Annotated in this window: 44 protein-coding genes, 1 tRNA gene and 3 pseudogenes (1 of these 48 running past the window's edge); 24 read left to right on the top strand and 24 right to left on the bottom strand. The window is 69.4% G+C overall.

The genetic code is table 11. From position 1 onward, the window contains the following. On the top strand, positions 1 to 1,493 hold the 3' portion of the coding sequence (locus AC3ERT_RS21315; RefSeq protein WP_435176114.1) for a transglycosylase domain-containing protein. The gene continues 868 nt to the left of window position 1, outside the view; only the last 1,493 of its 2,361 coding nucleotides appear in the window; the start codon falls outside the window, past its left edge; it ends in the stop codon at positions 1,491 to 1,493. Between the two features lie 189 nt (positions 1,494 to 1,682). Here the strand turns inward: AC3ERT_RS21315 and AC3ERT_RS21310 are convergent, their stop codons facing one another. Further along, positions 1,683 to 2,144: a GatB/YqeY domain-containing protein gene (locus AC3ERT_RS21310; RefSeq protein WP_335983860.1), complete on the bottom strand. Its 462-nt coding sequence runs from the start codon at positions 2,142 to 2,144 to the stop codon at positions 1,683 to 1,685. A 154-nt stretch (positions 2,145 to 2,298) separates the two neighbouring features. On the opposite strand from AC3ERT_RS21310, the gene AC3ERT_RS21305 reads away from it, so the two are divergent. After that, positions 2,299 to 3,222 carry a metallophosphoesterase gene (locus AC3ERT_RS21305; RefSeq protein ID WP_435176111.1) on the top strand — a complete coding sequence of 308 codons (924 nt, stop codon included), beginning with the start codon at positions 2,299 to 2,301 and terminating at the stop codon, positions 3,220 to 3,222. A 101-nt stretch (positions 3,223 to 3,323) separates the two neighbouring features. Beyond that, positions 3,324 to 3,397: transfer RNA gene (locus tag AC3ERT_RS21300), tRNA-Pro, on the top strand. A gap of 138 nt (positions 3,398 to 3,535) precedes the next feature. On the opposite strand, the pseudogene AC3ERT_RS21295 reads toward AC3ERT_RS21300, so the two are convergent. Continuing rightward, positions 3,536 to 5,039, bottom strand: a pseudogene (locus AC3ERT_RS21295) (tyrosine-type recombinase/integrase); the annotation flags it as partial. Between the two features lie 723 nt (positions 5,040 to 5,762). On the opposite strand from AC3ERT_RS21295, the gene AC3ERT_RS21290 reads away from it, so the two are divergent. After that, positions 5,763 to 6,134, top strand: coding sequence for a hypothetical protein (locus tag AC3ERT_RS21290; protein WP_435176108.1), 372 nt, complete (start codon positions 5,763 to 5,765; stop codon positions 6,132 to 6,134). Between the two features lie 45 nt (positions 6,135 to 6,179). Here the strand turns inward: AC3ERT_RS21290 and AC3ERT_RS21285 are convergent, their stop codons facing one another. After that, on the bottom strand, positions 6,180 to 6,614 hold the full coding sequence (locus tag AC3ERT_RS21285) for a hypothetical protein (RefSeq protein ID WP_435176105.1): 435 nt from the start codon (positions 6,612 to 6,614) through the stop codon (positions 6,180 to 6,182). A gap of 350 nt (positions 6,615 to 6,964) precedes the next feature. On the opposite strand from AC3ERT_RS21285, the gene AC3ERT_RS21280 reads away from it, so the two are divergent. The 5 genes from AC3ERT_RS21280 (at position 6,965) to AC3ERT_RS21260 (ending at position 12,714) form a co-directional block, all read left to right on the top strand. Continuing rightward, positions 6,965 to 7,900, top strand: coding sequence for a hypothetical protein (locus tag AC3ERT_RS21280; protein WP_435176103.1), 936 nt, complete (start codon positions 6,965 to 6,967; stop codon positions 7,898 to 7,900). A gap of 136 nt (positions 7,901 to 8,036) precedes the next feature. Then, a complete protein-coding gene (locus AC3ERT_RS21275) occupies positions 8,037 to 8,882 on the top strand; it encodes a DUF2637 domain-containing protein (protein WP_435176101.1) in 846 nt (281 codons plus the stop codon). Positions 8,883 to 9,100: 218 nt separating this feature from the next. Beyond that, positions 9,101 to 10,069, top strand: coding sequence for a hypothetical protein (locus AC3ERT_RS21270; protein ID WP_435176098.1), 969 nt, complete (start codon positions 9,101 to 9,103; stop codon positions 10,067 to 10,069). Between the two features lie 7 nt (positions 10,070 to 10,076). Beyond that, positions 10,077 to 11,768, top strand: a complete 1,692-nt coding sequence (locus AC3ERT_RS21265; protein ID WP_435176095.1) for a relaxase/mobilization nuclease domain-containing protein — start codon at positions 10,077 to 10,079, stop codon at positions 11,766 to 11,768. 85 nt (positions 11,769 to 11,853) lie between these two features. Next, positions 11,854 to 12,714 (top strand): hypothetical protein, encoded by an 861-nt coding sequence (locus AC3ERT_RS21260; RefSeq protein ID WP_435176092.1) that lies wholly within the window; start codon positions 11,854 to 11,856, stop codon positions 12,712 to 12,714. On the opposite strand, the gene AC3ERT_RS21255 is transcribed toward AC3ERT_RS21260, so the two are convergent. The 3 genes from AC3ERT_RS21255 to AC3ERT_RS21245 all read right to left on the bottom strand — a co-directional run bounded on the left by AC3ERT_RS21255 (position 12,702) and on the right by AC3ERT_RS21245 (position 14,938). Beyond that, complete coding sequence (locus AC3ERT_RS21255) at positions 12,702 to 13,553, bottom strand: aldo/keto reductase (RefSeq protein WP_435176090.1); 852 nt, start codon at positions 13,551 to 13,553, stop codon at positions 12,702 to 12,704. The two genes, AC3ERT_RS21260 and AC3ERT_RS21255, sit on opposite strands and share 13 nt — an antisense overlap. Next, the gene (locus AC3ERT_RS21250) at positions 13,487 to 14,683 is read right to left on the bottom strand and encodes a JmjC domain-containing protein (protein WP_435176087.1); all 1,197 of its coding nucleotides are present in this window, start codon (positions 14,681 to 14,683) and stop codon (positions 13,487 to 13,489) included. Before AC3ERT_RS21250 ends, AC3ERT_RS21255 begins: the two co-directional genes overlap by 67 nt. 90 nt (positions 14,684 to 14,773) lie before the next feature. Then, positions 14,774 to 14,938, bottom strand: a complete 165-nt coding sequence (locus AC3ERT_RS21245; protein ID WP_435176085.1) for a hypothetical protein — start codon at positions 14,936 to 14,938, stop codon at positions 14,774 to 14,776. Positions 14,939 to 15,247: 309 nt separating this feature from the next. Between AC3ERT_RS21245 and AC3ERT_RS21240 the strand changes: the two genes are divergently transcribed. After that, on the top strand, positions 15,248 to 15,691 hold the full coding sequence (locus tag AC3ERT_RS21240) for an ATP-binding protein (protein ID WP_435176083.1): 444 nt from the start codon (positions 15,248 to 15,250) through the stop codon (positions 15,689 to 15,691). On the opposite strand, the gene AC3ERT_RS21235 is transcribed toward AC3ERT_RS21240, so the two are convergent. The 8 genes from AC3ERT_RS21235 to AC3ERT_RS21200 form a co-directional block, all read right to left on the bottom strand. Continuing rightward, positions 15,669 to 16,388, bottom strand: coding sequence for a 2'-5' RNA ligase family protein (locus tag AC3ERT_RS21235; RefSeq protein WP_435176081.1), 720 nt, complete (start codon positions 16,386 to 16,388; stop codon positions 15,669 to 15,671). The two genes, AC3ERT_RS21240 and AC3ERT_RS21235, sit on opposite strands and share 23 nt — an antisense overlap. 19 nt (positions 16,389 to 16,407) lie before the next feature. Then, on the bottom strand, positions 16,408 to 17,742 hold the full coding sequence (locus AC3ERT_RS21230; RefSeq protein WP_435176078.1) for an NsdA family TPR-like regulatory protein: 1,335 nt from the start codon (positions 17,740 to 17,742) through the stop codon (positions 16,408 to 16,410). Between the two features lie 148 nt (positions 17,743 to 17,890). Beyond that, the gene (locus AC3ERT_RS21225) at positions 17,891 to 20,038 is read right to left on the bottom strand and encodes a UvrD-helicase domain-containing protein (protein WP_435176075.1); all 2,148 of its coding nucleotides are present in this window, start codon (positions 20,036 to 20,038) and stop codon (positions 17,891 to 17,893) included. Positions 20,039 to 20,105: 67 nt separating this feature from the next. After that, positions 20,106 to 21,695, bottom strand: a complete 1,590-nt coding sequence (locus AC3ERT_RS21220; RefSeq protein ID WP_435176187.1) for a serine/threonine-protein kinase — start codon at positions 21,693 to 21,695, stop codon at positions 20,106 to 20,108. A gap of 197 nt (positions 21,696 to 21,892) precedes the next feature. After that, positions 21,893 to 25,090 carry a type I restriction endonuclease subunit R gene (locus AC3ERT_RS21215; protein ID WP_435176073.1) on the bottom strand — a complete coding sequence of 1,066 codons (3,198 nt, stop codon included), beginning with the start codon at positions 25,088 to 25,090 and terminating at the stop codon, positions 21,893 to 21,895. A 2-nt stretch (positions 25,091 to 25,092) separates the two neighbouring features. After that, positions 25,093 to 26,367, bottom strand: coding sequence for a restriction endonuclease subunit S (locus AC3ERT_RS21210; RefSeq protein ID WP_435176071.1), 1,275 nt, complete (start codon positions 26,365 to 26,367; stop codon positions 25,093 to 25,095). Continuing rightward, positions 26,364 to 28,376 carry a type I restriction-modification system subunit M gene (locus AC3ERT_RS21205; protein WP_435176068.1) on the bottom strand — a complete coding sequence of 671 codons (2,013 nt, stop codon included), beginning with the start codon at positions 28,374 to 28,376 and terminating at the stop codon, positions 26,364 to 26,366. The genes AC3ERT_RS21210 and AC3ERT_RS21205 overlap by 4 nt, the downstream gene beginning before the upstream one ends. A 151-nt stretch (positions 28,377 to 28,527) precedes the next feature. After that, positions 28,528 to 30,669 (bottom strand): N-6 DNA methylase, encoded by a 2,142-nt coding sequence (locus tag AC3ERT_RS21200; RefSeq protein WP_435176065.1) that lies wholly within the window; start codon positions 30,667 to 30,669, stop codon positions 28,528 to 28,530. Between the two features lie 250 nt (positions 30,670 to 30,919). On the opposite strand from AC3ERT_RS21200, the gene AC3ERT_RS21195 reads away from it, so the two are divergent. From AC3ERT_RS21195 to AC3ERT_RS21175, 5 genes are all read left to right on the top strand, one after another. Continuing rightward, positions 30,920 to 32,605 (top strand): DUF6119 family protein, encoded by a 1,686-nt coding sequence (locus AC3ERT_RS21195; protein ID WP_435176063.1) that lies wholly within the window; start codon positions 30,920 to 30,922, stop codon positions 32,603 to 32,605. Positions 32,606 to 32,690: 85 nt separating this feature from the next. Next, positions 32,691 to 33,959 carry a restriction endonuclease gene (locus AC3ERT_RS21190; RefSeq protein ID WP_435176061.1) on the top strand — a complete coding sequence of 423 codons (1,269 nt, stop codon included), beginning with the start codon at positions 32,691 to 32,693 and terminating at the stop codon, positions 33,957 to 33,959. A 433-nt stretch (positions 33,960 to 34,392) separates the two neighbouring features. After that, a complete protein-coding gene (locus AC3ERT_RS21185) occupies positions 34,393 to 34,605 on the top strand; it encodes a hypothetical protein (RefSeq protein ID WP_435176059.1) in 213 nt (70 codons plus the stop codon). Between the two features lie 121 nt (positions 34,606 to 34,726). Further along, on the top strand, positions 34,727 to 35,959 hold the full coding sequence (locus AC3ERT_RS21180) for an IS256 family transposase (protein ID WP_435176056.1): 1,233 nt from the start codon (positions 34,727 to 34,729) through the stop codon (positions 35,957 to 35,959). A 240-nt stretch (positions 35,960 to 36,199) separates the two neighbouring features. After that, the gene (locus AC3ERT_RS21175) at positions 36,200 to 36,457 is read left to right on the top strand and encodes a hypothetical protein (protein ID WP_435176054.1); all 258 of its coding nucleotides are present in this window, start codon (positions 36,200 to 36,202) and stop codon (positions 36,455 to 36,457) included. A gap of 77 nt (positions 36,458 to 36,534) precedes the next feature. On the opposite strand, the gene AC3ERT_RS21170 is transcribed toward AC3ERT_RS21175, so the two are convergent. Together AC3ERT_RS21170 and AC3ERT_RS21165 are read right to left on the bottom strand one after the other, a co-directional pair. Continuing rightward, a complete protein-coding gene (locus AC3ERT_RS21170) occupies positions 36,535 to 37,002 on the bottom strand; it encodes a hypothetical protein (protein ID WP_435176051.1) in 468 nt (155 codons plus the stop codon). Continuing rightward, positions 36,999 to 38,249 (bottom strand): IS256 family transposase, encoded by a 1,251-nt coding sequence (locus AC3ERT_RS21165; protein ID WP_435176049.1) that lies wholly within the window; start codon positions 38,247 to 38,249, stop codon positions 36,999 to 37,001. The genes AC3ERT_RS21170 and AC3ERT_RS21165 overlap by 4 nt, the downstream gene beginning before the upstream one ends. A gap of 1,018 nt (positions 38,250 to 39,267) precedes the next feature. Between AC3ERT_RS21165 and AC3ERT_RS21160 the strand changes: the two are divergent. Then, positions 39,268 to 40,137 (top strand): annotated as a pseudogene (locus tag AC3ERT_RS21160) (hypothetical protein). A gap of 135 nt (positions 40,138 to 40,272) precedes the next feature. Here AC3ERT_RS21160 and AC3ERT_RS21155 read toward each other — a convergent pair. Then, on the bottom strand, positions 40,273 to 41,121 hold the full coding sequence (locus tag AC3ERT_RS21155; protein ID WP_435176047.1) for a hypothetical protein: 849 nt from the start codon (positions 41,119 to 41,121) through the stop codon (positions 40,273 to 40,275). Between the two features lie 116 nt (positions 41,122 to 41,237). Between AC3ERT_RS21155 and AC3ERT_RS21150 the strand changes: the two genes are divergently transcribed. Further along, positions 41,238 to 42,374 (top strand): IS630 family transposase, encoded by a 1,137-nt coding sequence (locus AC3ERT_RS21150; RefSeq protein WP_435176044.1) that lies wholly within the window; start codon positions 41,238 to 41,240, stop codon positions 42,372 to 42,374. 126 nt (positions 42,375 to 42,500) lie between these two features. Here the strand turns inward: AC3ERT_RS21150 and AC3ERT_RS21145 are convergent, their stop codons facing one another. Then, positions 42,501 to 43,016 (bottom strand): hypothetical protein, encoded by a 516-nt coding sequence (locus AC3ERT_RS21145; protein WP_435176042.1) that lies wholly within the window; start codon positions 43,014 to 43,016, stop codon positions 42,501 to 42,503. Positions 43,017 to 43,109: 93 nt separating this feature from the next. Between AC3ERT_RS21145 and AC3ERT_RS21140 the strand changes: the two are divergent. Continuing rightward, positions 43,110 to 43,621 (top strand): annotated as a pseudogene (locus AC3ERT_RS21140) (transposase); the annotation flags it as partial. 117 nt (positions 43,622 to 43,738) lie between these two features. Here AC3ERT_RS21140 and AC3ERT_RS21135 read toward each other — a convergent pair. Next, complete coding sequence (locus AC3ERT_RS21135; protein ID WP_435176040.1) at positions 43,739 to 44,356, bottom strand: TetR/AcrR family transcriptional regulator; 618 nt, start codon at positions 44,354 to 44,356, stop codon at positions 43,739 to 43,741. A 115-nt stretch (positions 44,357 to 44,471) separates the two neighbouring features. Here AC3ERT_RS21135 and AC3ERT_RS21130 point away from each other — a divergent pair, with 115 nt between their 5' ends. After that, entirely contained in the window at positions 44,472 to 45,461 is a 990-nt protein-coding gene (locus AC3ERT_RS21130) for an amidohydrolase family protein (protein WP_435176038.1), read from the top strand. A gap of 944 nt (positions 45,462 to 46,405) precedes the next feature. Here AC3ERT_RS21130 and AC3ERT_RS21125 read toward each other — a convergent pair. After that, positions 46,406 to 46,645, bottom strand: a complete 240-nt coding sequence (locus AC3ERT_RS21125) for a hypothetical protein (protein ID WP_435176036.1) — start codon at positions 46,643 to 46,645, stop codon at positions 46,406 to 46,408. Positions 46,646 to 46,988: 343 nt separating this feature from the next. Then, on the bottom strand, positions 46,989 to 47,315 hold the full coding sequence (locus AC3ERT_RS21120) for a hypothetical protein (protein ID WP_435134039.1): 327 nt from the start codon (positions 47,313 to 47,315) through the stop codon (positions 46,989 to 46,991). A gap of 314 nt (positions 47,316 to 47,629) precedes the next feature. On the opposite strand from AC3ERT_RS21120, the gene AC3ERT_RS21115 reads away from it, so the two are divergent. Beyond that, positions 47,630 to 48,547, top strand: coding sequence for a hypothetical protein (locus tag AC3ERT_RS21115; protein ID WP_435176034.1), 918 nt, complete (start codon positions 47,630 to 47,632; stop codon positions 48,545 to 48,547). A gap of 297 nt (positions 48,548 to 48,844) precedes the next feature. Then, complete coding sequence (locus AC3ERT_RS21110) at positions 48,845 to 50,215, top strand: hypothetical protein (RefSeq protein ID WP_435176032.1); 1,371 nt, start codon at positions 48,845 to 48,847, stop codon at positions 50,213 to 50,215. A 149-nt stretch (positions 50,216 to 50,364) separates the two neighbouring features. Here the strand turns inward: AC3ERT_RS21110 and AC3ERT_RS21105 are convergent, their stop codons facing one another. Further along, on the bottom strand, positions 50,365 to 50,841 hold the full coding sequence (locus AC3ERT_RS21105) for an MSMEG_6728 family protein (protein ID WP_335982366.1): 477 nt from the start codon (positions 50,839 to 50,841) through the stop codon (positions 50,365 to 50,367). Positions 50,842 to 50,940: 99 nt separating this feature from the next. On the opposite strand from AC3ERT_RS21105, the gene AC3ERT_RS21100 reads away from it, so the two are divergent. Next, positions 50,941 to 51,318, top strand: a complete 378-nt coding sequence (locus AC3ERT_RS21100) for a hypothetical protein (protein WP_435134032.1) — start codon at positions 50,941 to 50,943, stop codon at positions 51,316 to 51,318. A gap of 34 nt (positions 51,319 to 51,352) precedes the next feature. On the opposite strand, the gene AC3ERT_RS21095 is transcribed toward AC3ERT_RS21100, so the two are convergent. Continuing rightward, a complete protein-coding gene (locus AC3ERT_RS21095) occupies positions 51,353 to 52,561 on the bottom strand; it encodes a Dyp-type peroxidase (protein ID WP_435176030.1) in 1,209 nt (402 codons plus the stop codon). A gap of 126 nt (positions 52,562 to 52,687) precedes the next feature. On the opposite strand from AC3ERT_RS21095, the gene AC3ERT_RS21090 reads away from it, so the two are divergent. Beyond that, the gene (locus tag AC3ERT_RS21090; protein WP_435176027.1) at positions 52,688 to 54,073 is read left to right on the top strand and encodes a right-handed parallel beta-helix repeat-containing protein; all 1,386 of its coding nucleotides are present in this window, start codon (positions 52,688 to 52,690) and stop codon (positions 54,071 to 54,073) included. Positions 54,074 to 54,160: 87 nt separating this feature from the next. On the opposite strand, the gene AC3ERT_RS21085 is transcribed toward AC3ERT_RS21090, so the two are convergent. Beyond that, positions 54,161 to 54,892, bottom strand: a complete 732-nt coding sequence (locus AC3ERT_RS21085; RefSeq protein WP_435176185.1) for a hypothetical protein — start codon at positions 54,890 to 54,892, stop codon at positions 54,161 to 54,163. Positions 54,893 to 55,136: 244 nt separating this feature from the next. Here AC3ERT_RS21085 and AC3ERT_RS21080 point away from each other — a divergent pair, with 244 nt between their 5' ends. After that, the gene (locus AC3ERT_RS21080; RefSeq protein ID WP_435176025.1) at positions 55,137 to 57,599 is read left to right on the top strand and encodes an SdrD B-like domain-containing protein; all 2,463 of its coding nucleotides are present in this window, start codon (positions 55,137 to 55,139) and stop codon (positions 57,597 to 57,599) included. The last annotated feature ends 72 nt before the right edge of the window (positions 57,600 to 57,671 follow it).

Raw genomic sequence — 57,671 nt, 5'->3', positions numbered from 1 at the left:
GCATCACCGCGGTCAACGGCGCCGGCTTCTTCTGCGACTACGTCCGCGAGACCTTCCTGCAGAACGCCGCCTTCGGCAAGACGAAGGAGGCACGGGCGAAGGTCTGGAACACCGGCGGCCTGACCATCCACACCACGCTCGACCCGAAGGCGCAGAAGTCGCTGATCTCCGGGATCAGCAACCACGTCTACAAGAGCGACGCGGTCGCCGCGGCGATGACCATGGTGCAGCCCGGCACCGGCAAGGTCGTCGCGATGGGCCAGAGCAAGCAGTACGGCGTCGGCAAGAACGAGACGCAGATAAACTACTCGGTCGACGAGGACATGGACGGCGGCCTCGGCTTCCAGAACGGTTCGACGTTCAAGCCGATCACCGCGGCGGCCGCCCTGGAGGCGGGGTACAAGCCGTCGCAGACCTACCCGTCGCCGAACAAGATCCAGTACCCCGACGTGACCACGTGCAGCGGGTCGGTCCTGCACAGCGACAAGACGACGCAGAACGAGATGACGTCGGAGGTCGGGCCGTACTCGATGCCCGACGCGCTGAAGCAGTCGATCAACACCTACTTCGTGGCGCTCGAGGCCGACGTCGGCCTGTGCCCGATCGTGAAGATGGCCGGCAAGCTCGGGCTCGGCCGGGCCGACGGCAAGCCGCTGGTGCAGGGCGCGTCGCTCACCCTGGGCACCAACGAGGTGTCGCCGCTGTCGGTGGCCGCCGCGTACGCCGCCTTCGCCAACCGCGGTGTCTACTGCACGCCGATCGTCATCAACTCGGTGACCAACGCCCAGGGCAAGCACCTCACGGTGCCGAAGTCGCTGTGCTCGCAGGCGATGTCGCAGGACACCGCGGACACCCTGAACACCATGCTCAAGGGCGTCGTCGACGACGGTACGGGTACCGCGGCCAACCTCACCGGCCGGGAGACCGCCGGTAAGACCGGTACCACCGACAACCGGTACGCCGCCTGGTTCGCCGGCTACACCCCGAACCTGGCCTCGGCCGTGTGGATGGGCGACCCGTCGCACAAGCAGCAGATGATCGACGTCACCATCGGCCCGCGCTACTACGACAAGGTCCAGGGTGCCGACGGACCCGCGCCGATCTGGAAGGACGCGATGACCGGCGCCCTGGAGGGCACCCCGGTGGAGAACTTCACCACCGTGAAGCTCGACGTGCCCGACCCCAGCTCGTCCGACAAGCCGGCCAACGGCGACAACACCGGCGACACCAACGGGAACAGCGGCACCGACAACGGCAAGGGCAAGGGCAAACACGGCGGCGGCCACGGCGGCTTCACGGTGATGGGTGCGACGACCGGGGCGATCACCGACGGCGGCACCAGTACCGCCGGCGGGACCACGGGCGGCACCACCGACGGCGGTACGACCACCACCGGAGGCACCACCGGGGGCACCACGACCACCGGCGGCACCACCGACGGCTCGGGCGGCGTCATCCTCCAACCCTCCGGCGGCGGCACTGGCTTCCCGTAACGCCAGGGGTACAACCGTAAGGGAACAGCCGTATACGTAAGGGGCGCCCTCTTGGATGGGCGCCCCTTACGTATGTCCGGCTTCACGGATGTCCGGCCTTACGTATATCCGGCCATACGTATATCCGGCTTCGTTTGTCCGGTGCTCGCGTCACCGGTCCTCCCGGCGAGGCGGACGGACCTGCCGAGGTCAGCCCGCGGCGAGCTGGCGCTTGACCTCGGCCGCCACCCGGCCGCCCTCGGCGAGCCCGGCGACCTTGGGGTTCACGAGCTTCATCACGGCGCCCATCGCCTTGGGCCCGGAAGCGCCGGACTCCTCGATCGCCGACCGTACGACGGCCGCGAGGGCCTCGTCGTCGAGCTGCTTGGGGAGGTACTCGGCCAGCACCTCGCCCTCCTCCTTCTCCCGCTGCGCGGACTCCGCACGGCCGCCCTGCGCGAACGCCTCCGCGGCCTCACGGCGCTTCTTCGCCTCGCGGGCGATCACCTTCAGCACCTCGTCGTCGGAGAGCTGGCGGGCGGTGGCACCGGCCACCTCCTCCTTCGTGATGGCGCTGAGGGTCAGCCGGATCGTGGCGGAACGCAGCTCGTCGCGGCTCTTCATCGCGGCGGTCAGGTCGTCGTGCAGGCGCTGCTTGAGGGTCGTGGTCATGCCCCGATTTTCGCACCGCCGCGCGGCGGGCGCGCCGGATTAACCGGCGACCCCGGGGGGATCGTACGGTCGCACCTTCCTACCGTCGTATTTGCCCCTGTTCCGGGGCCGTACCAGCGTCCACACGGGGTGTGGACTCTGACACGATGGACGCATGCGCGCGCGATACGGAATCCCCCTGGGTGTGACGGCGGCAGGCGCGGCCTGCGTGGCCTATGCGGCCGGTTTCGAGGCGCGGTCCTTCCGCCTGCGCCGGGTGGAGGTTCGGGTCCTGCCCGAGGGCATGCGGCCGATCCGCATCCTCCAGCTCTCCGACATCCACATGGTCTCCGGGCAGCGCAAGAAGCGCCGCTGGCTCCAGTCGCTGGCCGGGCTGCGCCCCGACCTGGTGGTGAACACCGGCGACAACCTCTCCGACCCCACCGCCGTCCCCGAGGTGCTCGACGCCCTCGGCCCGCTGCTCCGCTTCCCGGGTGCGTACGTCTTCGGCTCGAACGACTACTACGGCCCCAAGTTCCGCAACCCGGGCCGCTACCTCGTCGAGAAGGCCCGCGGCCAGCACGGGCTCAACGGCAAGAGCTCCGGCGCCCACGGCGTGATCCGCAACCCCTGGGGGGAGCTGCGGGACGCCTTCGACGCGGCCGGCTGGGTCGGCCTGAGCAACACCCGCGGGCGGCTCAAGCTCGACGACGGGGCCGTGCTCGGCCTCACCGGGCTGGACGACCCGCACATCAAGCGGGACCGGTACGCGGACGTGGCGGGCGGCCCCGATCCCGACGCCGACTTCAGCCTGGCCCTCGTCCACGCCCCCTACCTGCGGGTCCTCGACGCCTTCACGTGCGACCGCTACCCCCTGATCCTGGCCGGCCACACCCACGGGGGCCAGCTCTGCATCCCCTTCTACGGCGCGCTGGTCACGAACTGCGACATCGACACCGACCGCGTCAAGGGCCTCTCCACCCACACGGCCACCGGCTTCACGTCCCACCTCCACGTGTCCGCGGGCTGCGGCACCAACCGCTACACCCCGGTGCGGTTCGCGTGCCCCCCCGAGGCCACGCTCCTCACCCTCACCTGACCACTCCCCCGGCCCGCCCCGCCCCCGGCCCGCCTGCAGCCCGCCCCCGAAACCGGATTTCGCCTCCGGCTCCGGGTCCGCTAGAGTAATCCTCGTTGCACCGGGGTGTGGCGCAGCTTGGTAGCGCGCTTCGTTCGGGACGAAGAGGCCGTGGGTTCAAATCCCGCCACCCCGACTGGTGAAACTGCAGGTGAGGGGCGGTCTTCCGATCAGGAAGGCCGCCCCTCACGGCGTTTCGAGGGGGTCTTGGGAGAAAATTGGGAGAAGATCTTGGTCGGGGCCTCCCTTCTTCCCCCTTCTGGCCTGGTCTTTCTCGCGATGTGAGGAGCGCGTCGAGTGCCACGACCGGGGAGCCGGGGCTCATCTGACGCCGCACTTCCAGTGCCTCCTCCCACTGCTCGGTAAGCGCGTCCATGAGCCGGGCACGCATGCGCGGGGTGACGTGGGAGTAGCGGGCCTGGACGGAGCCGTCCTCGTGACCGAGGCGTTCGTCCATGAGCTTGGGCGGGGTGCCGGCCTCTTCCATGATCGTGCGGTGAGTGTGCCGGAGGCCGTGGGGCGTCAGGCCCGGGGCGATGGGCACCCAGCATGCCTGGGCCCGGTTGGCGGCGCCCCTGCCGCGGGCGGGGATGCCGGGCCAGGGCTCGGCGAGCAGCGGCACGGGGTGGGCGTCGTAGGGGGCACGGGCCGGGTAGGAACCGGTAGTGGCGGGATAGAAGAGCCAGGAGGCGAAGCCGCTGCGCCGCCAGTGAGGGGCGAGTTCGCCTGAGGCCGCGTTGCGTACGAATCCGAGCTCGGCGATGGCAGCCTCCACCCTGAGCCGCTTGTCCTCCGATACGAGCCCCGGCCAGTTGAGCACGTTGGAGACGGTCCCGGCGGAGACTCCGGCCTTGCGGGCGACGTCGACGACCTTCGCGCCGGGCCGGCGGGCAGCTCCGTTGGCGGCGCTGTAACCGTTGAAGGCGTACCGCAGCCCGTGGCAGCCGCAGGGCTCGGGCCGCTTGGCAGCAACGTGCCGTGCGAGCAGCCCCGTCAGGAAGTCCGGGGTGTCGATGGTCCGGTAGGAGTCGTCCTTCGGCGGACACCGGTGGAACTCGCCGCCGTCCAGCTCGTAGAGCTGCCACTCGACGCGGAGGGAGCCGGGACGTATGAACTGCGCTTCCAGCCCCATGAGTTCGCCCCATCGGATGCCGGTGTAGCCCTTGGTGACGAGAGCGACGAACTCGTCGTCCCGCCCAGTGAGCAGCGCGGCGCGCTCGGCGATGAGCAGGATGCCCAGCGCGTCGGTGATCACCTTCTCCGGCCCGCGGTTCCGCGACCGCCCGGCACGCTTGCCGCGCCCCCTTCGCCGTGCCGCCGGGTTCGTCTCCCGCAACCCGTCGTCCACGGCGTCTCCGAGGATCAGGTGCAGGGTGCTGCGCCAGGTCTTCAAGGTGGCGGCCGCGTATCCCCGCCCCCGCTCCTGCCGCTCCCACTGCTCGACGTGGTGCCGGTTGATCTCGCCGACCTCCAGGTCGTTGAAGTACGGCAGCAGGTGCTCCTCGATGTGCCGCCGGTAGTTCTGCATGGTGGAGGGCCAGGTCCTGCGCGGCGTACCAGCGGTTGGCGTACTCCCCGAAGGTGATCCGCGCCGCCGCCGGATCATGCCACCGCCCGCCGCGTACCTTCGCCTCTTCCTCGTTGGCGGCCTGCTCAGCAGCTCGCTTGGTACGGAAGCGCAGCAGCTCGCCGTTGCCGTCGGCGAGGGTGCGGTACTTGCCGGGCGCGATCTTGTATCGGGCGCGCCAGTAGTCGCCGCGCTTCTCGCCGTATCCCATGCCTGGCTCCTTCCGGGGTGGTGGTCTGGGGTCCTGCGGGTGACCGCCGCCGTCGCGGCGGCCGGGCGTTGAGCCGAGGCTCGGCCGCAACGGGCGCGGCGCGGGCCGTTCGGTACGGCGCCCGGCTGGACGGCAGAGTGCCGGCATCGGGCGGAGCGAGCGGCCGTTCCTCGAAGATCCGGATGATCTCCGCGAGGTGGCCGGCGGTGAAGCGGTAGCTACCGCCGAGCCGGGTGAACGGAATCCGTCGGCGTCGGGCCTGTTCCTTGACCCACCACTCGGAGCAGCCGAGGACGTCGGCGATCTGGGCAGGCCGGTAGAGCACGGGCAGCGGGGAAGCGGGAGGGGACATAGTGGGCCTCGGGACGAGGGAGGGCAGTAACAGGGCGCGCGGAGGCTGCGGTTGCGCAGCGGGAACATTGCTCAGACGCTTGGCGCGGAACGGCGCAAGGTCAGCAGGCGGATCTCCAGCGCCGGTTGAGGTCCCGACACGGCACGACTGGCAAGCGCATGGTCCCTCCTTCGTCGGCGGTACGTGCACGGGCGGTCGGCGGCCGAGGTGCTGTTGTACCTCGTTGTCGCGGCCCTGCGGAAGCGGTTTCGCGTACGACTTCGCCCTGGTCGGGTGGTCGTCGCGGGACGTTAGCACGGAATCCCGGACACGCCTCGGGGCCCGTAGGAAGTCCGTTGATCCCCCGGCGATCCGCTCGGGATACTCACCCGATGACAGACGAACCGCTCGCGTCGACCGAAGGCTGGTGGGACGAGCCTTGGTACCGGGTCCGCACCGACAGGTTCGTGGCGTCCTTCCTGCCCAGTGCGGGCGAGGACTTGGACGCGGTGTGCAACGTCGACGTCGAGGTCCGACTGACGGACGGCTCACGCTGGAGCGCGACCGTGTTCACCGTCGACGAGGTGCAGCGCCTGATGGAAAGGTGGGCCCAGACCGGCGAGGAGGCGGGAGGTCGCTACTTCTGGTGCTCGGACGGGCTGATCGTTCGCGAGGCCGGCGTCGTCAACATGGCCGAGGCGATCAGCAGCGCACTCGACGAGGGCGACTTCGAGCAGATCCTCCAGCGCCTGGACAACGGGTAATCGCCCCGCAGCTGCCGCGTTGCGCCTTCGGATGACCTGGTGGCTTCAGAGCCCGAGCACCGCACGAACCTCGGAGAGCCGCTCGTCCTTGATGCCAGCGGACGCCTCCCCCAAGGCGACTGCGCGGGTCTTGAAGCCGTCCCTGCGGTGGAAGACCGCCGCCCCGTGCAGACCATCGGTTACCGCCACGACGTCCTCACGATGCAGCCGATAGGTGGCCAGCGGGTTGACAATCACCACGGTCTCACCGCAGAACTCCACCCGAGGCCGAAGCAGCACCAGTCCCCAGATCAGGGAGACCGCCGCGACAAGAGCCGTCGCCACAAGAGCCTGTACAGCCCTTCCCCCGGCCTGATCAGTCGCCCACGCCAGCCAGGAGCCCAGGGTGGCCAGCATCGCCAGCCCCCAGAACACCCCGGCCCAGACCATCAACCGCGGGTGCACCCGCCACACCGCCACGTCCCCACCCTGCTCGCGCATGAACTCATTGTGCGGACCTTCGGCCCTGCGCGTCCGGGCCCTCCGGTAAAGACCAGAAGGCCGTCGGTCGGACAGGCATCTGAGGCCGGTCCGGAAAAAGGGTGTACCGTGCCGCTCCCACCGCCGGGCCGAGCCCCGGCCGCCGACCGAGGGAGGACGCCGTGCGCACGCTTCAGGCCCGCGGCTTCTTCCTCGCTCAAGGGAGCAATGCTCCGCCGGACAACAAGACGCCCAAGAGCAGTCGATCTTGGGCGAACCGCGTGATACGTTCTGTCACGAACGAACTTAATAGGGTGACCCCGGCAGCGCGCCAACGCTCCGGGGTCCGGCACAAGGAGCTGACACTCCCCATGCAGATTCATCGTAGCCGCCATACGCGCGGCTTCACGGTCCTGCCCAACGCGCTGCTGCAAGATCGGCGGCTGTCCTACACCGCCCGCGGCCTGCTCGCCGACCTCCTCTCCCGTCCCGACGGCTGGCGCGAGGACGGCCGCCACATGGCCGATACCAGCTCGCAGGGGCGCCTCACCGTCGCGAAGGCCCTGCGCGAACTGGCCACCTTCGGCTACTACCGCGTCGAGCGGGTACGCCGCCCGGACGGCACCTTCGTCAGCGAGACCCACGTCTACGACTCCCCGCAGGTGGGACCGGGTGCCGTACGCCCGGGCTCCGGTCGACCGGCCGTTGGTTCTCGTGACGCCCACCCCGTAAAGGACCGTGGGAAAGAACCCACCCTCCCGGCGCAGCGGACACCGATCGGTGCCGTACGCGGCGCGAATCGGGGAGGGCGGCGGGAAATCCCGTCTCCACCCCTCGCCCAGGCCAAGCCGCCGAACGCGGCGAGCACCGAAGCGGCTGCCCTGCTCCACCGCGTGACCGCAGCAGAGCCACGCCTGCGCCTCGGCGCGGCAGAGGCCCTGACGCTCGCGCCCCTGGTGACGCCCTGGCTGGAGCGCGGTCTCGGCCCCCGCGACCTCTCCCCAGCCCTGCTCGGCGGCCTGCCCGAACGGGTTCACAGCGCGTCGGCCTTCCTGCGCGACCGCCTCACCCGCAAGCTGCCTCCAGCACCAGAGCCGATCACCGCACCGCCGAAGCCCCACTCGTACGAGTGCGCCGACTGCGCGCGCCCGATCCCGTACGAGGGCACCTGCCGCACCTGCGCCGCAGCGGACGCCCCACCGCCCGAAGCCGTCGACGAGCGCGCCCGCACCGCCGCCCGCGGCCGAGCCCTCGTCCGCGCGGCCCTCAACAGCGGCCCAGGCCCGCTGACCGGCGCGAGAGCCTGACCTCCTCCTTCGCGGCCGACGCCGCCCCGCGCCCGTCCCTGCCCTGACGCGCGCCCTTCCCCCGACCCACCGGGCGATGCCGCCTGCCCGCGCCAACGCGCGCGCCGCGCCGCCCACCGCCATGCCTGGAGCCCGCATGTCCACGTCCGTGTCGCCAACGCCCTCCGCCCAGATACCCGAGCGCACCCGACGACGCCGCGCCCGACCGCTCGACAGCCTCGCGATCCTGCTGCTGGGCGGCTCCGCGTGCACGCTGTCCTTCGACGCCCTGCGCCAGGTCGCCCTGGCCGCCCACGTACGGCCCGTCCTCGCCTACCTCTTCCCGATCATCATCGACGGCTTCATCGGGTACGGCGTCCGCGCGATCCTCCTCCTGCGCGACGCCCCGCCGAGCGCCCGCCGCTACGCCTGGACGCTCTTCGCCGCCGCGAGCACCGCTAGCCTCTGGGCCAACGTCCTGCACGCCATCCGCCTGAACTCCCCCGGCACCCACACCCTGGTCCTGGGCAACGCCCCCGTCGGCGTGCTCTCCACGATCGCCCCGCTGGCACTCGGCGGCGCCACGCACCTCCACATCCTGGTCACGCGGCACGCTGCCTCGCCGGAATCCGCGTCGGCCGGAACCCCGAGCCCGGGTCAGGCCGTTACGGAGCAAGTTCCGGCGGCGGCATCACCCGTACCTAGCGGGAAGGCACCGGCCGCAACCTCCGGCCGGAAAGCGGCGCCTACCCGCCGTACCGCGCCGAGCCGTCCACGCACCCCGACCGGCACCGGCCGCCCCGGACGACGAGCCGACGCCAGCATCGACGAACTGGCGACCGTCATCGCGACCGCGTACCCAGATTCGGCCCAGGTGAGCCGAGCCGAGGCCCGCGAGGCGATCCAGGCCGCCGGGCTCTCGGCCGGCAACGACCGCGTCGCCCAAGCGGTCGCCAGCCTCACAGAGAGGCGGAGCGAACAGGCCCAACTGCCCACGGCCTGAGCCCTCCAGAAGGCGGGGCGTCCGCGTAAGTGGCCCTACCGCCACCGCAGACGCCCCGTCCCAGCAGCCGAAAACCCCCGCCGTCCCCATGAATCGCCATGCCGCACCACCCCAGCAGCAACCGCCGCGCACTCGCGCCAGGTCAGGCCTGCGCAGAGGCCCCCGGCACCACCAACGCACACGACGACGGACCGCACGGCGGAGCAAGTTGTCCCGGGATGAGTCATCCCGGGAAGGCGCCCGCCGCAGGGGTGGCGGACTGGCCTGACGCCGCCCTCCTGAAGCGGGCGGCGTCGGCTCTCGGCCCAGGGGTGCCGAGCAGGACCTACGACGACACCGCGCCCACGCCGCACCCCACCGCTCCCTCGACCTTCAACCCCACCGAAACCATCGCGCACCACCGCCGACGCCTCGTCGTACCGCGCCGCCACCGCGTCGACCCCTGCTTCAGCGACGACGAATGGACGGAGATCACCGCGGCAGCCAGGGCCTGCCAGCTCACGCCCGGCGGCTTCACGAGCGCCGCAGCCATCGCCTACTCCCGCGCCGACCGGCGCACCAGCCTCGGCGACGAACGCCACCGCCTCGAAGCCCTCATGAACGCCAACGCCACCCTCCACGCGATCGGCGGCCAGCTCAACTCCCTGGCTTACTTCCTCAATTCCGGCGGCACCCCGAACCCCGAACCGGCCGTCCGCTTCCTCGAACGCGTCGCCCTTGCCGTCGCCCACGTCACCTCGGCCGTAACCACCCTCCCCACGGCCGGAACGAAGCAGCCAACCCGCCCAACAACGCCAGCCGCGGACATCACCCACCACCACCGACAGCGATCGCACACCGCCCGCCGGAACCGCACCCACCCCTGCTTCAGCGACAGCGAATGGGCCGACCTCACCACCGCGGCGAGCGCCAGGGGCCTCAAACCCGGCGGGTACGCGGCAGCTGCCGCACTCCTGGCCGCACGCGCACAGAACCCGCTAGCGGCCATCGCCGACACGCGCCGCCAGCTCGAAGAGCTGATGAACGCCAACCGCCAGCTCGCCGCCGTCGGCAACAACCTCGCCCAGCTCCTCCCGCACCTCCCCACCACCGACCACCTCCACGATCAGGCCCAACGCGCCCTCGCACTCGTTCGCGAAGCCCTCGACGCCGTCGACACCACGGCAGCCGACATGGCGGGGAAGTAGCGGATCGGTGATCCCGAAGGTCACGACAGGCACGGGCGGCACGTACGGCCTGCTCACGTACCTCTACGGCCCCGGCAAGGCGAACGAGCACACCGACCAGCACATGGTCGCCTCCTGGAACGGCTTCGCCCCCGACCCCGGCCCCACCGCCGACCGCGAGGCCATCACGAAGCTCGCCCGCCAGCTCGACCTCCCGGTCAAGTCCCTCCCCCGCGAACAGCACCCGAAGACGACCATCTGGCGCTGCTCCGTCCGCACCGCCGCCGACGACCGCCCGCTGACCGACGCCGAATGGGCCACCGTCGCCCGCCGCATCGTGCACGCCGCCGGCATCGCGCCCGAGGGCGACGCGAAGGCCTGCCGCTGGGTCGCCGTACGCCACGCGCCCGACCACATCCACATCGCCGCCACCCTCGTCCGCGAGGACGGCCGCACCGCCCGCCGCAACTTCGACAAGCGCGCCGTCCAGACCGAGGCCCGAGCCATCGAGAAGGACTACGGCCTGCGCGAACTCCACCCCGGCGACGGCACCGCAGCCAAACGCGCCACCAGCGCCGAACGCCACAAGGCCGACCGCCGCGGCCTCGATCGCCCAGCCCGGGACCAACTCCGCGACGCCGTCCGCCGCGCCCTGGCAGGAGCGGCGACGGAGGAGGAGTTCTTCCACCGCCTCACAGAGCAGGGCGTACGGACCACCAAGCGCGTGGCACCCTCCGGCGACGTCACCGGCTTCACGGTCGCCCTCCCCGGCGACCGCAACCGCGACGGCAAACCCATCTGGTTCTCCGGCTCGAAGCTCGCCCCCGACCTGTCCCTCCCCCGCATCCGCGAACGCCTGGCCGCCGGCGATCCTGCCTCCCCGGGGATCACGGACCCGGTCCGCGCCCGTCGCACCGGCACCACAGCCGCAACAGACGCCCTCCGATCACTAGCACAGGACAACGACGGATCCGCGGCCGACCAGCTCACCGGCATCGGCGAAGTCCTCGACGCTCTTGCGCAGACGAGCGCGGGCCCCACCCGCGCCGAACTCCAAGCGGCAGCACGCACCTTCGAACGAGCCACCCGCTCGCACATCCAGGCGGCGAACACCCACAACCAGGCTCTCCGCAAGGCAGCCCGGGACCTCGTCCAGTCCGGCCCGGCGTTCGGCAAGGGCGAGGACGGCGCGGCAACGGCCATGCTCGTGAGCGTCCTGATCACCGCCGCGGTGATGGCAGCCCACTGGCACGCCGCCCGCGGCCACGCCCAACAAGCAGCAGCCGCCCGCGAGACGGCCACCCACCTCCGCACGGCCTACCAGGCAGCAGCCGCGTCACCCCTCACCACGCTGCGCGCCAACGGCCAGTCCCTCTCCGCCCCGGCCCAGCACCACGCGGCGGAGGCGATCCGCACCGTCCTCCCGACGGAGGCCACCCGAATCCAGGCCGAACCCAACTGGCCCGCCCTGGCAGCCACCCTCGCCGAAGCCGCCCAGGCCGGCCACGACCCCGTCGCCCTCCTCCACAGGGCTGTGGACAACCGCGAACTCGCGACGGCCGACTCCCTGGCTGACGTCCTCCTCTGGCGCCTCCGCCACGAGGCTGGCCTCCCCGCAGCCCCGACGCCCGCACCTCAGCGTCAAGGCTGGCGCCCGGCCCCTCCACTTAGCGCCCCCGCACCTCCCCTCCCGAGCCAGGCACCGACTCGACGGAGGTGACCACTTCGCCCCGGCGCCCTCAGCACGGAGACAGCTCTTTCCAATGCTCGACCGATAGGACGAAAGGGGTGCTACGGTCGCTTCCATGGCGCTTTCGGTGTCCTCAGCCGCCGCGGTCGACCTGCGTCGAGAACCGGCCGACGCCGTTCTCGAACATGTCGAGCGTGCTCTCCAGGTCCGCCTGGATCCGGAAACTGTAGTGCGCAAGCGCCGCACCATCGGCGCGCGAACGGACCGCGCCACGTGGGTGCGCATCGAGCGACGACCGGTCAGCCGGATCCGCGAGCAGGGGTGGAACGGCACCGAGAGCGCCGCACTTCTCGAAGGCGTCATCCAGCCGGCATGGCGCGCGGCGGTGTCGTGGCGCGGCGAGGACGACGCCGCGATGTGGCGGGCGGACGAGAGCGATCTCCTGCTCTCCGCCCCGGTGAAGCCGGGCGGCGTCCTGGCCGAGGAGCCGGTGCTGCCGGACGAGTGGTGGGAAGGGCTGAACGGCACGTTGGATGCTCTGGCTGCCCACCGCACCAGCAGGATCGCCACGCCGGACACGGTGACGATCACCGAAGCCCACATCGCAGAGGTAATCCAGACAGCCTTTCCTGGGTCGCCGAACACGACGGTCGAGCGCTGGAATCCCGCGCACGCGGACCTGAACTGGGCCAACGTCACGGCCCCGCGGTTCTGCCTGTTCGACTGGGAGGACTGGGGCATGGCGCCGCGGGGCATGGACTCGGCGGCCTTGTGGGCGCAGTCCCTCGGCGTCCCAGCGCTCGCGGATCGGGTGCGGCGTGAGCGTGCCGGCGATCTGAGCAGCCGGGACGGCAAGGTGATGATGCTGTTCGCGTGCGCCAAGATCGCAGGGCCATACGCGCACCCGCAGGACCCGCGCCTTGCCCCGGCCCGAGCGGCGGCGGAGCGCCTGGTGGACAAGCTTCAAGCGGACTGACGGCTGTTGCGGTCTCGCAGCAGGGATCGGTAGCGGCGGACTGCGGAGGCATCGACCTCCAGGTCGAGGGCGTTGAGCAGCTCGCGGAGGTGGTCGGGGTCGTCGGCGCCCACCGCAACGGTGCGCGCGGGTGGCAGGTCGTAGGCGACCCGGAACGCGGCTTGGAGGCGGGCGGCGTCGGTCCCGGGGGCTCGTAGGAAGGCCCGTGGGTCGAACGCGTCCCAGACCGGATCGCGCGCGTCGCCCCCGAACGGACTCATCCCCCACATCGCCCCCGGCTGCCACCGGGCGACCAGGGATTCAGACACTTCAAGCGCCGCAGCACCGACCGTCAATCCGGCGCGGACCATGAGCACGGCCGGGCGGGGCGTGGTGCGGTCGATCAGGTTCACCAGAGTGGTCGGGTCCCAGGTCGAGACACCCCACGCCGAGCACAGGCCGGTGGCCGTAGCCGTCCGGAGCACGTCACACGCGGCGGCAAGCTCCTCTCGCCCAGAACCCAAGGCCAGGCTGCGCTCGGGGTTGTGGAGGAGGACCAGGTCGGGTGGCCGACCGAGGTCGGCGTTCGTCGCTTCCACGGCACCGAGCAGTCGGCCGGGGTCGAGGGAGTGCTCGGCCCGGCCATTTCCGACGGGAAAGAAGCCGACCTTGGTCGAGATGCTAAGCCGGGGAAGCAGGTCGCCGACCACCCGGCGCAGGGTCCGGTGAGACGTGAAGGCCCGGTAGCTGAAACTCGTGTCGATGGCGGTGACGCCGAGGTCAAGTGCGGCGGTCAGGGTGCGGCGTTCGTGACGAGACCGGTGTAGCCCGAGGACAACTCGGGGGTGAGTACGGCGCACAGCTCCTCCTGGACAAGGATCTCGGCGACCTGCTCGACGTCCACTCCGACCTGGGCGGCGGCCTCGGCGAGGTGGACGGGGTGGCCGCTGAGCAGAAGGCGCAGGGCGGGCAGTGCCTTGGCCCGGAAGGTCAGCTTCCTGCCGGCCGCGGTGACCTCGACGGTGTCGCCGCGGTCGGTGATCTGGGGCGGGAAGTGCGTGATGCAGGCGACGCCCTCCAGCGGGCCGAAGATGTCGAGGAACGGTACGTGCCGGGGCACGGGCACCTCCTGCTCGCGGGCGGCGAGGAAGCTGGCCGGGCCGCGCTGCCGTACGAGTTCGGCCGCGGCGACGGTGAGGGCTTCGGCGTCGGCGCTCTCCGTACGGTCGAGGTCGTGGCGGAAGATCTCCTGCTCGCGGGACCAGTCGGCGAGCCAGGTCAGCCAGTTGACGCCGGTGCGCTTGGCGAAGCCGAAGGTCATGTGGAGGCTCTTGCCGGAGCCGCTGCCGTTGCGGGTGGCCTGGTGCCAGTAGCCGCGGGGGATGTGCATGACGTCGCCTGTGCGCATGGTCCCGGCCCAGACGACATCCTCGCTGGGCTGGTCGTTGCGGCCGGCGTCGCGGTAGAGCGGGGCGGTGCGGGACGGACCGCGTACCTCCCACTGCTTCTCGCCTGCGAGCTGGACGATGAGGACGTCGTGGTCGTCCCAGTGGAGGCGGAAGCCGGAGGCGTCGTTGGTGGTGAGGTAGGCGTTGACCTGAACGCGCTCGCGGGACCACCACTGCAAGGCCCGGCAGGTCACCTCCATGGTGGGGTCGAAGGTGTTCACCTGGTCCAGGACCACGGTCGCGCCCTGGCGCAGAAGGGCGCCGAGGCGGTGGGTGTCGGCCATGCGGACGCTCTGGCCGCGCAGGGTGACCTCGTCGGTGAGGTAGGCGTTGGGGTGAAGCTCGTCGCCGTTCTGGAAGCAGCGGAACTGCGGGTTGGACAGGCTGCGCCGCATCACCAGGTCCAGGAGCTTGTTGGGCGTGAGAATGCGTTCGGGCAAGGCAGGGGCGTCGACCGTGCCCCTCGCAAGCTCCGTACCGAGCGGGCTGGCGTCCGGCCAGCCGAGAGCCGCCTCGATGGCGGTGACCAAGCGGTGTTCCATCTCTGCCCTTCCTCCGGGATGTGCGCGCGGGACGGGAGCCACGGGCCCGCACTCGGGGTACGTACGCGGGCCCGTGGCCGATCGGATGCCTCAGGCGGGGTGGTTCAGTGAGTCGCCCTCGGGCCAGGGCGCGTCGCCGCCACCGTCCGGGGGCGGGTCGGAACGAGTGACGTCGTGCCGGTTGTGGACGCTTGCCAGCGCCTCCACCGCCACGAGGAGGCCGCCCTCGCGCGAGGGGGCCGCGTTCTCGGCCATGCACGTACTCCTCTCTCTTCGTCTCGCGCATTCCGCCGGCGACTCCGGTGGAACGCATTGGCGGAAAAGCCCGGCCTCCACGTCGTGCTTTGTCCAGCAGCGGAGGTCCACGAAGACCTTCGCGGACGGGAGAAGGCGTCGGCACGCCGTCCGGACGCCGCTTGTACGCCGTCTCCGACAGTGGGAGGCGGCGGCTGGAAGGCGCGCTGGAGGCGTAGGTGCGCGCCGGGCTCGTAGGGACGCTGGAAAGCCCGGCCGGCGCCTACCAGAAGTGAGACGAAGACCGTGCCCCGATCACAGTCCGGACGTGTGACGACCGACGACCTCGGCGACGGACACGTCCAGCACCACCGCTTGGAACTTCGGAGCTGTGAACAACCGCAGCGCCTCGCCCGCGAACTCGTACGGAAGGCGCTCGACGCTCGCGCCACGACCTCGGAGTTGGATGACGCGGAGGTCGTCGCCTCCGAACTGGTCACCAACGCTCTTCAGCACACCTCTGGCGGCCCTGTGCGCATGGATCTCGACGTGTACGAGGACACCGCGGTCTTCTGGGTTCATGACGGCGACGGCCGAGCCGACGCCGTACAGGTCCCCGCATCGCCGCCGGACGAAGATCAGCTCGAAGGCGGACGAGGGCTGTTCCTCGTCGATGCCCTGGCCGACAGGTGGTTCGTGTGGCCCGCGCCTCGGGGGAAGGCTGTGGCGGCGGTCATGCCCCTGAGCCGCCTCAGACGCACGCAGACGCCGTGAGGGGGAGGCTCCGCAGGACTTCCCAGCGGTACTCGGTGCCGCGGCGGTACAGCTCGACGAGCTGCACATCCGCCACGTGGAGATCGACGGGGGCCAGCGCGCGCAACGAGGCCACGGTCTCGATCACAGGGGCGGCGTCACGTCGGCGGTTGTTGTAAGCGAGGCTGAGGTGAGGCCGGAAATGGGCTGTCGGCTTACCTGCCGGAAGGCCGGCCTGGGCTCCGGCTGATACGAGCGCGCCGTGCAGCCCGATGAGCGGCTTCCACGGGCTGAGTGTCAGGCGCACCGCCCCGCGGGATCCGGCAAGGGGGGTGGCGCGCACAGTGAAGGCGGCGGGCAGCAGGTCTTGCGCCGTCTCCGAGAGCCGCCGGAGCTCGGCGTCGCCTACGGAGTCGGGGGATCCCACCCTGGCCAGGGTCACGTGCCGCCAGCCGGCACGGACGGGGTCGAGGCCGAGCGGGGAAAGCGCCCCCTGGCAGCGGGAGGCGAGCGCGTCGAGCAGCGGCACATCGCGGAAAGCGAGCAGCCAGTAGTAGGCCCGAGTGCCGTCCGACCAGCCGGGCCGCGCCCAGTGGTCGACCATCTCGTCGAGGGCGTCGAATGCAGCCCAGTCATGTGCGGTGATGATGCCGTGATCGTTCAGATCGCCGGGAGGCTCAGTCGGGAACGTGGCGTGGTGGGGCGTGAGCAGCGGCACCCGGCGTTCTCCTTCGGCGTTACAGAGCCCCTGCACGCGCTATGGGCAGGGCTGCTGGCTGCGAACTCCACATGCGGAGCGCGTCGCCATAATCCCGCACCGCTTCGCGGTTGCGCCATTCGAGAGCCTCGGCATACAGGTCACGGGAACGCTGCCACACCGACGTGATCGGCACGTCACGGCACAGAGCCAGCGCCTCACGGCCGAGTTGCATGGAGCGGTCGACGTCCGGGGTGGGCTGGCGCAGCAACGCGGTGGCGACATCGAGCCGGACGAGGCACCGGCTCCACGGATCGGAGTCCTCGACGATGCCGTCGATACGCTCGGCCGTGCCGAGCACCTGGTCCACCTGGCTTGCGGACAAGTAAGCCGTCACCGCGTTCGCGAGCGTGCGGGCGTACCCGTAAGGCTCGAACGAGATGCACGGGGTGAGGCCAGTGGCGACTTCGTGCGCGGCCGACAGCTCCAGAGCATGCCCGATGACGCGCTCGACACCCTCCCGGTCGCCCATCTTCCCCAGCGCGCGTGCGCGTCCGTTCGTGAGAAGCCGAATGGCCTGGGCGTTCTCGGGCGCCATCTCCACCGCTGCCGCGGCACAGGCATCGGCCTCCGCGTAGCGACCGGCGTAGTAATAACCGAACGACAGCGTCCCGCGCGCCCACAGCTCGGTCTTGACGTCCCCGATCACCTGGCTCAAGTCCCGGGCCTCGGTGGCATACGCCTCCGCCAGCCCGTAGTCGCCCACGTTGACGGCCATGTAGCCGAGTAGGCCAGCCGCCCGCGCCGCCAGCCGAAACAGTTCCTGCCGCACACGCGGCGGCTGGTGCCCGTCCAGCAGCGTGTGGACCAACCTCCGCAGCGAACGCACCTCTCCCCGAGTAGACTTCGGCCCCTCCCGGTCGTAGCGTCGGACGACTCCGTCCAGCGAGGAGCGGAGGAATTCGAGTGTGCGGTCGTCGGCGTTGGTGGCCGTGAGCTGCCGCGTGCGCGTGACGATGGCGATCACACTCTCGTCGTCCGCCGGCTCCACCTGAGCCCCGCTCCGGGCCGCCGCCGCAACGGACGAAGGGACACCACCTGCGGACGCCTGCTGCGGTACCGCGAATAACTCCTCGGCCGAGCTCGCGAGCATGTACTCCAGCACCCGGCAAGCATCCGGATGCGGCAGCCCCCGTAACTCCCCGCTCAGCCACCGGTCGAACTGCCGCGAAGAGACGGTAAGCGAGGCCAGCCGTGGCTCCTCTTCCCGTTCAGCCAACTCTCGTGCCGCGCGCTGGAACTGGGCGACGAACGCTTCGTAGACGGTGAGGTGGCGCGCGCGAAGCCTGTACCGGAACAGAGTCTCTTTGGGCATGGGTCGCGGCCTTCCGCTGGGCTGAAGTGATGTCGGAGACGCCAAGATGCCCCCGTCACTCTTAGTAGAGTGACGGCAGCTTTCAGCTCCGGCAACCGGGCCCTTCAAACACTGCCGGACCCCGAACGTGGGAGCAGTGTCGGCGCCATCACGTTGGCCCAGTGGGGATCGCCACTTGGGCCTCGATCAGGAACTGACTCGGCTCCCCTGCCCATGACACATACAGCCCGTCCCGTGCGCGCGTGCATGCCACGAACAACAAGCAGCGTTCCGCCATCAGGTCGGTTTCATGCTGAAGGCGGTCCACCTCCTCTGGTGTGACAGCCTTGGGGGCGGGCACCGCACCCGCGTTCACGCCGACCACGGCAACGCAGCGGAACTCCAGGCCCTTGAAGGAGTGCATGGTCCCGACACGGATGGCGTCGGCGCCCTGCGCCCCGTCAGCCCTCAGCTTGACGGTCGGGACTTCAGCCGCGGACAGCTTGGCGATCACCTTCTCGACGGCCTTGTTGAATCGTGCGGTGACACCGATTTCACCGGGTGCCACGCCGTTGTCCACCCATGCGCGTACGCGATGCACGAGCGCGTCGAGCTCGGTTTCCTCCGAGGTGGCGGCGTAGGTCTCAGGCCCATTTCCGTGCAGGGCAGATCGGTAGCCGAGGAGGGTCTCGCTGCGTGCGTCGTCCTGGAGTTGCTCGAAGGGCCGGCCGACGAGCAGTGCGGTGGACCAGCTGAGGATTTCGTGCGTGGAGCGGTAGTTCTTACGCAGTTTGGTGGTGCGCCCGGCGACCTTGATGCCCAATGACAGCAGGGAGACTTTGGTGTCGTAGATGCGCTGATGAGGGTCGCCGGCGATGAACAGGTCGTCGGGGCGCGCGGGGGCTGCGGCACGCAACAGTCGCCATTGGGCCGGGTGCAGGTCCTGCGCCTCGTCCACAACAATGTGCCGGTATACGGGGCCCGTCGTCTGAAGCCGCTCGGCGGCTTGAGCGCAGGTTCCCAGATAGGTGCGCAGGCCGTCCGCCGCAAGGCGGTCGGTGAACTCCTGGATCGTTCGCCACACCAGAGGACGCTCGGTGGCACGAAGACGGCTGCCGCGCCCGCGTCGATCGGCAGCCTCGTACTCCTTCTGGTCCCGCAGGTTCTGCCCCAGGACAACGTGCTTGTACTCCTGGGCCAGGAACTGGGTTGTGCCGGTGAAACCCGTGGCGCGGGCGGCCAGTTCCCAGCGGGTCTCCTCCTCTCCGCTGTGAAGGGGCCTACGCGAGGTGGACATGACGCGACTGGCGAAGGCGTCGACGGTGGTGATGTCGACGCGGGCGAGCAGCTCCTCGTCGTCGACCAGAGTGGACAGCCCGGTGCGCAGTGCGGCTGCGAGCGCGTTGGTGTACGTCGTCAGCAGGACACGGTCGCCGTCCCTCAGGTATGTCAGCAGGTGCTTGATCCGGTGCAGTGCGACGACGGTCTTGCCGGTGCCGGGTCCGCCGGTCACCTGTGCCGGCCCGGAATAGCTGGCCCGGTAGGCGACCTTGTGCTGGGAGGGGTGTAGGTACACCCGCCACGCTGCGAACGGCTTGTCAAGGATGTCGCGCAGCTCGTCAGAGGCGGTGACGAGGGCGATGCGGGTGCGCGTGTGGCGAATCGCGGTCGCGTAGTCGGCCGTGTCGACCGGGTCGGACGCTGTGGGGAGGTTGACGGACACCAGGTCGCGCCAGACTTCCTCCACAGTGAAGCCCTCGGCGAGGTACTCCAGGACCTCTCGTTGGTCCTGCGGAAAGTAGGGGGCGAAAACCTCCAACTGCTCCTTGCTGGTGAGAACCCGCGCCTGGCGCACAGTGGCCTCGTCGATACCGAGAGCAGCCAGGTCGCCGTCGGAGACCTTGGCGAAAAGACGCTCGGCGGGCACAGGGGAGATCCGCTCGTATGCGGGGGTCAGCTGGTCCAGCATCGTGATGTCGCGGATCTCTACGGCGCGTGTGACCGTGTTGATGCTGGCCCGCTGCTTGATCGCCCATGCGATGGCCTTGTCGTGCGGCATGACGCGCAGAAGTACGAACGTGTCGCCGGTGTCAGGGGCCAGGACGACCCCGCGGGTGCCCTGGGTGATGCGCATGGTGCGGATGTGCGGATCCTTGGCCTGTTTCAGTGACTCCAGCTTCAGACCCGGATCTTTGAAGAGCTGGTCGAGGGTGAAGCGTTCGAACTTCTCCCAGGCTTCGAAGACGCCCTGCTTGTCAGCTCCCTGAAGTTTGCCGAGCTGGGCGCAGAAGCCGATGTCGAAGGCAAGGTGCGGCATGATCTCCCGTTCTGCATGTGCGCTGGACGAGTCCCGTGGCCACGAGAGCCTTCGACGTGCGGACCGGTCATCCCGCGGCGTCGCCGTCGAGCCCCAGGCGGATCACTGCGAGTACCTCGGCGATCTCCACGGTCATCTCGTCGTCAGGACCGAACACCGTGCACAGGTCCTGGTGGAGGGGTTCGAGGACGTGTCGGGCTTCCGAGGCCCGGCCTTGGGCGAGCAGCAGCATCCCGATGTTGTGCCGCAACTCGACGGATTCCTCGCTGAGGTCGCCGTCGACGGTGCGTACAACATCGAGCACGGCTTTAAGCGTGGCGAGGGCCTCGGTGACCTGGCCGAGTTCGGCGCGGCAGCGCGCCGCTTGGGCCCGGCAGGCGCGGGTGTGCTCGCCGGTCGGTCCGGCGACGCGGGCGTACGCATCGGCGAGAGCATCGAATTCCGGTAGCGCCGCGCGGTAGTCGCCTCCAAGGAGCCGGATCGCCGCCCGTTGACGGCGTAGCGCCAGGACTTGCTTGCTCTCGCCGCCGAGGACCAGAGCGGCCGGTTCGATGACCTCGCCCAGCACCTCGGCGGCCTGCGCGAAGCGCTCTTCCTCCAGCAGGGCGTCGGAGTGGGCGTAGGCCGCCTTGATGTCCTCGCGCAGTTGGGCGGGAACGGGCGCTGGCTGGGCATCGGGAGCCACGGCCACCGGTACCTGGCCGCTGGAAGGAAAGTCCTTGGCGCGGGCGCGCGGCGCGAAAGGGTGGCGGAAGACGACCGTCGGGTCGGGCGCGTCAGCCAGGCCGACGTCAGCGGGGGCAGGTTCGTGGTCGGGGGGCGGGAGGAATGGCAGCAGGCGCGCATAGACCTCCTGCGTGTCCGAGGGGCGCGCCTCCGGTGCTTTGCGCAGCAGGTGCAGGACGAGCTCCTCCAGGGCCTCCGGCACGTCGGGCCTCAGCTGCCGCAGCGGCGTGGGGGCAGCGTTGATGTGCTGGTACATCAGCTGGAATTCGCCGTCCGCTTCGAACAGGTGGCGGCCGCATAGGAGTTCGTGGAGTACGCAGCCCAACGCGTACAAGTCCGTCTGCGGGGTGATGCGTCCGCCGCGGACCTGTTCGGGCGACATGTACTGGTAGGTGCCGACGGGGCTGCCTGTCGCGGTCAGTTTGGTGACGTCGGTGCCGAGGATCGCGGCGATGCCGAAGTCGAGGACCTTCACGGTGCCGTCGCGGGCCACCAGGACGTTGCCGGGCTTGAGGTCCCGGTGGATCACCGGCACATCGTGCGCGTACGACAGAACGGTCGCGACCTGCGCCGCCACCGCGGCGGCCCAGGAGATCGGAAGCGGCCGGCCGGGGTGGACGTAGGAGGACAGTGGGACGCCGTCGACGAGCTCCATCACCAGGAACAACCGCTCGTAGGACACGTCGAGTACCGCGTCGTACACCTGCGGTACGCCGGGGTGCTGGATGCGCGCGGTGATACGGGCCTCTCGGCGGAAGCGCTTGGCGAGCTCCTCGGCCAACTGCGGGGAGGTGACCGACGCCCGACGGATGAGCTTGACGGCGACGGGGCGGTCGAGCACGGCGTCGTAGCCGCGCCACACATCGCCCATGCCGCCGTGGCTGAGCTCTTCCAGGAGCTCGTAACGGTCGGAGATCGCCTCCTGCGGCACCTTGCCCCCCACATGCGTCACGCTATAGCCACCGTCAGTGGCCAAGTCTGGCCGCCAGGTGTGGTTTTCGTCCAGAGCTGCAGAGGGCCAGCGGGCCCGTCCGGCACGTAGAGGCCGTGATCCGCCCACCGCCCCGGGGACCGGCCACGCACCCCACGGGCGGCGGCGGGTCCTCGGCGGGCACCTCGCGGCACCGGTCAGGCCGCGTCGTCCAGGCCCGCCTCGCGGCGGATCATCCGCCACGCGGCCTTGCGGGCGCTGCGGTTCAGGCTGGACTTGAAGCCCTTGTCGGGGCCGAAGTACTGGCGGCCCATGTCGGCGACGGATTCGAAGTGGTCGGCCATCTTGTCGGCGAAGACCGGGTCGAAGACGAGCCCGAAGTTCTCCTCACCGTTGACGACGGCCGCCGCCCGCACCTTCGGGTCCGCCATGGCCTCCTCGAAGGGCCGGATGACGTCCTGTTCGGTGAAGTCCGTGCCGAAGCGTTCGTTGAACTTGTCGATCAGCTCGGAGAGCAGTGACTTCTCCGCGTCCTGCGCGCCGCCCGTGCCGTCGCCGAAGCCCGCCATCATCGTCGGCCCTTCGGCGGTGAGGGAGACGTCGTACTCGCCGGTCCTCTCCACCCGCATGTGGCTGAGGTCGATCTCGCCGATGTCCACGCCGGCGTCCGTGCCACGCGGGAGCCGGTTGAGGAGGTAGCGGCCGTAAAGGTGCAGCCGCTCAAGCTCGGCGTCCCGGTAGGGAACGATCTGCGCGAGGAAGCCGTACTTCCTGACGTAGTCGTTGAGATCGGCCCGGAAGTCCTCCGCCGTCTCCTGGTCGTCCTCGTCCTCGCTCTCCTGCAACGCGGTGAAGCGGGTAACCGCGGGGGACAGCAACCGGTAGAGCTCGGCGTGCAGCTTCTCCCACTTGGACTGCGAGCCCGCGGCCTTCTCCTTGGCGGCAAAGTACGCGGCTGCGAAGTCGTCCATCTCCTTCCCCGAAAGGATCGGCGCCCGCATGACCCGGCTCTGGGCGGTGTAGAGCAGGTTGGGGTCGGAGGGGAGGGTCATCGCCTCCTCGAAGTACGGGCGGAAGGACTCCTGGATGTCCTCGGCGTCGTTGACGAAGTCCAGGACCGCGAGGTCCGCCTGGGACTTGCGCTCGGCGGTCCGGTTCAGCCGCGACAGCGTCTGGACGGCGGCGATGCCGGTCAGCGTCTTGTTGACGTACATCGTCGTGAGGAGCGGCTGGTCGAACCCGGTCTGGTACTTCTCCGCAACGACCAGGATCTTGTACTCCCGCTGGCCCGCGCCGCCGGCCCGGACCGCCTTGTCGTCCGCGCGCGTATACGCGAACGCCTTCGGCAGCGCGCTCTCGGGCAGGCCGTTGTTCTCCTTCTGCTCGGTGGTCTCCACGCCGTCGACAGTGAGTGAGCCGGAGAAGGCGACGAGCACACCCAGGTCAGGGTACTTGGTGTCGTAGTCCCGATCCTTGATGTAGCTCTTGATCGCTCGCCCCATTTGCACGGCGGACTGCCGCGAGGCCGTCACCACCATCGACTTCGCCCGCCCACCGATACGGCCCCGGCTGTGCGTGACGAAGTGCTCGACAATCACCTGGGCGTGCTGGGCGACCGTCGAGTCGTGCGTCAGCGCGTACCGGGCGAGCAGGGTGTTCGCCTTGGACGGATCGACCTCCCGCTCGTCCGGGTTCTTGTTGACCAGCTTCCAGTACGTCTCGTACGTGACGTAGTTACGCAACGGGTCGAGGATGAAGCCTTCCTCGATGGCCTGCCGCATGGAGTACGTGTGGAAAGGGCGGTACGTGGCCTTGCCGTCGACGTCCTGGAGCGTGCCGAAGTACTCGAGCGTCTTGGCCTTGGGCGTCGCGGTGAAGGCGAAATAGGAGATGTTGGCGGCACGGGAACGATCCTCCGCCCGCTTCAGGAGCTGCTTCCTGACAGCGTCCGCCGAGGCGTCGACGCTGGTGGCGCCGTCATCGTCCGAGTCCGCGTCCAGGCCGAGATCACGCAGGGCTGCCCGTACGGAAGTGGCAGCGTCGCCGGACTGCGAGGAGTGCGCCTCGTCCACGACGATCGCGAAGTGGCTGCCCTTGATCTCAGTGGGATTGCGCTGGAGGTAGTCGAGCAGCGCCGGAAAGGAGTGCAGGGTGACGGTGACGATCTTCCCGGTGTCGCGGGAGAGCGCCTTCGCGAGCTGCTCGCCCTTTGCGCCGTACTTCTCGTCGATCTTCACGACCAGGCCGGCGGTCTGCTCGAAGCTGCCGATCGTCTCCCGGAGCTGGGCGTCCAGGTTGCGGCGGTCGGTGATGACGATGACCTTGTCAAAGACCGGCACGCCCGGCTTGACGCCCTTGGCGACGGCCTCGGCGTCGAGCTGGCCCGGGTCGGTGGGGGTGTGCAGGTCGCTGAGGCGGTGGGCGAGCCAGCCGATGGTGTTCGACTTGCCGGAGCCGGCGGAGGCCATGACCAGGTAGTCGTGTCCGGCACCGTGCGTGGCCGCGTGTGCAGTGAGCTTCTTGACCGCGTCCCATTGCTGGAAGCGGGGGAAGATCAGCGTCTTCGTCGTACCGCCGCCAGGGGTCCTGCTCGTGTGGAGGTGCACGAACCGGTGAAGCAGGTCGAGCCAGTTGTCCGGCTGCCAGACCTGCTCCCACAGGTAAGAGGTGGCGTACTGGCCGTAGGCGGTGGGCGCCGGGTTGCCGGCACCGCCGGGCTGGCCGGGGCCGTTGGAGCCGGTGTTGAAGGGCAGGAAGCGGGTGTTCTTGCCCTTCAGCTGGGTGGCGACGAAGACCATGTCCGTATCGACGGCGAAGTTCGCGACGACGCGCCGGGTGAAGATCAGCTCGGTGGGGTCGCGGTCGGTACGGTACTGCGCCTTGGCGTGCTCCACGCCCTGCCTGGTGAGCGGGTTCTTCAACTCGGCGGTGGCGACGGGGATGCCGTTGAGGAAGAGCGTGAGGTCGAGCCGGTGGCCCCAGTCGGCCTGCTTGGTGGCGTACTCCAGCTCCCGCACGACGGTGAGGCGGTTGGACCGGTAGCCGTCGAGGACGGAGTCGTGGGCGACGAGGTTCGGCTTGAAGTACGCGACCCGGAGCAGGACCCCGCGGTCCTTGACACCGTTGCGCAGGACATCGAGGAGGCCGTCGGTGGCGATGGCCTGATCGAGGCGCGCGGCGAACCCGCGCTGGGCTTCGTTCGGGTCGCTACCGTAGAGGGTGAGCAGTTCCTCCCATTCATCGGGCTGGGTGGCACCGATGAAGGTGAACAACTCATTGGTGTCCAGGCCGAGGTCGGCCCGGTAGTCCTGCGGCCGCGCTTCGCGCCAGCCCCGCTCGACCATGGCGGCGACAATCGCTTCACCGAAGGCGGACTCCGTGTGGATCGGGCTCATGGCTACGCACCCACTCCGTCCGTGACGTTGAGCCCGCTGGCGGTGGAGATGTCGAACTGGCCGGTGACGGCAGCGGTGATGAGGGCTTGGCGACGTTCGGCGAGGACGTTGAGCTGGCGTCCACGAGTCGCGATGAGGTCGTCTACTTTTCGAGTCTCCACAGCTAGCTGGGTGGCGATACGCCGCTGCTCGTCCAAGTCGGGGAATCTTGTGACTAGCGACCTAACTCGTTCGGCGCTGAGGTGGTAGATGTTGGCACCAGTAGCGATGGATGCGAACTCACCCGAGGCAAAGGCTGAGCGCGCCCACCACTCAAGAAACTCGCCATCGGCGAGTCCAACCCTTGGGCGAATACGGAGCAGGGTGTTCTGGAAGCAAACTGTCCCGCAGATTTCTCCGGCCCAAACCGCAGCGGCGCCAACTGCCTTGAGGCTTCCGCTCCCCTCGGTCACCAGCACGTCGCCTGGACGGAGCGCGAAGACCCGCTGCTCGTCAGAAGTGAAGTTCATCGCCATCACATCGGACAGGTCCAGTCTTCCGTCTTTGACATTCGCCGCCCGGAGGTAGGGGACCATGTGCGGCCCCTCGGCGTGCTGCGGTGACCGCTGACGCCCGAGGATTACCTCTGCGATCGCGTGCAAAGAACGTTGCACATCCGAATCTGACCCTCTGGTTGCTTCTGTGATCTGAAGCTGCCGACGCATCTTCAGGGAGGAAACGTGTCGCTGAATCCTTTGCCTGAGGGCATCCATGCGGGCGGTCTCAGTGTCCAGGAATTCGGCAATCTGGCGTTGCACTTCCAGCGGCGGGACGGGGATCGGGACGTTAGCCAACTCATCTTTCGTGACATGAACCATCCCGATCATGCCACTCGTCAGCTCTCGCTCGATCCAGTATGTGGCAGCACGAAGCGACCAGTAGAGCCAATCCTTTTCGCAGCCATGGACGGCAACCTTGAAGATGTGCTGATTCAAATAGTGTAGGCCCACCCTTCCCCAGCGAAAAGGACCGAAGGACGTACCTGGGTTTCCCGACCAGGAAAATAGTAGATCACCCGGAAAAATGCGATGCTTGGCGGGCAACGCGAGGTTCGAATGGTTAAAATTCGCCGAACCATTCAAATTCTCGATGCGAATAATAGGGGTTCCAGTTTCTTCCCAGCTATCCGATTTGAATACGTAACCGTTGGAAAGTGTCACCAGATGCTTGAGGGGGACGACATTCCACGTGCTTGGAGGCGAGGCGCCATATGGAAGTTCGTTGAAGGTGAAACTCATCGTCCTGTCACCTCCCCGAGCAGTGTCTGGATCTCCGCCTCCAGCGACTTCAGCTCCGCGTCGATCTCCGCCAACGGCCTCGGCGGCTTGTACACGTAGAAGCGCCGCGTGAACGGGATCTCGTACCCGATCTTCGTCTTCGCATGGTCGATCCACGCGTCCGGCACGTGCGGCAGCACCTCGCGCTTGAGATAGTCCTCTACGTCCTCCCCCAGCGGGACGTTCTCGAAGTCCCGCAGTTCCGCGTCCGGCTCCGCCTCGCCCTTGATCTTCTGGACCTCGCCCTCCGGGTCCCGGACGCCGATGGCCTCGCGGAGGGCCTTGGAGAACGGCGCGCCCGACGGCCACGTCAGGCCAGCCGCGACCACCGCGTCTTTGAGGGCGACGAACGCGTCAGACTTCGTTGGCCACGACGAGCCGAGCAGCGTGCGCACGGCTGACACGAACTCCGAGCTGCGCTCCAGCTTCGCCACCGACTTGGCCTCCGCCAGCGCCGTCAACGTCTCCTCCGTGACCTCGAAGCGCAGCTTCAACGGCCGTTCCACCGTGATGCGCTGATAGCCGAAGTCCTCGTTGGCGAAGACCTTGACCTTGCCGTGCAGCGGGTGCTCAGGGTCCTTTGCGACCCCGATGGCCTCGTCGTAGAGGCGGGTGATCTCGGCGATGTGGTTGGGGCGGCCGTTCGTGCCGTCGCCGAGCTCCTTGCGCTTGTCGCCGAGCGACTTGCGCATCTTCACCCAGTAGTCGCGGGCGTCCAGCAGCACGACCTTGCCCTTGTGGTCCGCGTCCTTCCGGTTGGTGAGGATCCAGAAGTACGTGGAGATGCCCGTGTTGTAAAAGAGCTGGTCCGGCAGGGCAACGATCGCCTCCAGCCAGTCGTGCTCCAGGATCCAGCGGCGGATCTTGGACTCACCGGAGTCGGCCGCGCCAGTGAACAGCGGGGAGCCGTTGAAGACGATGGCGATACGGGAGCCGCCCCCGCCGTCCACGTCCACCGGCTGCATCTTCGAGATCATGTGCTGGAGGAAGAGCAGCGAGCCGTCGTTGATGCGCGGCAGGCCCGCGCCGAAGCGGCCGGCCTCGCCCAATGACTCGTGCTCGTACTCGACATCCTCCTTGACCTTCTTCCACTCCACACCGAAGGGCGGGTTGGCGAGGATGTAGTCGAACTTCCGGCGCTTGTGCCCGTCGTTGGAGAACGAGTTACCGAAGGCGATATTCTGCGGGTCCTGCCCCTTGATCATCAGGTCGGACCGGCAGATGGCCCAGGACTCGGGGTTGAGTTCCTGCCCGTACACCTCAACCGTCGCATCCGGGTTGAGCGCCTTGATTCGGTCGTCGGCGGCGCTGAGCATGCCGCCGGTGCCGCAGGCCGGGTCCAGGACCGTGCGGACGACGCCCGGGAGACTCAGCGCGTCCGCGTCCGGCGCAACCAGCAGGTTGACCATCAGCTTGATGACCTCGCGTGGGGTGAAGTGCTCACCCGCGGTCTCGTTCGACTGCTCGGCGAAGCGGCGGATCAGCTCCTCGAAGATGTAGCCCATGTTGTGGTTGGACACGACGTCGGGATGCAGGTCGAGGTCGGTGAACTTGCCGATGACCTGGTAGAGCAGCTTCGTACTGGCGAGTTTCCTGACCTGCTGGTTGAACTCGTACTTGTCGAGGACCTCGCGGGCGTTGTCGGAAAATGCCCCCACGTAGACCTGGAGGTTCTGCGCGGCGTTCTGCGGGTCGGCCGCGATCTTCCGCAGCGTGAGGTCGCTCTTGTTGTAGAAGGAGTGGCCGGACGCACGGCGCAGGAAGTGGTCGGTGTCGATCTCCTGGCCCTCGAATCTCGCAACGGTCTCGACGACCTTGTCGCGTGTCGGCTCCAGGACGCACTCCAGGCGGCGCAGCACCGTGAACGGCAGGATCACCTTGCCGTAGTCGGACTGCTTGTAGTCGCCGCGTAGGAGGTCGGCGACGGACCAGGCGTGGTTCGCCAACTCCGTGTGCTTGCTGGTGTTCAACGCGGTCGGGTTCCCTTCACTTCTCCGCCGGAAAGGGACGGAAGAGCCAGTGTGGTCGATGTAGGGGGCGGTGTGCGGCCCTTCGGCACAGCCGAGCCGGAATCGTGCGGAACTCGCGCCGATCCAGGAGCAGTCCTGCACCTTTCCTCGGTCATACGGTGCGGCCGTCGGCCGGAAGGAGAGCCCCACTGGTGAGGCCCGTCGTAAGCAGCTCGGTGGTCTCCGCGGCGAGTTCCGCCACCTGCCGGGCCGCGGTACGGAGTTCGTACAGGCGCCGGAAAGCCTCGCCGTAGCGACGCTGGTCGGCCAGCGGCAGGAGTGGGACGCGTAGCCGCTGGGCCTGGATCTGGACCGCAGTGCTTCCGACGGTGGCGCTGCTGATGTTGTCCTTCGCCGACAGGAAACACGCGAGGAACCACGGGTCGAGGCGGCCCGGGTCAGGCCGGAAAAGATGGATGTAGGGACCGAGGAGCGCACCCGCATCCTGCGCGTCGGCTACTCGCGCGGTGATCGCTGCGCTCCCCCGGATACTTCGCAGAAAGACATCGCCCTCTTCGATGAGAACCGGGTGCAGCAAAGCTGCCCGGTCATCAGTGCTGCCTGTCGCGCGGGTTCCGGCGCTCACGTCGCCCCCCAGCAGGACAGCGCGCCCTGTGTACTCCTGTGAGGGTTCCTGGTCCCGCCCTGCGAGTACGGCTCGATGCACGGTGACGGCGCCGCCGCGAGCGAGGTCAGCGATAGTAGCCGTACGCCAGGAGCGAGACTGTTCCCCCGCAGTCTGGGGCCCACCGACGGCGGCAACCCGATCGGCCAACGTAGCGACGCTCTCGGTCAGCTTCACGTGGCTGTCGTCCACGCGACGCGCGACGGCGGACGGGTCCGTGGTCCCCGGAGTGACTCGGACATGGCGGGCCGGGGTGATGTCGGTGAGGTCATCGAGGAGCTCGATGACGGGCACCGCGCGGGCGACGCCGGGCTCGTCCGTGAATGCGGTGGGGTCCGCGTCGAATGCCCGCCAGTGACCCAGGACGAGAGCGGTCAGCGCACTCCAGTCGAGGGCGTCCGCGCCAAGATCCTTCCGCGGGCTCATGGAGCCGGCCGCCGGAGTACGCAGGCCGCCCGACGCGTCGATGAACAGAACACGGTGCTGTTCGGCGGCACCGGTCTCAGGGCGTTGCAGCACCCAAAGGTGCAGGCCGATGTGGAGGGGAGTCGCCGCGCCCGGCGGTAGCGCTATCACCGCACGGATCGCACCGCTGCGCAGCATCTCGGTGCGCACGCGACGACCGGAACCGCGTGAGGCCGGCGCGGGCGGTAGCAGCACCACCGCCTGCCCACCGGGGACGAGGTGGGACAGCACATGCTGGTTCCAGGCGAGTTCCGACTCGGCGCGGGGCGGGACTCCGTACGCCCACCGCGGGTCGTACGCCAACTCGTCGTGCCCCCAATCCCGAACCCCGTAGGGCGGCTGGCACAGGGCCGCGTCCACGGTGAGTCCCGGGAACGCGTCCGCGCGCAGGGTGTCCCCGGACCGAATGGTCGGGACACCGGCGGAAGAGGTCAGTCGGAGCCGAACCGCCGTGCGCTGGGCCTGCACCGTGAGAATGTCCTGGCCGAGAAGACGTGTGGCTCCGAGACGCGCGGCAGCCACGAGCAACGAACCATTGCCGCACGCCGGATCGAGCACTGCGGAAGGGTACACGTCGCCGGCGGCCGGTGCGACGAGGCGGGCCATCAGATCAGCCAGCGGTGCCGGTGTCGTGTACGCACCGGTTGCGGCGCTGTCCTCCAGTTCCCTCTCGGCGATGACGTCGAGGGCCGACTGACCGCCCTCGGCTTGTACACAGCGAAGGAGAGCACGCAGGAGGTGTGCGTCCCCTGCCCGGTAGGTGATCGCTTCAGCCTCGGGCAGAGTGTCGGCGAGGTCGGCGACAGCCTTCTGAGCGCGGGCCGCGAGGTCGGCGTCCGCAAGGGCGGCGGTGTCGGAGAGCGCCTGTGTCTCGCCCAGTCGGGCGCCGGCAAGGACGGCGGGGAGCAGCCGGGTCGCACTCCCGCCGGGCGCCAGACGGAGCACGGAGCGCAGTTCCTCGGCGGGCGAGGCGGCGAAGCTCTGCCCGCGTGCCTCCAACCAGCTGATCACGGAAGGCAGGTCGTACAGCGGACTGGCGTCGGTGCCACCGCTCGGGGACGGGAAATCCTGGTGCCGACGCCGCCAGTTGCTGACGGTTGCCCGCGTGACCCCGGCCAGACGCGAGATGTCCGCTGCGGTCACCTGTGCGGATGACTTCGACATGCCTCGGTGCCTTCCTCGACGCGGGCTGAAGTGCCTTGGACACACAGTACACCACGAACCAACCCGGAAATCGTGTTTGACAATGCTTTCATGTTCGTGCTTATCTCGTGTTGCTTCCACTGGAAGCGTCCGGCCGTCGGCCGTGCCGCCGATGTTCCGCACTACCCCTGCTTTGCTTCCGGTCCGCCTCCCTCCCGGCCGATCCCGCGGATCACCGGCAGCAGAGACCATTCGTGAGAGGAGATCCGCCGTGACCGACCAGGGCGAAGGGCAGAGCGCCACGTTCAACCGCACCCTTTACCGATTGATCGGCGTCGAGCCCACGGTTGAGGCGATGGTGGACTGCCTCCAGGTGGAGAAGCTGGACGAGATCAACGCCGACCTGCGTGTACTCGACCACTTCGGCGTCCCCGCCGTCGCCGTGCGGGGCTGCTTCAACAAGGTCGAGTCCGGTTGGTGCGCGGGCTTCTCGCGCCTCACCAACTGGGAGGTGCGCGAGCCGTCGCAGCGTGGCGCTGCGCTCGTCATGCTCGCGGTGGACGGGCAGGTGTACGTCCTCACCTTCGGAGACGGCTTCCGGCTTATTCCGGCCGGGTTCAAGGACCGGCGGTTCGGACTGCGCTTCGTGGTCCGCGCCGTCGACCCCGACGACATCCGTGCGGCAGTCGCCCGCACCCCCGGGCAGGGGCGCACCGACATCGCGATGCTGCCGGGCGGCGCGCCCATCGGCCGGCTCGGACTCGACACCTACACCAAGCTCGTGGACCGGCTTACCGGCCGCCTCGACAGGCCCGAACTGACCGTCGAGCAGAGCGGCGCCGGGCGCGTGCGCAGCGTCGAGGGTGGCAGTGGCCTGCGTCTTCCCTACGGCGCCGACCCGGCCGCCCTGGTCAGCGACATCCGTACCATCGCCAAGGTGTCCACGGAGGAGCTGCCGCTCCCGGAGCTGGAGTTCGTGGAGTCCGTGACGTCGGTTCAGGACCAGGGGATCGTCGCGGCGCTCAACCTCGCACTCGACCACGGACTCGCCACCCTGGGCGGTGTGCGCGTCACCGCGACCGTACCCACCGACTGCCTGGAGGACATTGCCGCCGTCCGGGCCGTCGGCGTCCGGTTCGGCCCCGGAGAAGAGCAGCACATCAGCGACGGCTTCGATCTCGACTACATCCTCAGTCGGCTGCGGTTCCACCGGCCGGGGCGCCGGATGCCGGCGCTGTACGACGGCCGGGTGACCCTGTACTCGGACAGCCGGGCGCGAGCCGGTGACATCATCCGCACCGACATGTTGGCCCTGTGGGTCGAAGCCGATCTGCTCCTGGAGGATGGCCGCCGCTTCGTCCTCCAGGACGCCCAGTGGCACGAATTCGACCAGGCGTACCTGGAGGGGCTGGCCATCACCACGCGTCGCCTCATCACGGAATCGCCCTCGGTGGACCTGCCCCCCTGGCGGAACGGATGGGACGAGCGCACGTACAACGAGAAGGTCCAGGGTGGGTTCCTCTGCCTCGACCGGAAGAACGTCAAGACGCCGCTGCACCGCAAGAACGGGGTGGAGGTGTGCGATCTCCTCGCGCCCGACGACACCCTGGTGATGGTCAAGCGGGCCGGCGGCTCGGACGCTCTCAGCCACCTCTTCCAGCAGGGCGTCGTGGCCATCGACGCCCTGTACAACCAGCCCGAGGCGCGGGCCGGCTTCGTCACCAAGGTCGCAGAACTGGGCGGCGGCCGTCGCCTGCCCGACGGGTTCCTCCCCCGCCGGGTGGTCTTCGCCATCCTCCTGAAGGGGCACGACACCCTGACCGTCGACACGCTCTACCCCTTCGCCCAGGTCTCTCTCGCGTACGCGGCTCGCACGCTCCGCTCCTACAGTGTGGAAGTGGAGGTCGTCGGCATCCCGACCGAGCACAATGCGGAGTTGGACGATCAGGCCGCGTAACGAAAGCGGCTCGGCCTACGCTCGATGACCAAGACGAAGACACCGACACCCACCGAGTGCGCGGTCGCCCTGACAGGAGTCTCCCTTGCCTTTCCCACCCGGCGACGTCGTCGCAGCCTTCGGTAGACACCTTTACTTCCAGAGCCTGGCAAGCACCCTGCGTGAACGTCACCCCGAGTTGGCTGAACGGGTTCACTTCGACGACTCGCAGGGGCGCATGCTCCTGAAGGTCACGCTGTACGGCGCTCAGTCGATTGGCCTGGCGCACATCCGCATGGAACATGCCATTGTCTGGGCGGTCCTGGACCCGGATCTGAACAGCGAGCCGTCCCTCTGGCCGCTGGACACCCCCGGCGACGTACTCGTGGACATCGTGCACGCTTACGCTTCGGCCCATCTCGCTGGAGAACCGGTTGCCTCGCCTTGGTGCTGGCACGAGAGTGAGCCCTCTGCGATGACCGACCTTGCCGACCTCCTCAACTCACGAAGTGTGCACGTACAACGCGTCGTCGCGGGGAATGGCTACTTCGCATACGGCCCACGCCTCGCACCGAAGCTCGACGTCGTGAGCGGGCGTGACGGGTCGTTCCTCGAAGCCGAGTTCCCTGCGGCGTTCGTGCGTGTCTCGCTCAAGCCCGCTCTCGGGTGGCTGGTGGACGTGCACACACCGCGTTGGGCCGGTTGGGACCGGATCGCACTCAACCGGTGTCTTGGTCGAACGTCATCCCCCTCTCCGGGAGTGCCGAGCACGGACGTATCCGTGCAGGAGATCGCCGAAGTGCTGTGCAACGGACCGGAAGCATGGGACATGGAACCGTCACGTGCACCGGCGCCGACAGGCGAGCGGTCCGTGCAGGAGTCCAGAACTCCTCTGCTTGATCGACTCTTCCGACCGGTCCAGAGCATTCTGCCCGACTACGGGGACGAATCCGATGACGGGGAGGAATCACGGCACCGCCCGAACTCGGTCGCTCCTGGCGAGGTCACGAAAGATGTCCTCCAGCAGCTCACGGCCCTGGGTTTCTCGGACCTCTTCGAGGGTGATGCTGATCTCCCGGTCAAGTCCAACACGTTTTACATCGAGTGGCACCGAAGTACGAAGAACCTTTCGGCCTCCGCCATCCAGCGGCTGAACGGCGTGGCCTCCGCGGCTGGAGATTCTGTGCCAAAGCGGCTTATCGTCATCACAAGCGCTGGCGTCACGCGCCCCGCAGCCGCCTTCGCGGACAAGGCCAAGGCATACGTCTTCTACCTCGACGATGCGACGGGTCAGCTGATGGGACTCAACTCCTTGGCCCGTGAAGCACTGCCGCCGGTCGGTGCGCCCGGTGGGCGACGACTCGAATCCTGGTGACGGGCAACTGAGCGAAACTGGGACAGTCTCCTTGACGATCGACCTGCCACATCCGACGGTGCTGGGAGAAATTTGGGAGACGATCATGGAAAAGCCGCCTCCCGAGACCCACTCGGACCAACCCCCACCCAGCCTCTGACCTGTGGTTTCCCAAACCCCGCAGGCCAGCGGCGGGGCAGGGCCTCATTCGGGACGAAGAGGCCGTGGGTTCAAATCCCGCCACCCCGACTCCAAAGCAGCAGGTCAGGGCCCTGATTCTTCCACGGATCGGGGCCCTGAATCGTTCCCGGGGCGTCCCTCCAGCACAGTTCGCCCCGCGTGCTGTGGGAACTGGCCCCGAACATCCGGTCCCGGCCAAAGGTGCGCCGGCACGCCCCCGACGTCGCCGGTGTGCCCGCCACGCGAAGTCGCGGTCGCTTACCACGAGCCGTTGATGATCAGCGGTGACTGCGTCGCCGCATCATTCCGTGACCGCAGCAGCGGGCTGGCCCGTACGTTCCTTTTGGATCTGCGTACGGGAAAGGCCGGGTTCGCGACGGCACCAGCGCCTGACGGGCACAAGGCGATCGACGAAGACCGAGGCTTCCTCATCGGTGTCCAGGGCTACGGAGCCTTCGAGACGATCGCGTCCCCTGGTGTGGTGTAGCCGATCAGGTTGGGTGGTGCGCCGGGGGCGTGGGGCAGGGTAGCTTCCGCTCCCTGCCGACAGGGTGGGCCACCGTGCAACTCTCCGTTGTGAACGGGCAGTTCGACGCGGGAGGTGCAGGGTGGCCCTGTCTCAGCATGACCTACTCCGGCTGCTGGAGTCACTACGTTCAGCAGACGGCCTGGAACTGGTCCGCTCGGTGGCCGAGCGGATGCTGCAGGAACTGATCGAGGCCGAGGCCACGGCCAGGATCGGCGCCGAGTGGAACGAGCACACCGACACCCGCATCGCCCTGCGCAACGGGCACCGGGACAAGACGCTGACCACGCAGGCCGGTGACCTGAGCCTGGGGATTCCCAAGCTACGGTCGGGCAGCTTCTTCCCCGTCCTGCTCGAACGGCGCCGCCGGATCGACCAGGCGCTGTTCGCGGTCGTGATGGAGGCCTACGTCCACGGCGTGTCCACCCGCTCGGTCGACGACCTGGTCAAGGCCCTGGGCTCGGACACCGGCATCTCCAAAAGCGAGGTCTCGCGGATCTGCCAGGACCTGGACGGCCAGTTGTCCGCGTTCCGCCAGCGGCGGCTGGATCACGTGCGGTTCCCCTACGTCTACCTCGACGCGACGTACTGCAAGGCCCGGGTCGAGCACCAGATCGTCTCCCGGGCGGTGGTCATCGCGACCGGCATCACCGAGGACGGCGGCCGCGAGGTGCTCGGCGTGATGGTCGGCGACAGCGAGAGCGAGGCCTCGTGGACCGCGTTCCTGCGCTCTTTGCGCGAACGCGGCCTGGGTGGGGTGCGCCTGGTCATCGGCGACCATCACCTCGGGCTGGTCGCCGCGATCCGCAAGGTCATGCTCGGCGCCGGCTACCAGCGGTGCAGGGTTCACTTCCTGCGCAACGTCTTCAACGTGATCAGCAAGGATGCGGCCGAGATGGTGGCCGCCACGATCCGCACAGTCTTCGCCCAGCCCACCGCCGCCGCAGTCCGCAGCCAGTTGGACACCGTGGCCGACATGCTCGGCACGCAGTTCCCCAAGGTCAAAGAGATGCTGCTGGAGGCCAAGGACGACCTGACCGCGTTCTCCAGCTTCCCCGAACGCCACTGGAAGAAGATCCAGTCGACCAACCCGCTGGAACGCATCAACCGCGAGGTCAAACGACGCACCGACGTCGTCCAGGTCTTCCCCAACGACGACGCCCTGCTCAGGCTCGTCACCGCCGTGCTCTTCGAACTGCACGACGAGTGGATCGCCTTCCCCCGCCGCTACCTGCCCGAAGGCAGCATGGAAGAGCTCTATCCCGCCGAGACCCCCGAAAGCGCCCCCGCACTACCCAACACCACCGCTGATTGATCGGCTACACCACACCAAGGGACGCGATCTTCGAGACGGCCCGGATAACCCCCGAGGACACCCGCGTCACGACATGGCCGAGCCACGGAGCACTGACTGTGGACGCTGGCGGCGTGACATCCGTCGTCGAGATGGAGAACCGACTGACTACCCTCTCGCTCGAAATTCCAGCGCCTCGAACCAGACGGCACGTCGAACGGGGGAACGGACCTCCCCGGCTTCTACACCGCGCCCGCCGCGATGGACCAAGGAAGCACCACCGTCTACTGGCGCCACGGCGAACTGACCGCCGTCGATGCCGGGCTGAACGCCCACCGGCTTGCCGAACTTCCCGGCACCGGCATCACGAGCCGTGTCCTCATCCTCCACAACGGCATGGCCGCCCTCACCGTCGACAAGGACCTGCACCTCATACGGACGCCACTCGCCCCGCTCGCCACAGGCCCGTGGCCCTGCACCGATCACAACCTGCAGGGCAACCCCGTCGTAGAAACCTGACACGAGGTCACTCCGTCTGGTTCGCCCCGCCTGCTGTCGCATGAGCAATAGTCAAGAGTTGTGGGTGAGCTGATTCTTCAGCTCTGCTTGCGGTGGTTGAGGGTGGCCTTCGCGGTGTTGCGGATCCGCTTGGTGCGACCTGCTTCGGCGAGGATCTCGGTGGCCTCGGTGTTCGTTCCGGCGGCAGTCGTGAGCTGGAGCCAGTTGGATGACGTGAGTAGGTCGTCCGGCTGCCAGGGCAGCTTCAGCGTGATGGCGCGGAACAGTGACCACTCCCGCAGACGCTGAACCAGGAAGGGGCGGTCGATCGTGGCCCGGGTCATCGCCTGCGCCCACTCCTCGTAGGCGGGACCGGGGTGGAGGTCGGCGGCTCGACGGTCCAGGTGCCGCAGCACAGCGGACTCGGCCATCGTTTTATCCGGATCAGTGAGCACGCGGGTGACCAGGTCGACCTCGTCCGGGTCGGAGACCTGCTGCAGCTCGTCGAGGTAGGCCGCGAAGCGGACGTGCTCGTCCGGGTTCTGCAGGATGTCGTCGACGTTCATGCGGCCTGCTCCCCGCGCTCAACCAGGACACCGTTCTCGAACCGTGCGCCGGCCCGGACCAGGGACACCAGGTGGGCTCCGGTGATCGCGCGCCATCGCGCCTGAGCGGACTCGACCAGCTTGAACACCATCGCGAGCGCCGCGGCCGGGCTGCCCGCTCCGCGGGTGACCTTGGTGCGGAGCTTGACCGTGGAGAAGGTCGACTCGATGGGGTTGGTGGTCCGCAGGTGGATCCAGTGCTCGGCGGGAAAGTCGTAGAACGCGAGCAGTTCGTCCCGGTCCTCGGTGATCTTCGCGACGGCCTTGGGGAACTTGGCGCCGTAGGTCTTCGCGAACGCCTCGATCGCCTTCTCGGCGTGGGTGCGGTCCTCGGCGTTGTAGATGTCCTGCATCGCCTTCGTCGCGCCGGGCTGCGCAGACTTGGGCAGGCAGTTGGTGACGTTGCGGGATTTGTGAACCCAGCACCTCTGCGGCCGTGCGGCCGGGAACACCTCGGCGAGCGCTCGCCACAGGCCCATAGCACCGTCGCCGACGACCAGCTCGGGGTCGCGCATGCCGCGGCGGCGGCAGTCGCGCAACAGGTCGGCCCACGACTCGGTGGACTCGCGCAGGCCCTCGGCCAGGGCTATCAGCTCCTTCGTGCCATCCAGCCGGACCCCGAGCAGGACCAGGACGCACGAGTGGGCCTGGCCGAGGCGGACCTTCGGGTGCACGCCGTCCGCCCACACGTAGACGAAGTCACGATCGGCCAGGTCCCGGTCCTGGAAGGCGGCGTGGTCGTCGCTCCACTGCTTCGTCAGCCTGGTAACGGTCGCGGGCGACAGGCCGGCCGTGCCGCCGAGGAACTGCTCCAGCGCCGGGACGAAGTCACCGGAAGACAAGCCGTGCAGGTAGAGCAGCGGCAGCACCTCGGAGATCTTCGGGGACTTGCGGCACCACGGCGGAAGGATCTTCGAGGAGAACCGCTTGCGCTCGCCGCTCTCATCGTCAACGCGGCGGTCGTTGATCCGCGGGGCCTTGACCTCGACCGGTCCGGCGGCGGTAACCACGGTCCTGGCCTTGTGGTGGCCGTTGCGGACCACGAGACGTCGGCCGTACTCGTCGGTCTCGGCCGACAACTCGGCTATGTACTGATTGACTTCCGCTTCCAGCGCGGTGGCCAGCATCCGGCGGGCGCCTTCCCGCACGATCTCGTCGATCAGGGAGCCGGACTGGGTCGAGCCTTCATCGGTTACTACGCTGAGCACGGGCGTGCCTTCCCGACCCGCGCTGCAACGCGGGCCTACTCGGAGACCTTAAGGATCATCGGGAAGGTACGCCCTCCGCGTGCCCTCCCGAAACCGATCCACAAGTCCTGAGCATTGCTCTGTCGCATCTCCCGGAAGAGTTGGTTCCTGGGACGGGTCCCCGCTCGGACGAAGGGATCATAGAGAGGCGGCAGCCGGGCGTAGAGCTCCATTAGCCGCGAGGCATCGACCGACCACTCGCGCCGCGTCCACCGCCACCTGTTCCATCCAGCCCGCGGCCTGCTCGCCGGCCCTCATCTCCGCCCCCGACGGGTTGGCCCGAAGACGGCCGGCGCATCCGCGCCCGCCGCGCCCTGGCCCGCACGGCACTCAACAGGAGCCGCCCCGCCCGGCCGGCCACCGCAAGAAGCCTGACCGCGGCTCTCCTCGAACCCTGAGTGCCGCACGGAAGCCGTCCTCGGCGGCGGAGCCCAGATCGATAGGGGTACGGGCAAGTGAGAACCTGAGAGCAGAGGTCCCGGGCCCGTCGCGAAAGGGGTCCTGCACGGCCTCGGCCGCGGACCGGAGACGTGGTGACCGCACCCCGCGGTCCTTGTGTGAGCGACTGGGCGACAGCTGCACACGAGCGCGTCCATGACCTCCCCACACTACCTCTGAACTGGCATTTCACCATAACTCAACTAACCTGCTAACTCCGTTGGACGGTCGGAGGGGGACCTCGTGAGCGGCGATACCGACAACTACGAGGCGACGCACATCACGGTTCTGCACGGATGGGAGGTCATTCGGAAACGACCGGGGATGTATGTCGGCTCGACCAGCGGACGGGGTCTGCACCAAGCGGTGTTCGATGTCGTGGGCCGGGCGGTGAGCGAGGTTACTGGCCGGCCGTGCCGGCTTCGTCGATGTCACCCTCGGACCGGACGGAGGCATAAGCGTCGCCGACGACGGGCCGGGGGTCCCCGTCGAGGCAGCCGGAGACACTGACGAGCCCGGTCTCCAAGCCCTGCTGGCGCGCATGCCCGATGGATGGGAGCCGGTCGGGCGCAGCACCGCCCTCATGGGCCCGGCGGTCCTCGGTCTCAGCGTCCCCAACGCCCTGTCGAGTCGACTGACGGCGGAAGTGCGGCGCGAGAGGACCCGCTGGGTCCAGCGATACGTACACGGCGTTCCGGTCGGTCCGGCCACTGCCGCGGGAACATCGGCGGACAGCGGTACCACCATCACCTTCTGGCCCGACTCCGACATCTTCGAGACCGTCGAGTGCTCGTTCGCGGTGCTGGCGGACCGCTTCAGGGAACTGGCCTACCTGAACCGGCACCTGACCGTCTCACTGACCGACGCGCGCCACCCGGGTGAACCCCGATCGATACGGTTCCGGTCCCCGGGCGGGGCACAGGACTTCATCGCCTTCCTCGACACGCCGACGCGATCACCCGTCCACCCGGACGTCATCAGCTTCGAGTGGGAGGACCCGCGGATGGAGGGGACCGCGGAGGTGGCCCTCCGGTGGTGTACCTCCCATGAGGAGCAGGTCCACGGCTTCGCCAACTGCCGCCCCACCCGCGAGGGCAGCACGCACGTCCTGGGCTTTCGCGACGGGGCGGCGCACGCGGTCAACGCCTACGCGCGCAAACAGCGACTGCTGCCCGTGACACACCCCGGTCTCCGTCCGGAGCAGATCTGCAAGGGCCTGACGGCGATCGTGTCGCTGAAGCTGGACGCCCCCTGATTCGAAGGCGCCACCCGGAGCACGTTGGGCAATTCCGCGGTGCGTCCCTGCATCGCGGAAGGCGTCCAGGAGCATCTCGGCAACTGGCTGGAGAGCCACCCGGAGCAGGCCGCTGCCGTCGTCGACCGGATCTTCCCGGAAACCCCCGTCAGCTAAGTGGTCGACGCTCGAATTCCTTCGGGGGTTGACCATGTGGCCGGTGAGATGCGTGCCGCCTGTGGAGATCTGCTGGTGAGGCTCGACCGGCACGCCGCCGATCATCAGGAGAACCTGCCAGGACCGCGCCAGCATTCAATCGCGACACCCTTGGGATGCCAGGAAATCGCGTAGGTAGGTGTGCTTTTCGCGGACCTGGGGGTTCGGGTGATGCTCTGCGGCCTGCAGAAAGGGCTCCGCGTCGTCGGCGTCGACATGGCGGCGGAACAGGAGCTGGTCGAGGACGCCGATTCCCCAGGTCTGGACGGCCGGATCAGCGTCAGCGAGGAACTCCCCGACCAGCGGGAGGTCATCAGCCGTGGCGACGACGCGCAGCAGCTCAACCGCGAGGTGCCGACGTTCCGGATCCGGGTCGCTGCGATAGATCTCCTGGCAGCGAGATCGAGCAGCGTCGGGCTGCAGCAGCCACAAGACCGAACGCGCGAGTTCGTCGGCCGGGAGACCCTCGACGTACCAGTCCACCGCCCCACGAATCGCCTCATCACCCAGCAGAAAGGCGATGGCCCGCCGAGCGATGCGGTCACCGCTGATGTTCGAATCAGCGCCGATACTGTCGGCCAGTGCCTGCCAGTCGACCGGTTCGCTTTGGCCCGCCACACTCACAGCGGGGGCGGCGAGGTGGAGCTGGCAGGCGCAGTCCAGGGCGTCCTCGGGGGTGCCGGCGAAACCGCCGGTGGGTAGCAGGGAGTCTTCGTAGCGGTCGCTGCTGGCGTAGTAGAGGGCGAAGCCCCATCTGCTGGCGGTACCGCCGTAGCGCAGGCGCATCAGCTTGACCCGTTCGCCGTCGGCCAGTTCGGCTTCCGCGTAGGCGAAGGCCCCGCGGTGGCGGACGTGCAGCCGTGCCAGCTGCGGCCAGGTGGTGCGGGCGTGTTCGCCGAGGCGCTGCTCGAGCGAGAGGCGGGTGGATTCCGAAGGTGTGGGCATGGCGGCCATCCTGCCGGACGGCCGGGAGCCGGGTGCGGCAGGATACGGCCGACAAAGATCCACTTCTCCCGATCGGCTTGCCTGCCTTGCCCGTTGCCGCTGCCTGCCCGATAGCCTTGAGCGCCGCCGAGCGCGAACGGCTGAAGAAGATGGCCTACGGCCACAAGACCGAGCACCGGCTGCGGATGCGCGCGCAGGTGGTGCTGCACGCGGCGCGCGGACGCTCCAACGCGCGCATCGCCCGCGAGACGGGCCTGCACCTGGACACGGTCCGTACCTGGCGGGGCCGGTTCGCCGAGGGCGGCCTGCCGGAACTGTCTGACCGTAAACGGTCCGGCCGCCCGCCGTCGTTCACCGCGCTGCAGATCGCCGAGGTCATAGCCCTGGCCTGCCAGCTGCCTGCCGAGACCGGCACGCCGTTATCGCGCTGGTCATGTCCGGAACTGGCCCGCGAGGTGGCCGCCCGGGCCATCGCCGGGTCCGTCTCCGCCTCCACCGTGCGCCGCTGGCTGGCCAACGACGCGCTCAAGCCCTGGCAGTACCGGTCCTGGATCTTCATCCGCGACCCGGACTTCCGTGCCAAGGCCGCCCGCGTGATGGACCTGTACGCCCGCACCTGGCAGGGCAAGCCGCTTGACGACGACGAGTATGTGATCTCCGCGGACGAGAAGACCTCCATCCAGGCCCGCTGCCGCTGCCACCCGACCCTGGCACCCGGGCAGGCCCGGGCGATGCGCGTCAACCACACCTACGGCCGCGGCGGCGCCCTGGCCTACCTGGCGGCCTACGACGTCCACCACGCGCGCGTCCTCGGCCGCTGCGAACCCACCACCGGCATCGTTCCGTTCATGAACCTGGTCACCCAGGTCATGACGCAAGAGCCCTACGCCAGCGCCAAACGCGTCTTCTGGATCGTCGATAACGGCTCCTCCCACCGGGGAAAGAAGGCCATCGACCGCCTGACCATCAGGTTTCCGAATGCAGTTATGGTCCACACGCCCGTGCACGCCTCATGGACGAACCAGATCGAGATCTTCTTCTCGATCGTCCAGCGCAAGGTCGTCTCGCCCAACGACTTCACCGACCTCAACGAGGTCCAAGACCGACTCCGGGCATTCGAAGACCGCTACAACGCCACAGCACAGCCGTTCCAGTGGAGGTTCACCACCTCCGACCTGGACGATCTGCTGGCCAGACTCGACCGGAACACCGCCGATCCCCAAGAAGAATCCTCCGCCGCCCCGGCAGCATGATCAACCCCCGAAGGACTTCGAGCGTCGACCACTAAGCCGCACCCGACCGCCTCACTGGACCCAGCGAACAAAGGTGGGCCTGCATTCGATGAATCATGAAGTTCACCAGGGTAGGGTCCACGTTGATCAGTCGTCGGCCGCGACGAGGAGAGTCATCGACTGCCGCTCCTCGTCGATGGTGATGAACTCGTGGAAGTCGAGGTGCACTCCACCCCAGTCATGAACGCACGTGCTGCCGAGATCGCGGAGGCGGTAGAGCCGACTGGCAGAGATCACCACGGTGAACAGCTCCGTATCGAGTACGTCCCGCAGCGACTCCGGGAGCTCGCCGTGCTGACACGCCCAGCGCCGCAGCGTCTGCGTGGCCATGTCGCAACTGACTGGCTGGTACCCGTCCGGGCTGACCGAGTGAAGCCAGTAGGGGCCGTGGCAGGTGCCGTCCGGGTCGACGCCGCCGCCCGCATAGTCATCGCGGAACTGTTCGTGGGCGATGACAGCTTCCAGCAGTTCCCTGTCTTGGCCGCCCTGACGAAAGCGGAAGGACTTGAGGTCGACCCACCGAAAGCCGTGGGTGCTGTCCTCGGGGAACACATGGTCCCGGAAGTTCACGAAGGTCGGGCCCACGAAATCCAGCGCTGTCACTGGGACACGCTATACCGAGGGTGACCTGGCAGCCGACTGGGCCTCGACGGTACCCGGCAGGTCGTGTCCCTTGATGTGGTGTAGCCGATCAGCATGGCGGTGTGCGCCGGGGGCGTGCGGTCGGTCGGTTTTCGCTCCCTGCCCGACGGGGGCCACCATGCAATTCTCCCTGATAGAAGGCCAATTCCAACCAGGAGGTGCATGTCCCAGCATGCCTTACTGCGGCTCCTGGGGTCACTGCGTTCGGCAGACGGGCTCGAACTCGTGCGTTCGGTGGCCGAGCGGATGCTCCAGGAGCTGATCGAAACCGAGGCCACCAGCCATATCGGGGCCGGCTGGAACGAGCGGGCCCAGACCCGCACCGCGTTCCGCAACGGACACCGCGACAAGACGCTCACCCTCCGGCCGGCGACCTGGACCTGGCAATACCCAAGCTCCGCTCGGGCAGTTTCTTCCCGAGCCTGCTGGAACGCCGCCGCCGGATCGACCAAGCCCTCTTCGCCGTGATCATGGAGGCATACGTCCACGGCGTGTCCACCCGGTCCGTTGATGATCTGGTCAAGGCACTCGGAGCCGACAGCGGGGTCTCCAAGAGCGAGGTCTCACGGATCTGCTCCGACCTGGACACCCAGCTCACCGCCTTCCGCGGCCAGCCCCTGGACCACCTCCAGCGGTGGCCGGTCTCCTCGGAAGCGCGCAGCGCAGGGCGGACCGAGGACGGTTCACCCGGGGTCAGACGCGTGCGCGCGCAGCACTTGGAGGGCGGTGTCCAGTGCCCGTGCCAGCTTCTCGACCGACCGGGATGCCTGCATGAGCACGAGACCTCCCTGCACGATGGACAGCAGGGATGCCGCAAGCAGCCGCGCGTCCGTATCCGGCGCAAGGTCCCCGTTGCGGCGCATGGTGTCGATCCCGCGTGCCAGCGCGTCGCCCCACGCGTCGAACCCCGCCTCCATCAATTGCGCGGCGGCGGGATCGCTCTGCGCCATCTGTGCGACCAGTGAGCCCAGCGGGCACCCTCCGGCCCCGCCGCGAGCCGAATGCACCGCGATCAAGTGGTTGCGCCACCGCTGCCACGCCTCCCAGGAGTCCAGTGCGTTGAGCTCGGGTCCCTGGTCGTCCAGTGCCTGCCTGACCTGCCGTTCCACGACGGCCCTCAGCAACTCGGCCCGTCCGTCGGGGAAGTAGTGGGTGATCTGGCCATGGCTGGTGGAGCTGGCCGCCCGGACGTCGTTGATCCCCACCGACGTGAGGCCGCGCTCATAGATCAGCTTCGCGGCCGCGTCGACGATGCGGGATCGAGTAGCAGTTCCCTTCGCGGTCCACCGTTCGGACTCCACGCGGCGTCACCTCCCGTGCTGTCACCCAGTCTACCGACTTTTTTGGTGTTGCCATCCCAGAATCACGGCGGTACGTTTTCTGGGTAGGTTGACCCAGAAAACCTGAGGAGCAGTCATGCTCACGATTGACGTGCACACGCACTTCCTGCCGCAGCCCTACATCGACACCCTGATTCGCCACGGCATCAACTGGACCGGCGGAGTCGACCTCCCGCCGTGGACCCCGGAGGCCCACCTCCGCTTCATGGACGACTGGGGGATCGATGTCGGGGTGCTGTCCTGCCTGGCCGAGACCGGGGTCTACTTCGGAGACCAGCGGGAAGCCAACGAACTGGCCAGGAATGTCAACGACATCGGCGCCGATGTCGTCCGGCGCCATCCGAAGCGTTTCGGTGTGTTCGGCGCGGTTCCGCTGCCGGACGTGGACGCCGCTCTGGCCGAAGTGGACCACATCTACGACGACCTCGGCCTCGACGGGGTGTACCTGGTGTCGCAGGTGGACGGGGCCTACGTGGGGGACCCGAAGTGGGAGCCGGTCTACGCCGCCCTCGACAGGCGCGAAGCCACCGTCCTGCTCCACCCGGTCGAGCCGAAGCAGACCCCGGAACTGCCCTGGCAGCACTGGATAGGCGAGTACGTGTTCGACACCACGCGCGTCTTCATGACGCTCGTCTTCAACGGTGTGCTGGACCGCTACCCGCGCATCAACTGGATTCTGTCGCACGGCGGCGGCGCGGTGCCCTACCTCGGTCACCGACTCGCCGCCGCGCCCCGTGTGGTCGAGGCCTACCAGGAACTCGTCCGCCGCCCGATCCCCGCATACCTGCGTTCGGTCTACTACGACGTCGCAGTGGCTGACTCCCAGGTCCAGGTCAATACGATGGTCGACGCCGTCGGCACGGACCGCATGCTCTTCGGAACCGACTGGATCTACGCCGACAAACTGTTCGACCACACGCGGACCGGAGAGCACGACCTGACACAACTGCTCGGCGCCGGCGGCGCGCGTCGCGTCGCGGGGGACAACGCGCTGCGCATCCTTCCCCGCCTCGCGGAACGCCTCGAGGAACGCCTCGCGGAACGCCTCGAATCCGACCGGGGCTGACGGCAGTCACCGCATTCGGCGAAGTCCCGCCCGGGCAGGCCCACTCTCGCCATGGCAGGCGGGGCTCCGAAGCCGACGCCGCGGTCCGCCGTGGCGGACGCACCGACGCGGTGCTCCTGGGCCCCACGGCGCCCAGGAGCGCCGGCTGTGAGCCGTCCACCAAGAGCCGCTTCACGCCCCTGGCGCCCTGAAGGGTGCTCCGGAGGCAGCGAGCCAGGCTTCTTCTCCCGTCCGGGGTTACCTCTCCGTGCACCGAGGTGGCAATGCACTCCTCCCACTCCAAGCGACGCCGCCCTCCAGAACGCGTCGAAGACCACGATGTCCCGCGGCAGGAGGCACCTCCTCATCCCGTGAGCCCCACGATCACACTCCCCGCAAGACGCAGGGCACCAGCAGCCGGCTCGATCCTCACCGCCCTCTACGTGGTGGCGGCTGTCGTGGGAGCGGTCAGGGGCACGAGCGCAGCCACCCGGTGCGCCGCGCTGCTGCCGGCCATCGTCTCCGCGGTGCGCATTGCCCTGGCCGGCCGACGCCTGCGCCGGTCCCGCGGCCCGCTCGGTCGCCGGCGCCGGCGCCGGTCGATCGCAACAGCTCCTTCTCCGCGAGGCGCCGCGCGCCGCCCGACGTCGAACGGTGAGCCGTCGCCGTCCGTCAGATCGAGGTACCGGCTCCCTTGTCAGAGGCGGCCCTCGCAACGCTGTGCCCGTCAGGATGCAGACCCCGACGAGGGGGACTGACCCTTGCGCCGTCGTCATCCCCCGGGCCGACTGCGGACGAACAGGTTCGTGGCGTCCTTCCTGCCCAGTGCCGGTGAGGACTTGGACCCGGTGGCGTACTCGACGAAGGCGACTTCGAGCAGATCCTCCAGCGGCTGGACGACGAGTAGTTGTCATACGTCCGCCGCGTGGAGGTCTGGGCCTTCCGGCGCGCGCACCGATGCCGGGCTACGGGCCTTCCGGTCCCGGCCGGTAGTTCGGATTCGGCCGGAAGTCGCCGTAGATCTTCCCCCGTGTGTTGACCTGCCAGGCTCCGATGATGGCCTCAGGGGGCACGTCCCCGTTCGGATCGTCGACCATGTCCCCGTCGATCTCGTAGACCCAGCCTCCCGGATTGGCCCTGGCCTCCTCGACCAACTCCGGCGGAAACTCCCGCCGGCCGGGCCTTTCCCTGCTGAACATCCCCATGCCGCGCCCCCTCTCGGGCGCCCAGGAGTTATGCACATCCGATTGCCCGTCCGAACCGCCCGGACCTGCCGTCCCCGTAAACTGCGGGCCAGGACAACAGCCTTCCGTACGGGGGCGGTTGGTGTGAAGCGGCATACCTGAGGACCCGGAGCTGTGGGCCTGCCTCGCATCGCCGGCGCTTGGCCCGTGGCCCCTGCCCCCTGCCCCCTGCCCCCTGCCCCCTGGCGCGACGCTGTCCGGCACGGTCGCCGTCACCGAAGTCGACCGGACCCGCCGCGGGCTCTCGCTCGCCCGGCGGCAGGAGCCCTCGGACAACTCGCGCTGAGGTATGACCCCTCCGTGGTCACCCTTCCGCCTCATGCCGAACCAGCGGTGGCCGGTCGAGGATCTCGACGTACACGATCCGCCCGTGCACGACGTCCAGGTTCACCATGCCGCTGGACGGCAGGAGCGGGACGCAGCGGTGGCCCTCACCGTACGGCTGTCCTTCCGGATGATCAGCCGTACGGAGGCTCTGGCAGAAGTCGTCCCGGCAGCCGCACTCGCCGAAGAGCCGCAGATCCCAGGCGCAGGTGGCGAGTTCGCGCTCGCCCTCGGCTTCGAGCAGGGCAACCAGCTCGGCGACGAGGTCGGGGAAAACGATGCGGAGGAGCGGTCTGTCGTGGTCCACACCCGGAGGGTAGCCGGGGGCACGCCCACCGGGCCCGCCCGTGGGCCGGGCCCGGTCCGGACGAAGGCACACCGGGCCGCTCCCGCCGCCGGGCCGAGCCCCGGCCACCGACCGAGGCGGGACACCGTGCGCCCGCTTCCGGCCCGTGACGCCGTCCTCGCTCACGGAGGAACGTTCCACCGGTCCACAAGGCGCCCAAGAGCAGTCGATCTTGGGCGAATCACGTGGTACGTTCTGTCACCAGTGAACTTAATAGAGTGACCCCGGCAGCGCGCCAACGCTCCGGGGTCCGGCACAAGGAGCCAACTCTCCCCATGCAGATCCATCGTAGCCGCCATACGCGCGGTTTCACGGTCCTGCCCAACACGGCGCTGCAAGACCGGCGGCTGTCGTACACCGCGCGCGGCCTGCTGGCCGACCTCCTCTCCCGCCCCGACGGCTGGCGCGAGGACGGCCGCCGCATGGCCGACACCAGTCCCCAGGGCCGCCTGGCCGTGGCGAAGGCCCTGCGCGAGCTGACCGCCTTCGGCTACTACCGCGTCGAGCGGGTGCGGCGCCCGGACGGCACCTTCGTCAGCCAGGCCCACGTGTACGACTCCCCGCAGGTGGGACCGGGTGCCGTACGTCCGGGCTCCGGTCGGCCGGCGGCCGATGACCGCGGTGCCAACCCCGTAAAGGACCGTGGGAAAGAACCCACCCTCCCCGCACAGCGGGGCCTCCCGTCCGCGCCCCTCGCCCAGGTCGAGGCCCAGACCGAGGCCCAGGCCGAGCCGTCGGACGCGACGGGCACCGAGGCGGCGGCCCTGCTCCACCGCGTGACCGCGGCGGAGCCGCGTCTACGCCTCGGCCCGGCAGAGGCCATGACGCTCGCGCCCCTGGTGACGCCTTGGCTGGAACGCGGCTTCGGCCCGCGTGACCTCGCCCCCGCCCTGCTCAGCGGCCTGCCCGAACGGGTCCACAGCGCGTCGGCCTTCCTGCGCGACCGCCTCACCCGCAAGCTGCCCCCGCCGCCGGAGCCGATCACCGCGCCGCCGCCGCAGCCCCGCTGGCACGAGTGCGGCAGTTGCGCGCGACCGAGCCCGTACGAAGGCATCTGCCGCACCTGCGCCGGAGCGGGCGCCCCACCGCCCGACCCCGTCGACGAGCGCGCCCGTACCGCCGCCCGGGGCCGAGCCCTGGTCCGCGCCGCTCTCGACAGCCGCCCGGGCGCGCTGACCGGCGCAAGCGCCTGACGTCCGCTCGGTACGCCCTCACGACGGCGCAACGGCCGCCTTCACGGATTGCAGGCGCCGGGGGGGACGCCACATGCAGGAACGTTCGGCGGAACGCGAACCGGTGACCCCGTTGCGCGCTCGTCAAATATCCGCAAAGTCACAGGCTGTTCATGCTGGATCAGCCGGATTTGGCCTCAGCCGGGCGCACGGCCGGAGTAGTCAACTCCAACTGCCGTGCCTAGCCTGTCCCGTGCACATCCTGTGAAATCTCTGTGGGGGGACCGCGTGAAACACAGTCCGAATCGCCGTGCCACGGTGCTGACCGCAGTCGTCGGCGTGGCGATGGGCCTCGCGCTCGCCGGGGTCGGCACCGTCCCGGCGCAGGCAGACGACCAGCCGGTCATCGCCCTTCGGCAGATCGCGCCGGTCGCGGTTTCCCCGGCCACCCTGGCCGGGGTGTCGAAGACCGCGATGCCCTACCTCTCGTTCACGACCACGGCGAAGAGCCTGAGCACCAGCGCCACGCTGACGATCGACGTGACGCAGCTCTCCAAGATCGCGAATGTGACGTTCTCGGACAACTGCACGGTGGTCCAGCACGTCGCCAGCTGCGGGGAGTCGTTCTACTACGACGACCTGACCGGTGTCGGCACGATCGGCGCCGAGACCCAGATGACCGTGAGGGCGAAGGCCGGTGCTCCCGTCGGATCGTCCGCCGCGTACACGATCGGCGGCACCGCGGACGACGCGTCGATCGTCGGCGGCCAGGGCACGGTCGAGATCGGCGGCCCGGCCTTCGACCAGGCCCAGCCGGCGAACCTGACCGATCTCGCGGTCGGCTCGACCGTCAACAAGCCGGTGCGCTTCACCAACATCGGAGACCGCGCCGCCGACGGCACGCAGGTGCTGCTGTGGGCGTCCCCCGGGATCGGATTCGCCAAGCACTTCGGCAACTGCGAGTACAGCGCCGACGGCGGCCCCATGGTGGCGGAGATGGCGCTGTGCACCATCCCCGGACAGGTGCTGCCTGGAGAGAAGGCCGCGCTCGCGCCGGCCGTCCGGCTGAACGTCGAGTCGACCGCTTACTACACCTACCTGGACTCGATGATCGCGCCGGCCGGTGATCCGGGCATCCAGCAGTCCGCTTCAGGGCACCAGTGGACCCAAGGCACCGGCGGCCAACTGACGCTGAGGACCATCACGCCGGGAACCGCCAACGACGCGCCGTCCGGCGTCGTGTCGCTCTCCGAGCGCGGTACGCACGGCGACTACCGGATCACCAACCTGCAGGCCGCCAACACGGCGGACTTCTCGGTGTCCGGCGCAAGCGCCACCGCAGCCCAGGGCGACACCGTCACGCTGGACTTCGCCATGACCAACAACGGTCCCGCGACCATCTTCTACCGCAGCGGCGACATCGTCGGCACCGTCGACGTCCAACTGCCGCCGGGCACGTCGCCCGTCGGCTCCTCCGCCAACTGCCGAGAGCAGGGCAGCGGGTACCGCTGCTCGAACCAGAGCATCGTCTCGACGGCCGGCACTGTCACGGACTTCTCCCTCACCCTGCGCGTCGACCAGGTGATCCCTGGCGCCCAGGGCTCCGTCTCCATGGACTGGAGCCCGGGTGGGCAGCCGGCGTTCGACACGAACCCGTCGGACGACACGGCCGCACTCACCGTCAACTGACCCGTCCTCGCCTCCTCCCAATCGCGCAGCTCAGGACACTCGTCATGGAGGTTCGCAGCCGGCTGGAAGCCGACCCGGGATCACGGACGGGTTCCGGCACGGACGGGGCGGCGAGGTGGGGTTGCGTTCGGCGCCCGCCGACGCCCCGGTCAGACGGAGGGCTTACGGTCCGAGGAGGGCCAGATGTAGGGGAGGTCGGTCGGGGTGTCGGGGAAGTAGCGGCGGTAGTGCTCCGGGGCCCGGGTGACGAGGGCTGAGCGGTGGCTGAGGTGGAAGGCCGGGTCGCCGAGCCAGGGCGGGAGGTCGCCGTCCTCGGCGAGTTCGGCGGCGGTGCGGATGGAGCGGGTGGCGCGCGCCCGGGCCGGCAGGTCGTGCCGCAGGGTGTCCGCGCAAGTGTCGGCCCGCCCCGCGGCGGTCCACACCCGGCAGATCTCCAACCCGTAGCGCACCAGGGCCTCCTCGTACCCGGCCCACATGTGCACCGCGGGGTGGTGGCGCCAGCCGTACCCGGGCACGGTCAGGCCCCGCAGCACCTGGATGGCCTCGACCCGCTGCTTGCCGAGGCGGCGCGGGTCGAGCACGCCCGCCGTGGCCGCGAAGTCCGGGTAAGGGAGGAATGTCTGCACCCGGTACGAGTAACCGCCCGGGCCCGCCGAACGCCCGCGACACGCCAGGCGCCGCCCCAGCGCCGCCCGAGCGCCTCCCTCGGGGCGTACCGTCCGAGGATGGACCGTGTCGACGTGCCGCGGGTGCTGGTGATCGGGCTCGATCCGTACCGGGTGCCCGGGCCGTGGGACCCGGAGCCGGCGGCACGGGCGATCCGGGCGGGGCTGGCGGAGTTCGACGCGCACGGCGTGGGCGTGCGCACCTGCCTCATCGGGCTCGACGGCAGCGATGACGTCGGCGCGGTGGTCGGGGAGGCGCTGCGCGCGCATCCGTGGGAGTGCGTCACCGTCGGCGGCGGCCTGCGGCACTCCGACGAGCAGGTCGAACTCCTGGAGCAGGTCGTCAACTTGATCCGGCGTTACGCGCCCGCTGCGGCCATCGCCTTCAACCGCTCCCCGGACACGACGTACGAGGCCGCGGCCCGTTGGATCGGGTGACGCCGGGGGGTGCGGGCCGACGGTGCGCACGGCCTCAGGGGAAGAGGGTGGAGCCGAGGGGGCGGTGGGGGGTGAAGCCGGGGAGGATCAGGAAGGTCCCGGTCGCGGTCGTGGTGGTGAAGGCGAGCAGCGCGTCGGAGTCGTCCATGCGGGCCAGGGTGCTGGTGAAGGTCCGCAACTCGTTCTGGAAGCTGATGAAGAGCAGGCCGGCGGCGGGCGCGTCGGTGCTGTAGGAGCGGCGCAGCATCAGGCCGGCGCCGACCGCGTTGGCGTTGGCGCGGCGGACGTGGGCGTCGGCGGGGATGAGGTAGCGCCCGTCGGGGGTCTTGGCGCCCAGCGACGGGTCGGCGGTGATGGCGCCGCCGGACAGCGGGGCGCCTGAGGTGCGGCGGCGGCCGAACACCGCTTCCTGCTCGGCGACGGACAGCGCGGCGAACCGCGGCAGGTCCAGTGCCATCCGCCGCACCACCGCGATGGTGCCGCCCGCGACCTGGGACGGGCCGACCAGCCACAGGTTGCGCTGCTGCGCCTCGGCGGTGTGGGGCCCCACGATCCCGTCGATGAAGCCGAGCAGGTTGCGCGGCGCGGTGAGGGACGTGCCGACGGGGATGTTCGCGCCGCGGTGCGCGGACTGGCGCCAGCGTTCGCGCAGGCGGCTGCCGGCCTGGTCCAGCAGCGCGGTGGCGGCGATCGCGGGCAGCAGGGCGTCGCTCGCGCAGATCTGGAGCAGCAGGTCGCCACCGCGGGCACCGGCGGCGACCTGCTCGCGGGAGAAGCGGGGCAGGTCCGTGCCGCCGGGCAGGTCGGTGCCGCCGGGCAGGGCCGCGCCGGCCGTGCGGACCAGCCGGGGGCCGACGCCGACCGTCACGGTGAGGTCGCCCGGGGGCAGGCCGAGCAGCCGGGCGTCGGTGCCGGCGGTCAACGCGGCGACGGCGCGGCCGAGTTCGGCCAGCAGCGGGCCGGGGTCGGCCGCGGCGGTGAGGTCGGCGACCACGGCGAGCAGGTTGCCCTGGGCGGGCTGCGGGAGGGTGATGCCCGCCTGGTGGGTGCCGGTGGCCGGTACGGGCGCCGGGGTGGCCGCGGACGCGGTCTGCGCGTCCGGCGGTTCGGCGTCGTCGGACGCGCGGCCGGAACCGGAGTGGCCGGCGTCCGAGGTGCACCCCGCGGTGAGCCCGAGCGCCACCATCGCCCCGGTGGCGTCGAGGAACCTGCGGCGTGACGGCTGGTGATCGGGCGGGCGCATGATGTGCAGGGTGCCATACCCGCCGCCGCCGCGCCCGCCGATGTCCCAACGACTGCCGCGCCAGATCACGCGCCGTCAATTTTGCTATCTACGCGATGCGTTGGCGGCCCGTGCCAGACTGAGCGCATGCCTCGATTAGCTCTTCGCGTGGCCGCGGCGCTGCTGGGCGGCACCCTGGCACTCCTCGCCGGTTGCAGCAGCGGCGGTGCCCACGGCGGCGGTTCCACGGGCAAGGGCAAGAGCAGCGGCAAGAGCGCGCCCGAGGGCAGGCGGCCCGCCGGCTCGCACGTCACGATCCACGTACCGGCCGACGCCCCGACGATCTCGGACGCGGTGTCCCTGGCCCGCTCCGGCGACCTGGTCCTGGTCTCCCCCGGCGTCTACCACGAGTCGGTGCGCATCGACACCGCGCGCGTCACGCTGCGCGGGGAGAACCGGCAGAAGGTCGTCATCGACGGCCGGTTGCAGCAGGCCAACGGTGTCGTCGTGGCCGCGCCCGGGGTCGCGGTGGAGAACCTCACCGTGGAGAACAACACGCAGAACGGGGTGCTGGTCACCGGTTCCGCGCGGGCGGTGGCAGGGCTGCCCGGCCAGAGCGGCGGCTACGACACCGGCGACGAACCGGTGAAGTTCCTCAGCTCTTTCCTGGTCTCCTACGTGACCGCGACCCGCAACGGGCTCTACGGCATCTACGCGTTCTCCGCGCAGAACGGCGTGATCGAGCACTCCTACGCCTCGGGCGGCGCCGACTCCGGGATCTACGTCGGGCAGTGCAAGCCGTGCCAGGTCGTCGTACGGGACAACGTCGCCGAGCTCAACGCGGTCGGCTACGAGGGCACCAACGCCAGCGGCGACATGTACGTGGTGGGCAACCGCCTCGTCGGCAACCGGGTCGGCCTGACCACGGACTCCGACCACCAGGAGAAGCTGCTCCCGCAGCGCGGCGCCGTCGTGGCGGGGAACCTGATCGCGGACAACCAGCAGCCGGGCACACCCGAACAGGCCGACGGCGGCTGGGGGATCGGCATCGGCGTGGACGGCGGCAGCGGCAACCAGTTCGTCCGCAACCGGATCACCGGCAACGCCGACGCCGGGCTGGTGATCACCGCGACCGCCGACCTGCCGCCGAACGGCAACCGGATCACGGACAACACGTTCACCGGCAACGGCCTCGACGTGGGCTGGACGTTCCCCAACGCCACCCGCGGGCAGGGCAACTGCCTGCGCGGCAACACCCTGCACACGACCGTGCCCGCGCGGATCGCGACCACGGCGTCCTGCCCGCTGCCGGCCAAGTCCGCGACCCCGTACGGCACATGGCAGGCGCCGACGGCGCCCGCGGGCATCCCGTTCACCGAGGTGGCCGCGCCCGGCCCGCAGCCGCAGTTCCCGCACGCCACCACCGCGGGCGCCACCGTCGTACCGGCCGTGCCGGCGCTGCCGACCACCGCGGACATCCCGCTGCCGCCCCTGTCGCTGCTCGCCACCGGGGCGCGGGTCCAGGCCGGATAGCCCGGACGTAGCCGCTCAACTCGACGCCTACGACGCCGCGTTCGGGGTCACCAGGCGACGAAGGAACGAGGCGACGAAGGAACGACGCTACGAGGACGGCGTCGGCGTGACCCCGGGCAGCGGTCGCACCGCGACGTAAGGGTGCGTGTCGAAGTCGACGACCACCGGCTGCGGTTCGGACGCCAGGTCCGCCCGTACCCGGTACATCGTCCCGTCCGAGCCGACCCAGTACCGTACGGCGCCCGAAGCGCCGGGCGCCGACGCGGACTTCGGGCCGGACATGACGACGACCCGGTGGCCGCGCACCTCGTCCTGGCCGAGGCGGGCGGCGCCGTTCTGGGGGAGCAGCTCCGCGTTGTCGGGCCGGTCGCTGCCGAGGCCGAGCGCGATGGTCAGCGCGCTGTCCAGCGAGCTGCCGGCCGTCGTCACCGGGCGGCGGTACCAGCCGGAGGTCGGCGGCGAACTCGGCGCCGTAGCAGGGGCGTTCGTCATGGGCAGGATGAGGACGGCGGTGGACGACCACTCGATCAGGCCGTCGCTGGAGGTGTCGCGGCCGGTGCCGCGCACCACCCCGTAGCCGACCTTCGCGCGGTAGTCGACGGCCCCGGTGACGGTGAGCCCGCCGCCGGTGCTCGGCACGGTGATCGTCAACGCGCGGCCGCCCGCCTGGTAGTTGCGGAAGCGGGTGATCGCCAGCCGGTTCGCCTCGTCCGCGGTCAGCGCGCGCCGGCCGGAGTCACCGCTCTTGCCGCCGCCACCACCGCCACCACCGCTGCCGCTGCCGACCAGGACGAAAGCGGCCGTCCCGGCCGCCACCAGGGCGAGCGCGGCGGCCGCCCAGCGTAACCGCGGCCGTCGGCGGCGGGCCGCCGTACCCCGCGGGAGACCTCGGCTGCTCCGCAAGCTCCTCACGCGGCGCGATGCTAACAGGAACCGGAAACCGGGCCACGGAGACTCAGCGTTTCCAGGACATGACGGTGCGTCAACTTGTAACGTGGCCTGTGAGATCACTGTGGCGGCGCCGACCGTCGGCACCGACCTGGGGACGACCAAAGGGAATGCCATGCCATTACACAGGCTGGTGCGGGTGGGGCTGTCCGGCCTCCTGCTTCTGGGCACCGCCACCGGCGCAGTCGTGACGGGCGCCGGCACCGCCGGCGCCTCGACCTCCGACGGCACACTGACCGTCGAGGTGCTGCGGGACTTCCTCGGCACCGGCGTGATCAACGCCACCACCGACGTACCGCAGCGGGGCATGAAAGTCGACGTGGCCGACGCCTCCGGCCACCACGTCACCGGGACCACGGACGCGACCGGGAAGGTCGTGGTGGCGCCGTCGTCCAAGCTGACCGGCGGCCGCTACCGCGTGGACGTCAGCGTCCCGTCACCGTACAGCGACTACCTCCAGGCGGCGCCCGCCTCGACCGCGGCGAACCACTTCGACAGCTTCACCAGCTTCGTGGACCTCACCGGCGGCAAGGACGCCTCGGTCATCACCGGAGTCTGGGACGCGGCCGACTACACGCTGCCGGACTCCCGCTACTTCGTGCCGGTCCAGAACGGCGCGGGCGGCACCGACACCCAGGCGCTGGTGTCCTTCGGCACCACCGCGCGGGGTACCTGCCCCACCGACTCCTCCTGCCCGACCACCCTGGACACGCAGTCCGAGGTCGGCACCACCTACGGGCTGGCGTACGACCGGTACCGCGGCCGGCTCTTCCAGAGCTCGTTCGCCCGCCGCTACGCCCCGTACGGGCCCGACGGCGGCAACGCGATCTACACCGTGCCGGTCGACGGCGGCAGCGCGCAGCTCTTCGCGAAGGTGCCCGGCGCCGCCGTGACGCCCCACGACAGCAGCAACATGATCAAGGACGCCGGGTTCACCCAGGCGCCGGGCAAGGAGAGCATCGGCGGGCTGGCCCTGTCGGAGGACGGCTCCACGCTCTACGCGGTCAACCTGCTGACCCGCACCCTGGTGAGCTTCGACGCGACCGGCAGCACCGCGGGCGCGCCCGAGGCGACGGTGCCGATCCCGGACCCGGGCTGCGCCGGCGCCGGCGACTGGCGGCCGTTCGCCCTCGCCGTCCACGACAACGCGCTGTACGTCGGCGGCGTGTGCGACGCGGAGAGCAGCCAGCAGCGCTCGGACCTGAAGGCGGTCGTCGACACCTACGACGGCAAGCGGTTCTCCACGGTGCTGACGCAGCCGCTCGGCGCCGAGCGCGGGAAGGTCTTCGTCGGCGTCCAGACCGACGCGTCCACCCACTGGAACCCGTGGAACACCGACCTGGCCAGCTGGGACCAGCGGGCGGCGTCGGGCACCACCTTCATCGACCCGCAGCCGGAGCTGTCCGGCCTGGCCTTCGCCAACGACGGCTCCATGGTGCTGGGCTTCCGCGACCGGTTCATGGACGTGCTCAGCGCGAAGGGCCTGGACCCGCGGCCGCTGAACAACACGGCGGAGTTCGGCATGTCCGGCGGCGACATCGACATGGCGTGCGCCGACGGCTCCGGCGGGTACGCCTGGGAAGGCACCGGCGACTGCCCCGACCACGCCACCGCCGCCAACGACGACAACGAGGACAGCGGCGTCGTGGAGTACTTCCCCGGTGACTACTTCGCCGGCGGGCACCAGGAGACCGCGCTCGGGGCCGTCGCCCACATCGCGCGCGAACAGTCCGTCGTCAGCACCGAGTTCGACCCGGCGACCCACGTCGAGACGGCCGGCACCGGCTACTACGACCTGACCACGGGACTCGGCCCGGGCAACGACACCACCGCCAACGCCTACCAGTTCGTCGGCCAGGAGGAGAACGGCTTCGGCAAAGCGGGCGGCCTCGGCGACATCGCGTACGCCGCGGCGAACGCGCCGATCCAGATCGGCAACGTGGTCTGGTACGACGGCGACCACAACGGCATCCAGGACGCCGGCCAGGTGCTGCTGCCGGGCGCGACGGTCAACCTGCTCGACGCCCACGGCAAGCAGGTCGCCACGACCACGACCGACGCCGACGGCGAGTACTACTTCGGCGGGGCCGACGCGGACTACCAGTTGACGCCGGGCGCCAAGTACACCGTGGAGTTCGACGTCTGCACCGCCGACACCAGCGACGTGCCGGGCACTCCCGGGGCCGCCGAACTGCGCTTCACCCTCCCGAAGGCCGGCGCCGACCGGGCCCACGACTCCAACGTGGTCCCGCCCACCAGCGGCAAGCTGTGCGACGGCACCGCGCCGGTGACCGCGCCGGCGAAGGCCGGGGGCGTCGACCACACCATCGACGCGGGCGTCTACGTCCCGTCGAAGACGCCGCCGCCGACCTCACCGCCGCCGACGTCCTCCGCTCCCACCTCCGCGCCCACCACGGGCCCGGCGCCCTCCAACCCGGCCCAGCAGGCCTCCGGTTCGGGCACCCTCGCGGACACCGGCCTGTCCGGTGTCGCGGAGATCCTGGCGGTCGTCGCCCTCCTGGTGGGCTCGGGCGCGGTGTTCGCCTATGTGAGCCGCAAGCGCCGCATCACCCACTGATCCCTGAACCCCTCGACCGCCGCGGGGGGGGGGGGGGGGGGAGGGGAAAGAAGCCCCAATAGGTGTGGGACG

The organism is Actinacidiphila sp. bgisy145, assembly GCF_057708125.1.
The sequence above is the reverse complement of the archived record's forward strand: the minus strand, read 5'-3'. Positions and strand labels throughout refer to the sequence as shown.

Excerpts from the sequence above, each read along its gene's own strand:
- AC3ERT_RS21090 (WP_435176027.1), top strand. The coding sequence starts at position 52,688 with ATGCCTCGATTAGCTCTTCGCGTGGCCGCGGCGCTGCTGGGCGGCACC.
- AC3ERT_RS21225 (WP_435176075.1), bottom strand. The coding sequence starts at position 20,038 with ATGCCGCACCTTGCCTTCGACATCGGCTTCTGCGCCCAGCTCGGCAAA.
- AC3ERT_RS21290 (WP_435176108.1), top strand. The coding sequence starts at position 5,763 with ATGACAGACGAACCGCTCGCGTCGACCGAAGGCTGGTGGGACGAGCCT.
- AC3ERT_RS21210 (WP_435176071.1), bottom strand. The coding sequence starts at position 26,367 with ATGAGTTTCACCTTCAACGAACTTCCATATGGCGCCTCGCCTCCAAGC.
- AC3ERT_RS21175 (WP_435176054.1), top strand. The coding sequence starts at position 36,200 with ATGGACCAAGGAAGCACCACCGTCTACTGGCGCCACGGCGAACTGACC.
- AC3ERT_RS21250 (WP_435176087.1), bottom strand. The coding sequence starts at position 14,683 with ATGGAACACCGCTTGGTCACCGCCATCGAGGCGGCTCTCGGCTGGCCG.
- AC3ERT_RS21200 (WP_435176065.1), bottom strand. The coding sequence starts at position 30,669 with ATGTCGAAGTCATCCGCACAGGTGACCGCAGCGGACATCTCGCGTCTG.
- AC3ERT_RS21080 (WP_435176025.1), top strand. The coding sequence starts at position 55,137 with ATGCCATTACACAGGCTGGTGCGGGTGGGGCTGTCCGGCCTCCTGCTT.
- AC3ERT_RS21215 (WP_435176073.1), bottom strand. The coding sequence starts at position 25,090 with ATGAGCCCGATCCACACGGAGTCCGCCTTCGGTGAAGCGATTGTCGCC.
- AC3ERT_RS21155 (WP_435176047.1), bottom strand. The coding sequence starts at position 41,121 with ATGCCCACACCTTCGGAATCCACCCGCCTCTCGCTCGAGCAGCGCCTC.
- AC3ERT_RS21280 (WP_435176103.1), top strand. The coding sequence starts at position 6,965 with ATGCAGATTCATCGTAGCCGCCATACGCGCGGCTTCACGGTCCTGCCC.
- AC3ERT_RS21245 (WP_435176085.1), bottom strand. The coding sequence starts at position 14,938 with ATGGCCGAGAACGCGGCCCCCTCGCGCGAGGGCGGCCTCCTCGTGGCG.
- AC3ERT_RS21115 (WP_435176034.1), top strand. The coding sequence starts at position 47,630 with ATGCAGATCCATCGTAGCCGCCATACGCGCGGTTTCACGGTCCTGCCC.
- AC3ERT_RS21170 (WP_435176051.1), bottom strand. The coding sequence starts at position 37,002 with ATGAACGTCGACGACATCCTGCAGAACCCGGACGAGCACGTCCGCTTC.
- AC3ERT_RS21125 (WP_435176036.1), bottom strand. The coding sequence starts at position 46,645 with ATGGGGATGTTCAGCAGGGAAAGGCCCGGCCGGCGGGAGTTTCCGCCG.
- AC3ERT_RS21260 (WP_435176092.1), top strand. The coding sequence starts at position 11,854 with ATGGCGCTTTCGGTGTCCTCAGCCGCCGCGGTCGACCTGCGTCGAGAA.
- AC3ERT_RS21095 (WP_435176030.1), bottom strand. The coding sequence starts at position 52,561 with ATGCGCCCGCCCGATCACCAGCCGTCACGCCGCAGGTTCCTCGACGCC.
- AC3ERT_RS21285 (WP_435176105.1), bottom strand. The coding sequence starts at position 6,614 with ATGCGCGAGCAGGGTGGGGACGTGGCGGTGTGGCGGGTGCACCCGCGG.
- AC3ERT_RS21230 (WP_435176078.1), bottom strand. The coding sequence starts at position 17,742 with ATGCCCAAAGAGACTCTGTTCCGGTACAGGCTTCGCGCGCGCCACCTC.
- AC3ERT_RS21310 (WP_335983860.1), bottom strand. The coding sequence starts at position 2,144 with ATGACCACGACCCTCAAGCAGCGCCTGCACGACGACCTGACCGCCGCG.
- AC3ERT_RS21275 (WP_435176101.1), top strand. The coding sequence starts at position 8,037 with ATGTCCACGTCCGTGTCGCCAACGCCCTCCGCCCAGATACCCGAGCGC.
- AC3ERT_RS21185 (WP_435176059.1), top strand. The coding sequence starts at position 34,393 with ATGATCAGCGGTGACTGCGTCGCCGCATCATTCCGTGACCGCAGCAGC.
- AC3ERT_RS21270 (WP_435176098.1), top strand. The coding sequence starts at position 9,101 with ATGAGTCATCCCGGGAAGGCGCCCGCCGCAGGGGTGGCGGACTGGCCT.
- AC3ERT_RS21305 (WP_435176111.1), top strand. The coding sequence starts at position 2,299 with ATGCGCGCGCGATACGGAATCCCCCTGGGTGTGACGGCGGCAGGCGCG.
- AC3ERT_RS21100 (WP_435134032.1), top strand. The coding sequence starts at position 50,941 with ATGGACCGTGTCGACGTGCCGCGGGTGCTGGTGATCGGGCTCGATCCG.
- AC3ERT_RS21130 (WP_435176038.1), top strand. The coding sequence starts at position 44,472 with ATGCTCACGATTGACGTGCACACGCACTTCCTGCCGCAGCCCTACATC.